General features: G+C 65.6%; 60 protein-coding genes (2 of these 60 cut by a window edge). 37 read left to right on the top strand and 23 right to left on the bottom strand.

The annotated features are described in order from the left end of the window. Positions 1-175, top strand: the 3' end of a protein-coding gene (locus KUV38_RS07750; RefSeq protein WP_222469490.1) for a hypothetical protein. Its footprint begins 554 nt before the window's first position; only the last 175 of its 729 coding nucleotides appear in the window; the start codon falls outside the window, past its left edge; it ends in the stop codon at positions 173-175. Between the two features lie 141 nt (positions 176-316). On the opposite strand, the gene rplI is transcribed toward KUV38_RS07750, so the two are convergent. Genes rplI through rpsF form a run of 3 tightly spaced genes read right to left on the bottom strand, consistent with a single transcriptional unit; the run spans position 317 to position 1578 of the window. Next, complete coding sequence (gene rplI, locus KUV38_RS07745) at positions 317-955, bottom strand: 50S ribosomal protein L9 (RefSeq protein WP_222469489.1); 639 nt, start codon at positions 953-955, stop codon at positions 317-319. 12 nt (positions 956-967) lie between these two features. Beyond that, a complete protein-coding gene (rpsR, locus tag KUV38_RS07740) occupies positions 968-1195 on the bottom strand; it encodes a 30S ribosomal protein S18 (protein ID WP_036700444.1) in 228 nt (75 codons plus the stop codon). Positions 1196-1224: 29 nt separating this feature from the next. Next, positions 1225-1578 (bottom strand): 30S ribosomal protein S6, encoded by a 354-nt coding sequence (gene rpsF / locus KUV38_RS07735; protein WP_140014259.1) that lies wholly within the window; start codon positions 1576-1578, stop codon positions 1225-1227. 306 nt (positions 1579-1884) lie between these two features. Between rpsF and KUV38_RS07730 the strand changes: the two genes are divergently transcribed. Together KUV38_RS07730 and KUV38_RS07725 are read left to right on the top strand one after the other, a co-directional pair. Further along, positions 1885-2400: a hypothetical protein gene (locus KUV38_RS07730; protein WP_222469488.1), complete on the top strand. Its 516-nt coding sequence runs from the start codon at positions 1885-1887 to the stop codon at positions 2398-2400. 160 nt (positions 2401-2560) lie between these two features. Then, positions 2561-3139, top strand: a complete 579-nt coding sequence (locus tag KUV38_RS07725) for a YceI family protein (protein ID WP_222471007.1) — start codon at positions 2561-2563, stop codon at positions 3137-3139. A 106-nt stretch (positions 3140-3245) separates the two neighbouring features. On the opposite strand, the gene KUV38_RS07720 is transcribed toward KUV38_RS07725, so the two are convergent. Then, positions 3246-4469 carry a cytochrome b/b6 domain-containing protein gene (locus KUV38_RS07720; RefSeq protein WP_222469487.1) on the bottom strand — a complete coding sequence of 408 codons (1224 nt, stop codon included), beginning with the start codon at positions 4467-4469 and terminating at the stop codon, positions 3246-3248. A 202-nt stretch (positions 4470-4671) separates the two neighbouring features. Here KUV38_RS07720 and fabD point away from each other — a divergent pair, with 202 nt between their 5' ends. The 24 genes from fabD (at position 4672) to KUV38_RS07600 (ending at position 26367) form a co-directional block, all read left to right on the top strand. Continuing rightward, on the top strand, positions 4672-5613 hold the full coding sequence (gene fabD, locus KUV38_RS07715) for an ACP S-malonyltransferase (RefSeq protein WP_222469486.1): 942 nt from the start codon (positions 4672-4674) through the stop codon (positions 5611-5613). Positions 5614-5619: 6 nt separating this feature from the next. Next, positions 5620-6357 (top strand): 3-oxoacyl-[acyl-carrier-protein] reductase, encoded by a 738-nt coding sequence (gene fabG, locus KUV38_RS07710; protein ID WP_222469485.1) that lies wholly within the window; start codon positions 5620-5622, stop codon positions 6355-6357. A 189-nt stretch (positions 6358-6546) separates the two neighbouring features. Further along, positions 6547-6780 (top strand): acyl carrier protein, encoded by a 234-nt coding sequence (locus KUV38_RS07705; protein WP_222469484.1) that lies wholly within the window; start codon positions 6547-6549, stop codon positions 6778-6780. A 187-nt stretch (positions 6781-6967) separates the two neighbouring features. Next, positions 6968-8245, top strand: coding sequence for a beta-ketoacyl-ACP synthase II (gene fabF / locus KUV38_RS07700; protein WP_222469483.1), 1278 nt, complete (start codon positions 6968-6970; stop codon positions 8243-8245). Further along, on the top strand, positions 8245-9414 hold the full coding sequence (gene mltG, locus KUV38_RS07695) for an endolytic transglycosylase MltG (protein ID WP_222469482.1): 1170 nt from the start codon (positions 8245-8247) through the stop codon (positions 9412-9414). Before fabF ends, mltG begins: the two co-directional genes overlap by 1 nt. A gap of 114 nt (positions 9415-9528) precedes the next feature. Beyond that, positions 9529-10731, top strand: a complete 1203-nt coding sequence (locus KUV38_RS07690; RefSeq protein ID WP_222469481.1) for a PAAR domain-containing protein — start codon at positions 9529-9531, stop codon at positions 10729-10731. Continuing rightward, a complete protein-coding gene (locus tag KUV38_RS07685; protein WP_222469480.1) occupies positions 10728-11240 on the top strand; it encodes a hypothetical protein in 513 nt (170 codons plus the stop codon). The genes KUV38_RS07690 and KUV38_RS07685 overlap by 4 nt, the downstream gene beginning before the upstream one ends. 549 nt (positions 11241-11789) lie before the next feature. Beyond that, positions 11790-13148 carry a DNA-packaging protein gene (locus KUV38_RS07680; protein WP_222471006.1) on the top strand — a complete coding sequence of 453 codons (1359 nt, stop codon included), beginning with the start codon at positions 11790-11792 and terminating at the stop codon, positions 13146-13148. A 51-nt stretch (positions 13149-13199) separates the two neighbouring features. Next, complete coding sequence (locus KUV38_RS07675) at positions 13200-14384, top strand: phage portal protein (RefSeq protein ID WP_222469479.1); 1185 nt, start codon at positions 13200-13202, stop codon at positions 14382-14384. Beyond that, positions 14377-14970 carry an HK97 family phage prohead protease gene (locus tag KUV38_RS07670; RefSeq protein ID WP_261385179.1) on the top strand — a complete coding sequence of 198 codons (594 nt, stop codon included), beginning with the start codon at positions 14377-14379 and terminating at the stop codon, positions 14968-14970. Before KUV38_RS07675 ends, KUV38_RS07670 begins: the two co-directional genes overlap by 8 nt. Before the next feature lie 62 nt (positions 14971-15032). After that, positions 15033-16238, top strand: coding sequence for a phage major capsid protein (locus KUV38_RS07665; RefSeq protein ID WP_222469478.1), 1206 nt, complete (start codon positions 15033-15035; stop codon positions 16236-16238). Between the two features lie 191 nt (positions 16239-16429). Next, positions 16430-17026, top strand: coding sequence for a hypothetical protein (locus KUV38_RS07660; protein ID WP_222469477.1), 597 nt, complete (start codon positions 16430-16432; stop codon positions 17024-17026). Then, complete coding sequence (locus KUV38_RS07655) at positions 17023-17364, top strand: head-tail adaptor protein (RefSeq protein WP_222469476.1); 342 nt, start codon at positions 17023-17025, stop codon at positions 17362-17364. The genes KUV38_RS07660 and KUV38_RS07655 overlap by 4 nt, the downstream gene beginning before the upstream one ends. Next, positions 17361-17768 carry a DUF3168 domain-containing protein gene (locus tag KUV38_RS07650; RefSeq protein WP_222469475.1) on the top strand — a complete coding sequence of 136 codons (408 nt, stop codon included), beginning with the start codon at positions 17361-17363 and terminating at the stop codon, positions 17766-17768. The genes KUV38_RS07655 and KUV38_RS07650 overlap by 4 nt, the downstream gene beginning before the upstream one ends. A 24-nt stretch (positions 17769-17792) precedes the next feature. Then, entirely contained in the window at positions 17793-18206 is a 414-nt protein-coding gene (locus tag KUV38_RS07645) for a phage major tail protein, TP901-1 family (protein ID WP_222469474.1), read from the top strand. Positions 18207-18208: 2 nt separating this feature from the next. Continuing rightward, a complete protein-coding gene (locus tag KUV38_RS07640; protein WP_222469473.1) occupies positions 18209-18529 on the top strand; it encodes a gene transfer agent family protein in 321 nt (106 codons plus the stop codon). A gap of 1 nt (position 18530) precedes the next feature. Beyond that, complete coding sequence (locus KUV38_RS07635) at positions 18531-18713, top strand: phage tail assembly chaperone (RefSeq protein ID WP_222469472.1); 183 nt, start codon at positions 18531-18533, stop codon at positions 18711-18713. A gap of 2 nt (positions 18714-18715) precedes the next feature. Beyond that, complete coding sequence (locus tag KUV38_RS07630; protein ID WP_222469471.1) at positions 18716-19378, top strand: phage tail tape measure protein; 663 nt, start codon at positions 18716-18718, stop codon at positions 19376-19378. A 36-nt stretch (positions 19379-19414) separates the two neighbouring features. Continuing rightward, complete coding sequence (locus tag KUV38_RS07625) at positions 19415-20047, top strand: DUF2460 domain-containing protein (protein WP_222469470.1); 633 nt, start codon at positions 19415-19417, stop codon at positions 20045-20047. A 5-nt stretch (positions 20048-20052) separates the two neighbouring features. Further along, positions 20053-20991 (top strand): DUF2163 domain-containing protein, encoded by a 939-nt coding sequence (locus tag KUV38_RS07620; protein ID WP_222471004.1) that lies wholly within the window; start codon positions 20053-20055, stop codon positions 20989-20991. Between the two features lies 1 nt (position 20992). Beyond that, complete coding sequence (locus KUV38_RS07615; RefSeq protein WP_410001024.1) at positions 20993-21433, top strand: NlpC/P60 family protein; 441 nt, start codon at positions 20993-20995, stop codon at positions 21431-21433. Further along, entirely contained in the window at positions 21433-25365 is a 3933-nt protein-coding gene (locus KUV38_RS07610; RefSeq protein ID WP_222469468.1) for a glycoside hydrolase/phage tail family protein, read from the top strand. The genes KUV38_RS07615 and KUV38_RS07610 overlap by 1 nt, the downstream gene beginning before the upstream one ends. Beyond that, positions 25358-26068 (top strand): DUF2793 domain-containing protein, encoded by a 711-nt coding sequence (locus KUV38_RS07605; RefSeq protein ID WP_222469467.1) that lies wholly within the window; start codon positions 25358-25360, stop codon positions 26066-26068. Before KUV38_RS07610 ends, KUV38_RS07605 begins: the two co-directional genes overlap by 8 nt. Beyond that, positions 26068-26367: a hypothetical protein gene (locus KUV38_RS07600; protein WP_222469466.1), complete on the top strand. Its 300-nt coding sequence runs from the start codon at positions 26068-26070 to the stop codon at positions 26365-26367. Before KUV38_RS07605 ends, KUV38_RS07600 begins: the two co-directional genes overlap by 1 nt. Before the next feature lie 3 nt (positions 26368-26370). On the opposite strand, the gene KUV38_RS07595 is transcribed toward KUV38_RS07600, so the two are convergent. Beyond that, the gene (locus KUV38_RS07595) at positions 26371-26709 is read right to left on the bottom strand and encodes a TraR/DksA family transcriptional regulator (RefSeq protein ID WP_222469465.1); all 339 of its coding nucleotides are present in this window, start codon (positions 26707-26709) and stop codon (positions 26371-26373) included. Between the two features lie 91 nt (positions 26710-26800). On the opposite strand from KUV38_RS07595, the gene cysE reads away from it, so the two are divergent. Continuing rightward, positions 26801-27610, top strand: coding sequence for a serine O-acetyltransferase (gene cysE / locus KUV38_RS07590; RefSeq protein ID WP_222469464.1), 810 nt, complete (start codon positions 26801-26803; stop codon positions 27608-27610). A gap of 6 nt (positions 27611-27616) precedes the next feature. Here cysE and KUV38_RS07585 read toward each other — a convergent pair whose 3' ends face one another. The 7 genes from KUV38_RS07585 to KUV38_RS07555 form a co-directional block, all read right to left on the bottom strand. Next, entirely contained in the window at positions 27617-28069 is a 453-nt protein-coding gene (locus KUV38_RS07585; RefSeq protein WP_222469463.1) for a hypothetical protein, read from the bottom strand. A 116-nt stretch (positions 28070-28185) separates the two neighbouring features. Continuing rightward, positions 28186-29487 carry a pyruvate dehydrogenase complex dihydrolipoamide acetyltransferase gene (locus KUV38_RS07580; RefSeq protein ID WP_222469462.1) on the bottom strand — a complete coding sequence of 434 codons (1302 nt, stop codon included), beginning with the start codon at positions 29485-29487 and terminating at the stop codon, positions 28186-28188. Between the two features lie 12 nt (positions 29488-29499). Further along, complete coding sequence (locus KUV38_RS07575) at positions 29500-30879, bottom strand: pyruvate dehydrogenase complex E1 component subunit beta (RefSeq protein ID WP_222469461.1); 1380 nt, start codon at positions 30877-30879, stop codon at positions 29500-29502. A 15-nt stretch (positions 30880-30894) separates the two neighbouring features. Next, positions 30895-31917 (bottom strand): pyruvate dehydrogenase (acetyl-transferring) E1 component subunit alpha, encoded by a 1023-nt coding sequence (gene pdhA / locus KUV38_RS07570; protein WP_222469460.1) that lies wholly within the window; start codon positions 31915-31917, stop codon positions 30895-30897. 205 nt (positions 31918-32122) lie between these two features. Then, positions 32123-32425 (bottom strand): FtsB family cell division protein, encoded by a 303-nt coding sequence (locus tag KUV38_RS07565; RefSeq protein ID WP_222469459.1) that lies wholly within the window; start codon positions 32423-32425, stop codon positions 32123-32125. Positions 32426-32642: 217 nt separating this feature from the next. Further along, a complete protein-coding gene (locus tag KUV38_RS07560; RefSeq protein WP_222469458.1) occupies positions 32643-33536 on the bottom strand; it encodes a fructose bisphosphate aldolase in 894 nt (297 codons plus the stop codon). Positions 33537-33673: 137 nt separating this feature from the next. Beyond that, positions 33674-34852, bottom strand: coding sequence for a phosphoglycerate kinase (locus tag KUV38_RS07555; RefSeq protein ID WP_222469457.1), 1179 nt, complete (start codon positions 34850-34852; stop codon positions 33674-33676). Positions 34853-34969: 117 nt separating this feature from the next. Here KUV38_RS07555 and KUV38_RS07550 point away from each other — a divergent pair, with 117 nt between their 5' ends. The 4 genes from KUV38_RS07550 to KUV38_RS07535 all read left to right on the top strand — a co-directional run bounded on the left by KUV38_RS07550 (position 34970) and on the right by KUV38_RS07535 (position 37921). Beyond that, positions 34970-35470 (top strand): peptidylprolyl isomerase, encoded by a 501-nt coding sequence (locus tag KUV38_RS07550; protein WP_222469456.1) that lies wholly within the window; start codon positions 34970-34972, stop codon positions 35468-35470. Next, a complete protein-coding gene (locus KUV38_RS07545; RefSeq protein WP_222469455.1) occupies positions 35463-36068 on the top strand; it encodes a peptidylprolyl isomerase in 606 nt (201 codons plus the stop codon). Before KUV38_RS07550 ends, KUV38_RS07545 begins: the two co-directional genes overlap by 8 nt. A gap of 77 nt (positions 36069-36145) precedes the next feature. Further along, positions 36146-37114, top strand: coding sequence for a DUF3179 domain-containing protein (locus KUV38_RS07540; RefSeq protein WP_222469454.1), 969 nt, complete (start codon positions 36146-36148; stop codon positions 37112-37114). 327 nt (positions 37115-37441) lie between these two features. Continuing rightward, a complete protein-coding gene (locus KUV38_RS07535; protein ID WP_222469453.1) occupies positions 37442-37921 on the top strand; it encodes a VOC family protein in 480 nt (159 codons plus the stop codon). Between the two features lie 19 nt (positions 37922-37940). On the opposite strand, the gene KUV38_RS07530 is transcribed toward KUV38_RS07535, so the two are convergent. After that, positions 37941-38798, bottom strand: coding sequence for an alpha/beta fold hydrolase (locus KUV38_RS07530; RefSeq protein WP_222469452.1), 858 nt, complete (start codon positions 38796-38798; stop codon positions 37941-37943). Positions 38799-39007: 209 nt separating this feature from the next. Here KUV38_RS07530 and KUV38_RS07525 point away from each other — a divergent pair, with 209 nt between their 5' ends. The 4 genes from KUV38_RS07525 to KUV38_RS07510 all read left to right on the top strand — a co-directional run bounded on the left by KUV38_RS07525 (position 39008) and on the right by KUV38_RS07510 (position 45128). Beyond that, on the top strand, positions 39008-40216 hold the full coding sequence (locus tag KUV38_RS07525; protein ID WP_222469451.1) for a multidrug effflux MFS transporter: 1209 nt from the start codon (positions 39008-39010) through the stop codon (positions 40214-40216). Positions 40217-40359: 143 nt separating this feature from the next. Further along, positions 40360-43524, top strand: a complete 3165-nt coding sequence (locus KUV38_RS07520) for a methyl-accepting chemotaxis protein (protein WP_222469450.1) — start codon at positions 40360-40362, stop codon at positions 43522-43524. Positions 43525-43542: 18 nt separating this feature from the next. Then, positions 43543-44604, top strand: coding sequence for a chemotaxis-specific protein-glutamate methyltransferase CheB (gene cheB / locus KUV38_RS07515; RefSeq protein ID WP_315898603.1), 1062 nt, complete (start codon positions 43543-43545; stop codon positions 44602-44604). Positions 44605-44738: 134 nt separating this feature from the next. After that, complete coding sequence (locus KUV38_RS07510; RefSeq protein ID WP_261385498.1) at positions 44739-45128, top strand: chemotaxis protein CheD; 390 nt, start codon at positions 44739-44741, stop codon at positions 45126-45128. A 337-nt stretch (positions 45129-45465) separates the two neighbouring features. Here the strand turns inward: KUV38_RS07510 and KUV38_RS07505 are convergent, their stop codons facing one another. The 10 genes from KUV38_RS07505 to KUV38_RS07460 all read right to left on the bottom strand — a co-directional run bounded on the left by KUV38_RS07505 (position 45466) and on the right by KUV38_RS07460 (position 54099). Then, positions 45466-45855: a hypothetical protein gene (locus KUV38_RS07505; protein WP_222469448.1), complete on the bottom strand. Its 390-nt coding sequence runs from the start codon at positions 45853-45855 to the stop codon at positions 45466-45468. Then, positions 45852-46238 (bottom strand): response regulator, encoded by a 387-nt coding sequence (locus tag KUV38_RS07500; protein WP_222469447.1) that lies wholly within the window; start codon positions 46236-46238, stop codon positions 45852-45854. The genes KUV38_RS07505 and KUV38_RS07500 overlap by 4 nt, the downstream gene beginning before the upstream one ends. A 4-nt stretch (positions 46239-46242) precedes the next feature. Continuing rightward, on the bottom strand, positions 46243-47175 hold the full coding sequence (locus KUV38_RS07495; protein ID WP_222469446.1) for a CheR family methyltransferase: 933 nt from the start codon (positions 47173-47175) through the stop codon (positions 46243-46245). Further along, the gene (locus KUV38_RS07490; protein WP_222469445.1) at positions 47172-47642 is read right to left on the bottom strand and encodes a chemotaxis protein CheW; all 471 of its coding nucleotides are present in this window, start codon (positions 47640-47642) and stop codon (positions 47172-47174) included. Before KUV38_RS07490 ends, KUV38_RS07495 begins: the two co-directional genes overlap by 4 nt. 39 nt (positions 47643-47681) lie before the next feature. Next, positions 47682-49901 carry a chemotaxis protein CheA gene (locus KUV38_RS07485; RefSeq protein WP_222469444.1) on the bottom strand — a complete coding sequence of 740 codons (2220 nt, stop codon included), beginning with the start codon at positions 49899-49901 and terminating at the stop codon, positions 47682-47684. Continuing rightward, entirely contained in the window at positions 49901-50293 is a 393-nt protein-coding gene (locus KUV38_RS07480) for a response regulator (RefSeq protein WP_222469443.1), read from the bottom strand. The genes KUV38_RS07485 and KUV38_RS07480 overlap by 1 nt, the downstream gene beginning before the upstream one ends. Next, entirely contained in the window at positions 50290-50574 is a 285-nt protein-coding gene (locus tag KUV38_RS07475; protein WP_222469442.1) for an STAS domain-containing protein, read from the bottom strand. The genes KUV38_RS07480 and KUV38_RS07475 overlap by 4 nt, the downstream gene beginning before the upstream one ends. Before the next feature lie 183 nt (positions 50575-50757). Continuing rightward, on the bottom strand, positions 50758-51723 hold the full coding sequence (locus tag KUV38_RS07470; protein ID WP_222469441.1) for a glucokinase: 966 nt from the start codon (positions 51721-51723) through the stop codon (positions 50758-50760). Beyond that, positions 51720-53045: a GH1 family beta-glucosidase gene (locus KUV38_RS07465; protein ID WP_222469440.1), complete on the bottom strand. Its 1326-nt coding sequence runs from the start codon at positions 53043-53045 to the stop codon at positions 51720-51722. The genes KUV38_RS07470 and KUV38_RS07465 overlap by 4 nt, the downstream gene beginning before the upstream one ends. Positions 53046-53073: 28 nt before the next feature. Then, positions 53074-54099: a LacI family DNA-binding transcriptional regulator gene (locus KUV38_RS07460; protein WP_222469439.1), complete on the bottom strand. Its 1026-nt coding sequence runs from the start codon at positions 54097-54099 to the stop codon at positions 53074-53076. Between the two features lie 288 nt (positions 54100-54387). On the opposite strand from KUV38_RS07460, the gene KUV38_RS07455 reads away from it, so the two are divergent. Continuing rightward, positions 54388-54602, top strand: partial view of an ABC transporter substrate-binding protein gene (locus tag KUV38_RS07455; protein WP_222469438.1) — the beginning only. 1054 nt of this gene lie beyond the right edge of the window; the window shows 215 of its 1269 coding nt (coding positions 1-215); its start codon is at positions 54388-54390; its stop codon lies beyond the right edge, outside the window.

Here is a 54602-nt window from a genome sequence, read left to right as displayed (position 1 = left end):
GCTGGCTGCAGGGCGCGGGGTGATGGCCGCGCGGAGGCGAGAGGCGTGGCGCGGCTGGTGCAAGCTGCGGACGCTTCAGGGCTTTGGCGTGGCCATGCTGGCCGCGATGGGCGCCGGGAGTTGGATGTTTCTGACGCAGGATATGCGGCAGATGCTGGCGATGGTGGGGTATTGAGTTTCAGGCCCGGAGCGTCTGGCTTTTGGGGCAGATTGCTCACCTTATACGGAAATTGACCGCAGTCATTTACAGGAAGCTGCTAAGAAAAAGGCCGCCCCGGATGGAGCGGCCTTTCTGCGTTTCTTACCTGTAGAAAACTCAGTTGTTTTCTTCGTCGTCGCCTTCGGCCTCTTCCACCGCTTCGGCAGCGGGGGAGGGCTCGTCACCAAAGTCTTCGTTGGCGGCCTGACCGATATCGTCGAAGAGTTCGGAAATTTCGAACTCGGCAGCGGCTTCTTCCTCGGCGGCGAGTTCCTGGATGGACTTGCCGGAGGCCTGAAGCTCGGCCTCTTCTTCAGAGCGGGCCACGTTGAGCGTGATGGAGACTTCCACCTCGGGGTGGAGCACCACGTGCACGGTGTGCAGGCCAAGCTCCTTGATCGGCGCGGCGAGCGCGACCTGACGCTTGTCGACCGTGTACCCGGCGGCGGTGGCGGCATCGGCAGCGTCACGCGGGGTGACGGAGCCGTAGAGCGAACCGGCGTCGGAGGCGGAGCGAATCACGATGAAGGTCTCGCCGTCGAGCTTGGCGCCGAGAGCGTCGGCCTCTTTCTTGGTCTCGAGGTTGCGGGCCTCGAGCTGGGCCTTCTCGTTTTCAAAGCGGGCGATGTTGTCTTCGTTGGCACGCAGCGCCTTGCCCTGCGGGAGCAGGTAGTTGCGGGCGTAGCCTTCTTTGACGTTCACCACTTCGCCCATCTGGCCGAGCTTGGCGACGCGTTCGAGCAGGATGATTTCCATGTCGGTCTCTCCTTACTTCACGGCGTAGGGCAGCAGGGCGAGGAAGCGGGCGCGCTTGATGGCGCGGGCCAGTTCACGCTGCTTCTTGGCCGAGACTGCGGTGATGCGGGAGGGCACGATCTTGCCGCGCTCGGAGATGTAGCGCTGAAGCAAACGGGTGTCCTTGTAGTCGATGGCGGGCGCGTTCTCACCGGAGAACGGGCAGACCTTGCGACGGCGGAAAAACGGTTTGGTAGCCATAGCTTACTGTCCTTTTCTCAGGTTGAGGATCAACGGCGCTCGCGGCGCGGCTCGCGCTCGTCACGCTTTTGCATCTGCACGGAGGGGCCCTCGGCGTGCTCGTCGACCTTGATGGTCAGGACGCGCATCACATCGTCATGCAGACGCATCAGGCGCTCCATTTCCTGCACGGCGGGCGCGGGGGCCTCGGTGCGCAGGAAGGCGTAGTGCCCCTTGCGGTTCTTGTTGATCTTGTAGGCCATGGTCTTCACGCCCCAGTACTCGTGTTCGACGACCTTGCCGCCGTTGTCACCGAGGACGGAGGAGAAGTGTTCGATCAGGCCTTCGGCCTGGGCGCCGGAGAGATCCTGGCGCGAAATGAAGACATGCTCGTAGAGCGGCATGCGGCAGTTCCTTTTGTTTCGAGCGGGCTTCAAAGCCGGGCCGTTGCACTCTTCGCGGCCCGGGCACGAGTGGCTCCGCTGTGGATAGGTTTGCGAAGAGATGGGGCCTTTTACACGAGCGCAGGCAGGTTGCAAGCCTTGTGGGCGGTGCGGGGGCGGGGCGGGGCTGTTGCGCAAAGGACTCGGGGTGAGGGGAATGCGGCGCGGCCGGTGAGATTCTGTCTTAATTTCGTCGGGTTAGGCGGCAAGATGGGTGCAAACGGGCGGAAAGCCCGAAGCAGCTATAACACAGAGGCAGGCAGAGCGATGGCGTCGATCGAGATGCATTCGACACGCGAGGGATTGCGGATCACCGAACGGCTCGGGGGCTATGTGCTCTCGGAAGATGGCGAGATTGCCGCCGGGCAGCCGATGGGCCGCCTGTTGGGCGTGAGCCTGATCGTGGCCGGACTGGGCCTCTTGGCGGTGCCGATGGCGGTTGGGCTGCTGACAAAGCTGGTGATCGGCGTGGTGCTGATCATCGCGGGCGGCATCATTGCCGTGCGGGCAAGCCGCGCTCCGCGGATGGAGCTGGATGTGGACCTCGAGAAACGCCTGCTGCGGCGCCGGAGGCTGACCGCCTCGGGGCAGGCGCAGCTTGTAGCGCAGTGGAGCTTCGACTCGATCTCGGGGATCGACGTGGAGGACGATGCAGGGCGCGGTGCTCTTTTTGTGCAGTCCGCCGGGCGGAAAGGGGCGGTTCTGCGGGGCGCGCCGGACGCGCTGCGGGAAGCTGCGCGGCGGATCGGCAGTGATCTGTTGCGGGGGCGTCAGGCGGGCTGAGGACGCTCACGTCGAGGGCGGTCACAAGACACAAATTCGTTACATGATGCACAGTCTGCGCGGGATGCCACAGGCTCTGTGCGGTGATGCGCGTTGCCTTCTGCGCTGCGGCATCAGATGTGTCTGGGGAGAGATACACTCCTGAAAGGACACCAACGTGTTGAAATCCCACTTCCTTGGCGCTGCTGTCGCCGTTGCCACCACCGCCCCGCTCTTTGCCGAGACCGAAAAATACGCGCTGGACGCCAGCCACAGCCAGATCGTCTTCACATACGACCACTTCGGCTTCTCGACCACGACCTCCATGTTCTCCGGTTTTGACGGCGAAATCATGTGGGACAAGGAAGACCCGGCAGCCTCCAGCGTGACCGTGAGCTTCCCTGAAGCCAGCCTGATCACCGGCTGGGACGAGCGCACCGAGCACTTCATGAGCGGTGACTTCTTTGGTGCGGATGCGGGCGAGGACGTGAGCTTTGCCTCCACCGGGATCGAAGTGACCGGCGAGGATACCGCGCTGATCACTGGCGATCTGACGATCAACGGCGTGACCAAGGAAGTCGTGCTGGATGCCAAGCTGAACGGCCAGACCGACAGCCACCCGATGGCCGGTGTGCCGTGGGCGGGCTTCAGCGCCACCACCACGCTGGTGCGCAGCGACTTCAACCTCGGCGCCTTCGCCCCGATGGTGAGCGATGAGGTTGCCGTTGAGATCTCGATCGAGGCCGGCAAGGCCGAGTGATCCCGCGGGATTGAATGCGAAGGGCCGCCGGAGTGATCCGGCGGCCCTTTTTTGTTTGGTAGGGCAAGGTGCGCCCCGCGCGTGGTTTGGTGCGACGGGCGCCGCCTTACCGGGTGGCAGTGATCTCGATGGAGATCTCGACGGGGAAGGCGAGGGAGCCTTCATCTGTCATGCTGTCACCGACGTGGAAGGTGCGGCGGTCGAGCGTGGTGGTGCCCGAGGCGGTGGCGGTGTCGCCCTCGATGGTGAGGGTGAAGGGGAGCGCCACGGAGGCGGCGTGGCCTTTGATCGTGAGGGTGCCATCGACGGTGAGGGTGCCATCCTCGGCCTCGACGATGGGGCCGGAGTAGGTGGCGGTGGGGTGCTGGGCGCTGTCGAAGTAGTCCGGCCCTTGGGCCTGGGCGGCGACGGAGCCGAGGGCGAGGGTGGCGATATCTATGGTGACATCGGCCTGGCCCTTTTGCGGGCCGGGGGCCTCGGGGTCATAGGCGATGGTGGCGGTGAAGTCGGGGAAGCTGCCCGAGACGGCGCTGCCCATCTGGGTGATAGAAAGGCCGATGGTGCCGGATTGGACGGTCCAGATCGGGCCTTCGGCGGGGCTTTCGGCTGCTGCGGGCGCCTCGGTTGAGACCTCTGCGGCGGCAACGGGTGCCTGGCTCTGCTCTTCGCCGGTGACGAAGGGGAAGACCAGGGCGGCGGCGAGAACGGCGGTGGCGAGCAGGGCGGGCAGGGCGCCGTGGGGCTTGCCCTCGGGCGGGGTCGGCGGTGTTTTGCGGCTGAACCACATGCGGGCGAGGGTGCCATCCCGGTCGATGACCGTGTGCTTGAGGGCGCCCGCGATGTGGAGGCCGATCGCGCCGAGAATGACCCATGTGAGCGCCACATGCATATGGGCGAAGGCGACGGCGAGGGGCACGTCTTTGGGGATGAAGGGGAGGTCTTGGCCGAAGGGCCAGAGGATGGGGGCGTAGCCCTCGGAGGCGGCGTGCTCGATCCAGCCGGTGATCGGCAGGGCGATGATGGAACCGTAGAGCAGCCAATGGATGGTGGAGGCCGCGAGGCTCTCGACCCGGTTCTCACCAAGGTGGCGCGGGTGGGGCTGGGTCAGGGTCCAGCCGATGCGGGCCAGCGCGATGATGAAGAGCGCGACGCCAAGGGTCTTGTGCAGGGAGAACAGGAGCCACTTGGTATCGAAGGCCTCCTGCGTATCGTAGGGCCACGAGTTGGCGAACCATCCCAGCGGCCAGAGGGCGAGGACGAGGAGGGCGGTGATCCAGTGGAAGCTCTTGGCGATGGTGCCGTAGCTGGAGGAAGTATTGGCGAGGGGCATCAGGTGTCTCCGGTTGTTGGGCGCGAAGATACGCATGTGCGGAGCCGGAGAGTAGGGGCCGGATGTGAGGGCCGGTTGTGCGCGCAGGCACAGAATAAACCGTCGACCCGGCGCGTAAGTGCTCTGGCGCAGGAGATGGGGGCCATGCTTGTCGTGCGGGGCGCGACAGGCTAGGACGGGCCAAACAACCATGGAGGGGGCGATGAGGGCGTTCGTATTTCCCGGTCAGGGCGCGCAGGTGATCGGCATGGGCAAGGCGCTGGCCGAAGCCTACCCGGCATCGGCAGCTGTTTTCGAAGAGGTGGACGAGGCGCTGGGAGAGAAGCTCTCGGCGCTGATCTGGGAAGGTGAAGCGGAGGAGTTGACGCTCACCGCCAATGCCCAGCCGGCGCTGATGGCGACTTCGATGGCCGCGATGCGGGCGCTGGAAGCCGAAGGCGTGGAGGTGACGGCGGCGAAGTATGTGGCCGGGCACAGCCTTGGCGAATATTCGGCGCTCTGCGCGGCGGGCTGCCTGACACTGGCCGACACGGCCCGGCTGCTGCGCACGCGCGGCAAGGCGATGCAGGCGGCGGTGCCGGTGGGCGAGGGCGCGATGGCCGCGATCCTCGGGCTGGACTTTGACGCGGTGGAAGCGGTGGCGAAGGATGCCAGCGAGAACGGCGTTTGCCAGGCGGCGAATGACAACGACCCGTCGCAGGTGGTGATCTCGGGCACCAAGGCCTGCGTTGAGGCGGCCTGCGAGATCGCCAAGGAGCGGGGTGCGAAGCGGGCGATGCTGCTGCCGGTTTCGGCGCCGTTCCACAGTGAACTGATGGGGCCTGCCGCAGAGGTCATGGCGCGGGCGCTTGCCGAGGTGGACATGGTGAACCCCAAGGTGCCGCTGGTGACCAACGTGTTGGCCCATGCCACGAGCAACCCGACGACGATCCGCTCGCTGCTGGTGGAGCAGGTGACGGGCCGGGTACGCTGGCGCGAATCCGTGCAGTTCATGGCCCATGAGGGTGTGACGGAGATCTGGGAGATCGGCGCGGGCAAGGCGCTCAGCGGCATGATCCGCCGGATCGACAAGGAAGTGGCGACCCGCGCTGTGGGAACGCCCGATGAGGTAACGGCGGCGGTCGAGTCGCTGAACGAGGAGTAGGCAGGAATGTTTGATCTGACAGGGAAATGCGCCCTTGTAACGGGCGCATCGGGCGGTATTGGCGGCGAGATCGCCAAGGCGCTCCATACGGCGGGCGCGACGGTGGGCCTGAGCGGCACCCGCGAGGAGCCGCTGAAGGCGCTGGCCGCCGAGCTGGGTGAGCGGGCGCATGTGCTGCCGTGCAACCTCGGCGATGCGGATGCGGTGAACGCGCTGCCCAAGCAGGCGATCGAGGCGATGGGCGGGCTGGATATTCTGGTCAACAACGCTGGTGTGACCCGTGACAACATCTTCATGCGGATGAGCGAGGAAGAGTGGGCGCAAGTGATCGAGGTCAACCTCACCGCCGCCTTCCGCCTGTGCAAAGGCGTGCTGCGGGGCATGATGAAGAACCGCTGGGGCCGGATCATCAACGTGTCTTCGGTCGTGGGCGCCACCGGCAACCCGGGGCAGGGCAACTATGCCGCCTCCAAGGCCGGGCTTGTCGGCATGAGCAAGAGCCTTGCCTATGAGGTGGCCAGCCGGAACATCACGGTGAACTGCATCGCGCCGGGGTTCATCACCACTGCCATGACCGACAAGCTCAACGATGAGCAGAAAGGCGCGATCATGGGGCAGATCCCGGCGGGCCGGATGGGCGATGCGGCGGAAATCGCCGCGGCTGCGCTATATCTTGCCAGTAACGAGGCTGGTTACACTACAGGAACCACCTTGCACGTGAACGGCGGGATGGCCATGATCTGACCCGGAGGGGGCCATTTGGCGCCTCTGGGAAAGCGTTTGCGTCCGCCTGAAACCATGTTATAGGCGGCGCACATTTCGAGCGGCCGGGGGCGAATAGCGCTTGGCAGGCAGGGCCTAGGTGGGGCTTCCACCCGGGGCAAGGGACACCGGAAGGGCGCAAAGGCCCGGAAACACTGACGGAGAAATTTCATGAGCGATATCGCTGATCGGGTCAAAAAGATCGTTGTCGAGCACCTGAGCGTTGAAGAAGCCAAGGTGACCGAGAACGCCTCGTTCATCGACGACCTGGGCGCGGACAGCCTCGACACCGTCGAGCTGGTCATGGCCTTTGAAGAAGAGTTCGGCATCGAGATCCCCGATGACGCCGCCGAGACCATCCAGACCTTCGGCGATGCGGTGAAGTTCATCTCTGAAGCCGCCTGATCCACCAAGGATCGGCAGCAAGCACGAATGCGGCGCCTCCGGGCGCCGTTTTTCATTTTTGGGGGCGTGTTCATCCGCGGGCGGGATGCCGCGCGGCAGCATTGATCGTGCCTTGCCGCGCCACCACATTACCGTGTAATTGAACCGACCGAGAAGACCGAGAACACCAAGAATGGGGGCCGAGCAGATGGCAGACAGCACGCGGCGTGTCGTGATTACCGGGCTGGGGATGGTTACGCCTCTGGCCTGCGGCGTGGAAGAGACCTGGAGCCGGATTTTGGCGGGCAAGTCGGGGGCGGGGACGATCACCCGCTTCGACGCGAGCCATCTGGCCACCACCTATGCCTGCGAGATCCCGATGGGGGACGGCTCGGACGGCACCTTCAATGCTGATGACTGGATGGAGCCGAAGGACCGCCGGAAGGTGGATGACTTCATTCTCTACGGTGTGGCCGCCGCGATGCAGGCGGTGGAAGATGCGGGCTGGACGCCCGAGGGTGAGGAAGACCGGCTGCGGACCGGTGTGATGATCGGCTCCGGTATCGGCGGGCTGAACTCCATCGCCGATACCGCCGTGCTCCTGAAGGAGCGGGGCCCACGCCGGGTCAGCCCGTTCTTCATCCCCGGTGCACTGATCAACCTCGTCAGCGGGCAGGTGAGCATCAAATACGGCTTCAAAGGGCCGAACCATGCGGTGGTGACCGCCTGTTCGACGGGCGCCCATGCGATTGGGGACGCCGCGCGGCTGATCCAGTGGGGCGATGCCGATGTGATGGTGGCGGGCGGCACGGAATCGCCGATCAGCGAGATCGGGATTGCCGGGTTCAACGCCTGCAAGGCGCTCTCCACCAAGCGGGGCGATGCGCCCGAAACCGCCAGCCGCCCCTATGACGAAGACCGCGACGGCTTCGTGATGGGCGAGGGCGCGGGTGTTGTGGTGCTGGAGGAGTACGAGCACGCCAAGGCGCGGGGCGCGAAGATTTATGCCGAGGTGATCGGCTACGGCCTCTCGGGCGATGCCTATCACATCACCGCGCCGAGCGAGGATGGCGAGGGCGGCTACCGCGCGATGGAAGCGGCAATCAAGCGGGCCGGGATCAGCCCCGAGGATATCGACTACATCAACGCGCATGGCACCTCGACGATGGCCGACACCATCGAACTTGGCGCTGTGGAGCGGATGATGGGAGATGCGGCGGCGAGCAAAGCCACCATGTCTTCAACCAAATCCGCCATTGGCCACCTGCTGGGCGCGGCCGGCTCGGTTGAGGCGATCTTTGCGACGCTGGCGATCCGCGATCAGGTGGCGCCGCCGACGATCAACCTCGACAACCCGGCGGTGCAGCCCAAGCTGAACCTCGCGGCCAATGCCAAGCATGAGCGCGAGATCGATGTGGCGCTCTCCAACAGCTTTGGATTCGGCGGCACGAACGCCTGCCTGATCCTGCGGAAAGTCTCTGACTGATGTGGCGTGCATTGGCCTCCAACGGCCTTACGGTGATCATCGTCCTGATGATCTCTCTCGCCGTGGGCGTGACGTGGGCGCAGAAGCAATACACCGGTGAAGGGCCGCTGGCCGAGGCGATCTGCCTTCAAGTGCGGTCTGGCTCAAACATGGGCGTGGTCAGCGACGAGCTGGTTGAGCGCGGCGCTGTCAGCAATGGCATGATCTTCCGGATGGGTGCGGAATACACCGACCGGACGCAGTTGCTGAAAGCAGGCTCCTTTTTGGTGCCGCCCGGTGCCTCGATGCAGGAGATTGTCGACAGCATCACCACGGCGGGCCGCAGCACCTGTGGCACCGAGGTGAACTACCGGATCGGCGTGCTCCGTGCCGAACTGGTGATGCGCGAGCTGGACCCGGCCACGCAGGAATATGTGGAGGTCGCCAAATACGACCCCGCCGCAGAGGAGGCCCCGGCAGAATATGTAGAGGGCACCGGCGGTTCGGATGTGCGCTTTCGGGTGACGCTGGCCGAGGGCGTGACCAGCTGGCAGGTGGTCGAGAGCCTGAAGGCTTCGGGCTTCCTCGAAGGCGAGGTGGAGGTGCCCGCGGAGGGCAGCCTTGCGCCCGATAGTTACGAGGTGCGCGAGGGGTCAGAGGTGGCCACGCTGATCGAGCGGATGCAGTCGGCGCAGCAGTCGATCCTTGCCGAGGCTTGGGCCGAGCGCGCAGAGGGTCTGCCCTATGACAGCCCCGAGGAGGCGCTGGTCATGGCCTCTATCGTGGAGAAGGAAACCGGCGTGGCCGAGGAGCGCGGACAGGTGGCCAGCGTTTTCGTCAACCGGCTTGAGGTGGGCATGAAGCTGCAAACCGACCCGACGGTGATTTATGGCGTGACGCAGGGCCGGGGCTCACTTGGCCGCGGGCTGCGGCAGAGCGAGCTGCGGGCGCGGACCGATTACAACACCTATGTGATCGACGGCCTTCCGCCGACGCCGATTGCCAACCCCGGGCGCCTCAGCATCGAGGCGGCGCTGAACCCCGAGACCACGCCTTACCTGTTCTTCGTGGCCGATGGCACCGGTGGCCATGCCTTTGCCGAGACGCTGGAAGAGCATAACGAGAACGTGGCGCGCTGGCGCGAGATCGAGGCCGAGCGGGCCGCGAGCGAGCCGGAAGGCAACAACTGACCGGGCCTCGGGCCGCACAGTGCAGAGATTTGCGAGACGATCTTCGGGCGGTGACCTTGACAGGGCGCCGCCCGATGCTTTGATGAGGTGCATTGCACTTACGGATTTATTCTGATGTCTCAACCAGCCGCCCGGATCACGGATACGCATGTCTGCTCGATGTGCCCTGTGCCGCCCGGCCTTCCGATCATCCCGCCCTGCGCGATTACGGTTCTGACCGGCAACCTGCCGCAAGCCCGCTTGGGCGACCTTTGTGCCTGCATCGGCCCGCCGCCCGCTGCGATAGATGCCATCGTGTTCGGCTCGCCGACGGTGCTGGTGATGAACCAGCCTGCCGCGCGCATGGGCGACCCGACCGCCAAGGGCGGCGTCATCACCAAGGGCCAACCCAACGTGCTCATCGGTCTTGCCGGGGCAGGTGGCGCTGGTGGCGGCGCAGGGGCGATGCCGGGGATGAACCCGAGGCCGGTGTGCGTGACGCTCGCTGCCGAGTTGGCCGAGAACCAGACCGCGCAGGATATGGCGGCGATGTCGGCGGCGGCATACCTCGACGGTGAGGGCGGCGACCTGCCCGCCAACACCCGCCGCGCCACGCAGGCCGATCTGGAGGCGCTTGGCCTGCATGATGGCACCAATGACCTCACCGCGATGCCGGACAGCGACTTCAACGCCGATGTCTTCGTGCACACCAACCCGGTGACGGGCGAAGAGAGCTACACCGTGGCCTTTGAGGGCACCACGCCGACCTCGACCGGGGATTGGGGCGCCAACCTTGGCCAGGGCGCGGGCATGCAGACCGAGTACTACCGCCGCGCCAACGAGATCGGGCGCACCGCGAGCGCGGCCCAACCGGGCAAGGTGCGCTACACCGGCCACTCGCTGGGCGGGGGCATGGCCAGCGCGGCAGCGACGGCCTCGGGCGATCCGGCCTATACGTTCAACGCGGCCGGCCTGCATGAGAATACCATGGAAGGCGGCGACCCGAATGCACCCGTGGAGGCCTACTACCTTCGCACCGATCCGCTCAATGCCGCGCAGGACCATAGCTGGAGCCCGATGCCACAGGCCTTCGGCAACCGCCGCGAGATGGAGCCGACCGAGATCTGGTCCGCCAGTGACAGGGTGCCGCGCGAGATGGCGAACCCGGACAACTACGTGCCGGACTTCGTGGAGCAGCCTGCTCTGGATGCCAAGCGGGCGGCGCAGGAAAAGGCCAACCAGCAGCTGCGCTTTCACTCCATCGAGGAGATGCAGCGCTCGCTTGAGGCACAGGAACAGCAGATCCGTCAGGATCAGCAGGACAATGGCTGCACATGAACCGGCGCGGCTGGGCCTTGGGGGCGGCGCTCGCCCTCGCGGTACTCGGCGGCGGCATGTGGGCGGCCCTGCGCTCCGGCGCATTTGAGACTGGAGGGGCGATGAGCACCGTCGATATCGAAGAGAAGGGGCCGGATGGCCTGCCGATCATCCACTGGTGGGTGGAGCGCGAGGAGTTCGCGAAGATCGAGGCGCTGCTCGAGGCGGGCGGCGACATCGAGGCGCCGGGCTTCCAGTCTGCCACGCCCTTGCTGAAGGCCGCCGTGGCCGACAGCTGGCCGATGGCGCTGTTTCTGATCGAGCGCGGGGCGTTCATCGGCGCGGTGGACCGGCGCGGCATGACCATGCCGTGGTTGGCGGCGACGAGTCGGGTGAAAGAAGGAAACCCGGATTTTGAAGCGCTGGAAAAGGTGCGCGCCATTCTGAACGAGCGGGGGATGCTCGGGCAGTACTACGAGCCCAACGATGTGAAGAAGCGGATCGCCGAGGGGAATTGGCCCCCGAAATGAAGGGCTTGCGCGCCGCGCGCTGAGGTGCGGTGGGTCGAGGGTTAAGAAAACCCTAACGAAACAATCGCTTAGCGCGCGGCGCTCGCTGATTTGGCTTGACTCCGCGAACGCTCTCATCTATAGGTTGTGACACGATGAGAGAGGTGGGCGCGGCAACCCTTGGGGGGTGTGCCGCTTTTTTAATGCCGGCCCTGCGGGACACCGGCCTCTAGCGAGACATGACCATGGATGATCGACCCGACCGCGAGGGCGGGGACGCAGGCGGCGTGCTGTCTGCGGCTGAGCAGCTCGTGGCCGAGGGCGCGGGGGCGCTTTCGGCGGTGATTGGACAGAGTGGGGCAGGGCCGGGGGCGGTTCCGGACGTGGTGCTGGGCGATATCCGGCAGCTGCGGCGCCTGCTCCTTGCAGCCTACCAGGAGAAAGAACGTGTTGCGGAACATCAGAAGCGAGGCGGCGGCGGCACAGGACAGCCCCGTGGTGGCGGTGGACCCGGTGCAAACAGCGGGACAGGCGCGCGAGGGGACGGCGCAGGACGCGTGCTCGACCTCGATGCTGCAAGGGCTGAAATCGGGCGCCGCCTGGCTCGCCTCCGCGACGCGGGAGGAACAGGAGATCTTTCTGGAGGGGCTGAGCCCTGAGGCGCTGGCGGCGCTGCCCTGGCTCTTCGAGTTCTGGGCGCTGCCGCATCAGCTTGCCCCGGAGGGCGACTGGCGGGCTTGGGTGATCCTCGGGGGTCGCGGCGCGGGCAAGACCCGCGCGGGCGCGGAGTGGGTGCGTTCGCAGGTGGAAGGCGCGGGGCCGTTCGACGAGGGGCGCTGCCGCCGGATGGCGCTGGTGGGCGAGACCATCGACCAGGCGCGTGAGGTGATGGTGTTCGGAGACAGTGGCATCCTGGCGTGTTCGCCACCTGACCGGAGACCGGAGTGGAAGGCGGGCCGCAAGCAGTTGGAGTGGCCCAATGGCGCGGTGGCGCAGGTCTTCTCGGCCAGCGACCCGGAGGCGCTGCGGGGGCCGCAGTTTGATGGCGCATGGGTCGATGAATTGGCGAAGTGGAAGAAGGCGCAGGAGGCTTGGGACATGCTCCAGTTCGGCCTGCGGCTGGGCGACAGCCCGCGGATGTGCGTGACCACCACGCCGCGCAAGCAGGCGCTGCTGCGGGAGTTGCTGGAGCGGCAGAGCACGGTGGTGACCCGCGCCGGGACCGAGGCGAACCGGGCCTGGCTCGCGCCCTCGTTCCTTGAGGAGGTGCAGGCCCGTTACGGTGGCACCTCTCTGGGGCGGCAGGAGCTGGAAGGCGAGATGCTGGATGACATCGACGGCGCGCTCTGGCGGCATGAGGCGATCGAGGCGGCGCGGCTGCGCGAGGTGCCCGAACTGGTGCGGGTGGTCGTGGCCGTGGACCCGCCGGTGACCGGGCACAAGGGATCGGACGCCTGCGGGATCATCGTGGCCGGGCTGGAAGCGGGCAGCGGTGAGCCGAAGGACTGGCGCGCCGTGGTGCTGGAGGATGCAAGCGTGCAGGCCGCCTCGCCGCTGGACTGGGCCAAAGCCGCGCTGGAGGCCGCCGAGCGCCACGGCGCGGAGCGGGTGGTGGCGGAGGTCAACCAGGGCGGCGATCTGGTGGAGACGCTGCTGAGGCAGATCGACCCGACGGTGCCGTTCAGGGCAGTAAGGGCCTCGCGCGGGAAGGTCGCGCGGGCCGAGCCGGTGGCGGCGCTTTACGAGCAGGGCCGGGTGCGGCATCTGGCCGGGCTGGGCGCGCTGGAAGACGAGATGGGCCGGATGACGGCGGAAGGCTACCAGGGCAGCGGCTCGCCCGACCGGGTGGATGCGCTGGTTTGGGCACTGACCGAGCTGATCCTTGAGCCCGCGGCCCGCTGGCGGCGCCCGAAGATGCGGACGTTGTGACGCGATTGGTGGGTTTCGCCCACCGTACGGAAATCGACAAAGGAGAGACGGATGGTCTTCGACTTCCTCAAGCGGGAGCGGGGCGGCGGAGCCGTGCCTGAAACCAAGGCCTCGGCCACCGGGCCGGTGATTGCATATCACGGCGCGGGCCGGGTGGCGTGGAGCCCGCGCGACACAGTTTCGCTCACCAAGACGGGGTTTACCGGTAACCCGGTCGGGTTCCGGGCGGTGAAGCTCATTGCCGAAGCCGCCGCTGCCGTGCCGCTGATCTGCCAGGACAGTGAGCGGCGCTACGAGACACATCCGGTGGCCGACCTGATGCGGCGGCCCAACGGGGCGCAGGGGCGCTCGGAGTTTCTGGAGGCGCTTTACGGGCAGATCCTGCTCTCGGGCGATGGCTACGTGGAGGCGGTGCTGGCCGACGTGGGGCTGCCGGGGGAGTTACATGTGCTGCGCTCCGACCGGATGAGCGTGGTGCCCGGCGGCGATGGTTGGCCGGTGGCCTATGAATACGCCGTGGGAGGGCGGAAACACCGCTTCGATGCCAGTGGCGAGCTGAAACCTGTATGCCATATCAAGGCCTTCCACCCGCAGGACGACCACTATGGCCTCTCGCCGCTGAAGGCCGCTGCCAATGCGCTGGATGTGCATAACGCAGCCTCGAAGTGGTCGAAGGGGCTGCTCGACAATGCGGCCCGGCCCTCGGGAGCGATTGTTTATCGGGGCGCGGATGGGTCGGGGCATCTGAGCGCCGATCAATACGACCGGCTCCTGGACGAGATGGCCTCGCACCACCAAGGCGCGGCCAATGCGGGCCGCCCGATGCTGCTGGAGGGCGGGCTGGACTGGAAGCCGATGGGGTTTTCTCCCTCGGACATGGAGTTTCAGAAAACCAAGGAGGCCGCCGCGCGGGAGATCGCCACGGCTTTTGGCGTGCCGCCGATGATGCTCGGCATCCCCGGCGAGGCGACCTACGCCAATTATCAGGAGGCCAACCGCGCGTTCTATCGGCTCACGGTGCTGCCGCTGGTGGCCAAGGTCAGCGGAGCGTTGGGCGACTGGCTGAGCGGGTTGGGCGGCGAGGCGGTGGAATTGAAGCCCGATCTCGACGGGGTGCCGGCACTGGCCACGGAGCGTGAGGCACAGTGGCGGCGGGTCAGCGAGGCGGACTTTCTGACGGCGGGCGAGAAGCGGGCGCTGCTCGGGCTTCCGCCGCTGGAGACGGGCGATGAGTGAGAGAGAAAGGCAAGCGATGGCAATGGATTACGGGCCGGAGTTAGAGCACAAGTTCTGTGCGCCGGAGGCAAAGCTGGCGGTGGATGAGAGGTATGAGATTTCAGGCTACGCCTCACTCTTCGGGGCGCCCGACCAGGGTGGCGACGTAGTGGTGGCAGGGGCCTATGCGCGGTCGCTCAAGGCGATGGCGGCGAAGGGCCAGCCGATCCGGATGCTTTGGCAGCATGACCCGCGCGAGCCGATCGGGATCTGGGATGAGGTGCGCGAGGACCGCCGTGGCCTGTGGGTTAAGGGACGCCTGTTGAAGGAGGTCGCCCGCGCCCGCGAGGCCGCCGCGCTGATCAACGCAGGCGCCATCGACGGCCTCTCCATCGGCTACCGCACCAAGCGGGCGGAAAGGGACGCACAGGGGCGCAGGTTGCTGCACGATCTGGAGCTTTGGGAGGTGTCACTGGTGACCTTCCCGATGCTTCGCGAGGCGAGGCTTTCGGGTGCCAAGGGGGACGAGTTGCCCCCGGCGGCGGACGAGGGCTGGCAAGAGCTGGCGGAGGCGCTGCGGGCGGCTCGCCGGGCGCTGGCGGGTTAAGGCCGCCTGAACCTTCGGGGGCAGCGATGCCTCCAACCATTCTCATGAAAGGAAGAGTTGCGATGAGCACTCCCGAGACTGGGTCGGGGGGCGGGCGGAGCGTGCCTGCACCCGCGCCCTCACAGGCATCGCCGGTGGCCGAGGTGGCCACGGCGCTCACGGAGTTTCTGGGCGAATTCAAATCGTTCCAGGACGACCTGCAATCCCGCGTTCAGAAACAGGAAGAGCGACTGACCATGCTGCACAAGAAGAACATCCCTGCCGGGCGTCCGGCCCTTTCCGCCGCGCAAGAGGCCGGTGCACCGCACCAGAAGGCCTTCAACGCCTATCTCCGCAACGGCGATGACGACGGGCTGCGCGGCCTCGAACTGGAGGGCAAGGGCCTGTCGACGGCGGTAGCGGGCGACGGCGGCTACCTCGTGGACCCCGAGACATCGGCAACGATCAAGACCGTGCTCTCCAGCACTGCGAGCCTGCGGGCGATTGCCAATGTGGTCACGGTGGAGGCGACCTCCTTCGACGTGCTGATCGACCGGGCCGACCTTGGCGCGGGCTGGGCCACCGAAACCGGCGCGGCGGTGGAGACCGATACGCCGACCATCGAGCGCATCACCATTCCGCTGCACGAGCTTTCGGCCCTGCCCAAGGCCAGCCAGCGGCTGCTGGACGACAGCGCCTTCGACATCGACGGCTGGCTCGCCGACCGGATTGCCAAGAAGTTCGCCCGTTCCGAGGCGGCGGCCTTCATCAACGGCGATGGTTCCGACAAGCCGACTGGCATTCTGGACCACACCATCGTGGCCGAAGGCAGCCAGACCTGGGGCGAGCTGGGCTACATCGCCACGGGCGCGGATGGGGACATTGGCGATGCCGACGCGCTGGTGGACCTGGTTTATGCACTGGGCGCCGAATACCGCGCCAACGGCACCTTCGTGATGAACTCCAAGACAGCGGGCGCCGTGCGCAAGCTGAAGGACGCGGACGGGCGCTTTATGTGGTCGGACGGGCTGGCGGCGGGCGAGCCTGCGCGGCTGCTGGGCTACCCGGTGTTGATCGCCGAGGACATGCCCGACATCGCCACGGGGGCCCATGCCATTGCCTTTGGCGACTTCCACGCGGGCTACACCATCGCCGAGCGCCCCGACCTGCGGGTGCTGCGCGATCCGTTCTCGGCCAAACCGCATGTGCTGTTCTACGCGACCAAGCGCGTGGGCGGCGATGTGAGCGACTTCGAGGCGATCAAGCTCCTGAAGTTCTCGGCCTCCTGAGGCTGAGGGTGCTCCGGGGGTGTGCAACCGCCCCCGGAGCAAGGGACACGGGCGTGCGCCGGGGTGGTCGGGCAACCGGCTGCACCATGCGGTGCCGATGCTGCTCCCCTCCGTCCGGGCGGCGCATGGGGCGTGCGCCCGTGGCCACCCGCGCTGCGCGGGGGAGGGCTGAGTTTTCGGGAGACTGACACATGATTTTGACCGAGCTGACCTCGGTGCAGGCCACCGCGCTGCCGGTGACCGAGTTCAAGGCGCATCTGCGCATGGGCACCGGATTTTCGGACGAGGGCGCGGAGGACGGTTTGCTGGAATCGCTCCTGCGGGCGGCGATTGCCGCGGTCGAGGCCTGGACCGGCAAGGTGTTGCTGGAGCGGGATTTTCGCTGGGTGCTGGCAGGCTGGCGGGGGGCGGATGCGATGACTTTGCCGGTCGCCCCGGTGAGCGGCATCACCTCCGTGAAGACGGTGGATCTGCTGGATTGGGAAACCACGGTGGAGCCGGGCAAATACCGGCTGGAGCCGGATACGCACCGCCCGCGTATCCATGCCACGGGCACGGCCTTTCCGAGCGTGCCGAAGGGCGGGAAGATCGTGATCGAGTTCGACGCGGGCTTCGGCCCGGGCTGGCCCGATATTCCGGCGGATCTCGCGCAAGCGGTGCTGCTTCTGGCGGGGCATTACTACGATTATCGTCACGAGGCGCGGCCCGGTGAGGGGGTGATCCCCTATGGCGTTTCGGCGCTGATCGAGCGGTGGCGGAGCATCCGCATCACCGGGGGTCGGACATGAAGGCGTCGCCGGTTTTGAACCGCAAGCTGGTGCTGGAAACGCCGGAGCGGGTGCCGGATGGCCTGGGCGGCTGGAGCCGCACATGGGCCGAGCTGGGGCAGCTTTGGGCAGAGGTAAAATCGGGCAGTGGGAGCGAGCGGGCGGATGAGTTCCTGACCGTGTCCTCTGTGCCGTACCGGATCACCGTGCGGGCGGCCCCGCCCGGTGCGATGAGCCGCCCCAAGCCGGAGCAGCGGTTCAGGGAAGGGAGCCGGATTTTTCGGATATTGGCGGTGGCCGAGCGGGATGAGCATGGCCGCTACCTGACTTGCTACGCGCGCGAGGAGGTATCGGCATGAGCTACGGAGCCTCTGCGGCGCTTCAAGCGGCCGTTTACCAGCACCTCATCGGGGACTCGGGCGTGACATCGCTTGTGGGCAGTGACATCTACGATGCCGCCCCGCCGGGCAGCCCGCCCGGCACCTATGTGAGCCTCGGGCCGGAGGAGGTGCTCTCTCGCTGCGACTGCACCGGCGATGGCGCATTGCACCGCTTCACGGTGAGCGTGGTCACCGATGCGGCGGGCTTTGGCGGGGCCAAGCAAATCGCCGGGGCGATCAGCGATGCGCTGGCGGGTGCCGCGCTCACGCTCACGCGCGGCACGCTGGTTGCGCTGAACTTTGAACGTGCTCGCGCCCGACGGGTGGGCGAGGGCGACCAACGCCGGATCGACCTGCGCTTTGCTGCGCGGATCGACGACTGACCTTCATTTTCAAGGAGAACGCAGATGGTTGCCCAGAACGGCAAGGACCTTTTGATCAAGATGGACATGACCGGATCGGGCCTGTTCGAGACCGTGGCAGGCCTCCGGGCCACGCGGGTGAGCTTTAACGCCGAAAGCGTGGATGTGACGTCGCTGGAGAGCCAGGGCGGCTGGCGAGAGTTGCTGGCGGGCGCTGGCGTGAAGAGCGCGAACATCAGCGGCTCGGGGGTGTTTAGGGATGAAGACAGCGACGAGCGCGCGCGGCAGATTTTCTTCGACGGGGAGACGCCGGAGTTTCAGGTCATCATCCCCGATTTCGGCGTGGTGGAGGGGCCGTTCCAGATCACTTCGGTGGAATACGCGGGCAGCCATGACGGCGAGGCGACCTATGAGCTGGCGCTGGCGTCGGCGGGTGCGCTGAGCTTCACGGCGATCTGAGCATGGCCAACCCTTGGGCAGGAGAAGCCGTGCTGGTGCTGGATGGCGCCGAGCACCGCTGCAAGTTGACGCTGGGTGCCTTGGCCGAGCTGGAGGCGGCGCTGGAGACCGGCACGCTGATGGAGTTGGTCGAACGCTTCGAGGGCGGACGGTTCAGCACCCGCGATGTGCTGGCGCTGCTGGTCGCCGGGCTGCGCGGCGGAGGCTGGCAGGGCCGGGGGGCGGACCTGCTGACAGTTGAGATCGGCGGTGGTCCGGTGGAGGCGGCCCGGGTTGCGGCCGAATTGCTGGCCCGGGCCTTCGCCCTGCCTAAGGGCGCCTGAGATGGACTGGGCGGGCCTGCTCCGCCGGGGGCTTCTGGAGTTGCGGCTGAGGCCTGCGGAGTTCTGGGCGCTCACCCCGGTGGAACTGATGGTGATGCTCGGGCTGGAGCAGGCAGCTCCGCCGCTTACGCGCGCCCGGATGGCGGAGCTTTCCGCCGCCTTTCCTGACAAGCAGAGGGACTGAAGATGGCAGATTTCGACGAGGCCGAGGCCCTCGAAACGCAGGTTGATGCGCTGGAAAGCGCCTTTGGCGGTGCGGCGCAGATGGTGGCGGCCTTCGATGCCGAGCTGCTGCGGATGCAGGCCAGCTTGACGGTGACGCAGGCCAATGTGGGCCAGCTTTCCAGCCAGATCGGGCGGGGCCTGCGCAAGGCTTTCGACGGGCTCGTGTTTGACGGCATGCGCCTGTCGGAGGCGCTGCGGACCGTCGCGGAGGCGATGATCAATGCCACTTACAATGCCGCGATGAAGCCGATCACCGATCACTTCGGGGGGCTGATCGGCACTGGGATTGAGAATTTCATCACCGGGGGGCTCGCCTTCGAGAAGGGCGGGGCTTTCAGCCAGGGGCGGGTGCAGCCCTTTGCCAAGGGCGGGGTCGTCTCATCGCCCACGTATTTCCCGATGCGCGGCGGGCGCGGGCTGATGGGGGAGGCGGGGCCGGAGGCGATCATGCCGCTGTCGCGCGGGGCAGATGGCTCGCTGGGCGTGAAGACGCAGGGCGGGGGCCGACCGATCAACGTGGTGATGAACATCTCGACGCCGGATGTGAAGGGCTTCGAGCGGAGCCGGGCGCAGGTGGCGGCGCAGATGAGCCGGGTGCTGGCGCAGGGCCATCGCAATCGCTGAGGCGGATTGCAAGAGCAGCAATTGGAAGGATCGGACATGGGATTTCACGAGGTGCGGTTTCCGGCCAGCCTGAGCTTTGGCTCGGTGGGCGGGCCGGAGCGGCGAACGGAGATCGTGACGCTGGCCAACGGCTTCGAGGAGCGCAACACGCCCTGGGCACATTCGCGCAGGCGCTATGACGCGGGGCTGGGCATGCGCTCGCTCGATGACGTGGAGGTGCTGCTGGCCTTCTTCGAGGCGCGGCGTGGGCAACTCCACGGGTTTCGCTGGAAGGATTGGTCGGACTTCAAGACCGGTGCGGCCAGTGGCACACCGGGCTGGCAGGACGAGGTGATCGGCACCGGCGACGGGGTGACGAAGAGCTTTCAGCTTTCGAAGACCTATCGCTCGGGCGAGGCCAGCTACACCCGGCCGATCACCAAGCCGGTCTTCGGCTCGGTCACGGCGGGGATCGAGGGCACGTTTTACCAGCAGGGGGTTCACTTCGAGGTCGAGACGACGACCGGAATGATCACATTCGAGGATGCGCCGTCGATCGGCTTCGCGGTGACGGCGGGCTTTGAGTTCGATGTGCCTGTGCGATTTGACACCGACCGGATTCAAACCTCGGTCGCCAGCTTCAAGGTGGGCGATGTGCCGACGGTCCCGGTGGTGGAGTTGCGGCTGTGAGCGGGGTGGAGGCGGCGGCGCTGTGTGCGCATCTGGGCGGCGGGATCACAACGGTCTGCCGGTGTTGGGCGGTCGAGCGGCGCGATGGTGTTGTGCTGGGCTTTACCGACCACGATGAGGGGCTTGGCTTTGACGGCATTGCCTTCAAGGCGAACTCCGGGCTGACCGCCAAGGCGTTGGTTCAGGGCACGGGGCTGGCGGTGGACAACACAGAGGCGCTGGGTGCGCTGATGAGCGAGGCGATCACCGAGGAAGACATTCTTGCCGGGCGTTATGACGGCGCGGAGGTGCGGGCTTGGATGGTCAACTGGGCCAATCCAGACGCGCGGCTGATGCTGTTTCGCGGGACCATCGGCGAGGTCAGCCGGGCGAACGGGGCGTTCGAGGCGGAGTTGCGCGGGCTGACGGAGGCGCTGAACCAGCCGCAGGGGCGGGTTTATCAGCCGCAGTGCAGCGCGGTGCTGGGTGACGGGATGTGCCGGTTTGATACGTCTGCCCCCGGCTACAGCGCCGAGGTGGCGGTGGACCAGGTGCAGGACGGGAGGATCTTTCGGTTTTCGGGCATGGCCGAGTTCGACCAGCGGTGGTTCGAGCGGGGGCGTTTGCGGGTGCTGAGTGGGGAGGCCGCGGGCCTTGTCGGGCTGGTCAAGAATGACCGTCTGAGCAACGCGCGGCGCGAGGTTGAATTGTGGGAGCAGCTGCCGGCGCAGATTGCGGTGGGCCACATGGTTCGGATTGAAGCGGGGTGTGACAAGCGGGCCCAAACCTGCCGGTTGAAGTTTGACAACTTTCTGAATTTTCGGGGCTTTCCACACATCCCCGGCGAGGACTGGCTGATGAGTTACCCTAAGTCCGGCGGCAGCGAAAAGGATGGCGGTAGCCTGGCACCCAAGCCCTTGTCACCCATTCTGACCCTTCTGACGGGCCAACAGAATGGCGGGTGATATGGGGGCGAGGACCGTGGTGGCGGCACGCGGGTGGCTCGGCACGCCCTATCGCCATCAGGCCTCTTGCAAAGGTTCTGGATGCGATTGCCTTGGCCTGCTGCGTGGAATCTGGAGCGAGCTCTTCGGCGGCGAACCCGAAGCGGTGCCGGCCTATAGCCGCGACTGGTCTGAGCCCGCGCGGGAGGAAGCGCTGTGGCAGGCGGCTCGGCGGCACTTGCGGGAGAAGGCGGCGGGCGAGCTACCAGCGCCCGGGGATGTGCTGCTGTTCCGGATGCGCGAAGGGTCAGTTGCGAAACATCTGGGTTTGCAGGCGCGGATCGGCCCGGCGGCCAGTTTCATCCATGCCTATTCCGGCCACGGGGTGGTGGAAAGTTCGTTCACCCGGCCCTGGGCCCGGCGCGTGGCGGCACGATTTGAATTTCCCGAAGGGGGGCGCTGATGGCGACGATCTTACTTTCGGCGGCGGGGGCCGCGCTTGGCTCCACGCTGGGCGGCACGTTTCTGGGCCTGTCGGGCGCGGTTATAGGCCGGGCGGTCGGGGCTACCCTGGGCCGGGCCATCGACCAGCGCGTGATGGGGCAGGGCAGCCAGGTTGTTGAGACCGGCAAGGTTGAACGCTTCCGCGTGACCGGCGCCAGTGAAGGCGCCCCGATCGGGCAGATCTACGGGCGGATGCGCGTGGGCGGGCAGGTGATCTGGGCGACGCAGTTCAAGGAGAGGGTGCGGGAGGAGAGCACGGGCGGCAAGGGTGCGCCGAGCGGCCCGACGGTGCGGAGCTACTCCTACTCGATCAGCCTCGCGGTGGCGTTGTGCGAAGGCGAGATCAGCCGGGTTGGACGTGTCTGGGCCGATGGGGTGGAAATTGCGCCCGCCGATCTGAACATGCGGGTGTACACGGGCAGCGAAGATCAGTTGCCGGATCCGAAGATGGAGGCCGTCGAGGGCGAGGGTAACGTGCCAAGCTATCGCGGCGTGGCCTACGTGGTGATCGAGGACCTGCAACTCGCGGAGTTTGGAAACCGTGTGCCGCAATTGTCCTTCGAGGTCGTGCGGCCCGTGACGGAGGAGGTCGACACGCCCGAGGCCCGCAGCCTCAGCCGGGTGGTGAAGGCGGTGGCCCTTGTGCCCGGCACCGGGGAATATGCGCTGGCCACAACGCCGGTGCACTATGACTTTGGACAAGGGCACAGCCAGTCGGCGAATGTGAACAACCCGACGGGCAAGACTGACTTTGCGCTTTCGCTTGAGACACTGAACGATGAGCTGCCCGCCTGCGGGTCAGTCTCCTTGGTGGTGAGTTGGTTCGGGAGTGATCTGCGGTGTGGGAATTGCGAGATCAGGCCGAAGGTCGAACAGGCCGGGTTTGACGGCAAACCGATGGCTTGGCGGGTCAACGGTGTGACACGCTCGGCTGCGCAGCTGACCCCTCGCGATGAAGAGGACCGGCCGGTGTATGGCGGCACCCCGGCGGACGCGGCGGTGATCGAGGCGATCACGGCGATGAAGGCGGCGGGTCAGGAAGTGATCTTTTACCCCTTCATCCTGATGGACCAGCAGGAGGGCAATGGGTTGCCTGACCCGTGGACCGGGGCAGGCGACCAGCCGAAGCTGCCTTGGCGCGGGCGGATCACCCAATCGGTCGCCGCGGGACGAGCGGGATCGCCGGATGGCACAGCCACGGCGGATGCGGAGGTGGCCAGCTTCTTTGGCACTGCGTCGGCCAGCGACTTTTCCGTAAACGGCAAGGTGGTGAACTACAGCGGCCCGGCAGAGTGGTCGTTCCGCCGGTTTATCCTGCACTACGCACATCTGTGTGCGGCGGCAGGAGGTGTGGAGGCGTTTTGCCTTGGCTCCGAGATGCGGGGCCTGACGCAGATCAGGGGGGCAGGCGGCTTTCCTGCGGTTGCCCAGATGAAGGCTCTGGCGGCTGAGTTGCGCGGCATTCTGGGGGCGGGGTGCAAGATCGGCTATGCCGCCGATTGGAGTGAGTACTTCGGGTATCATCCGCAGGATGGAACGGGTGACGTGTACTTTCACCTCGATCCGCTCTGGGCTGATCCGGAAATCGACTTCGTCGGGATCGATAACTACATGCCGCTCTCGGACTGGCGGGATGGCGAGGATCATGCGGATGCATCGGCGGGCGCGATCTACGACCTATCCTACCTCAAGGATAGTGTGGCTGGGGGCGAAGGGTATGACTGGTACTACGCCCACCAGGCGGCCCGCGATGCCCAGATCCGCACACCGATCACCGATGGTGCCTATGGCGAGCCGTGGGTGTGGCGCTACAAGGATCTGAAGAGCTGGTGGCAGAACACCCATCACGAACGGATCGGCGGGGTGCGGCAGTCAGCGCCGACGGATTGGCTGCCGGAATCCAAGCCGATCTGGTTTACCGAGTTGGGCTGTGCGGCCATCGACAAGGGCACCAACCAGCCGAACAAGTTTCTCGATGCCAAAAGCTCGGAAAGCGGGTTGCCACATTACTCCGATGGAACGCGGGATGACCTGATCCAGGCGCAATATCTCCGGGCGATCTCGGCGTATTACGAGGCGGTTGAAAACAACCCGGTCTCTGCCGAGTACGGCGGGCCGATGGTGGACATGGCGCGCGCCCACGTGTGGGCGTGGGATGCGCGGCCTTTCCCCTACTTTCCAGCCGCTCTGGAGACCTGGAGCGATGGCGAGAATTATGCGCGGGGGCATTGGCTGAATGGGCGAGCCACGAGTGAAGCGCTGCCGACGGTGGTTGCCGAATTGTGCTTGCGGTCGGGCGTTTCGTTGGATGCGCTCGATCTTGGCGCGCTATACGGGCTGGTTCGCGGATACACGGTTGAGGATCTTGGCGGCGCGAGGGCTGCGCTGCAGCCGCTAATGCTGGCGTTTGGCTTCGATGCTGTGGAACGAGAAGGCGTGTTGCGCTTTGCGAGCCGAACGGGGCGGGCGCGAGACGGGATTTACCGTGAGGCGCTTGCCGTGACGGATGATCTGGACGCGGATATCACCCTCATCCGCGCGCCGTCGGCAGAAACGGCGGGCCGGGTCCGTTTGAACTACGTTGAGACCAATGGGGACTACGAAGTGCGGGCGGCGGAAGCGATCTTCCCTGACGAGGTTTCTTATGGCGTTGCGCATTCCGAACTGCCGCTGGCGCTGACCCAATCGGAGGCTCAGGGCATCGTGGAGCGTTGGCTGGCGGAGAGCCGGGTAGCACGCGATACGGCGCGGTTCGCCCTGCCGCCGTCGCGGCTGGGGATCGGGGCTGGGGATGTCGTGACACTGCCGACCGATGACAGGGTGTGGGACTATCGCGTGGACCGGGTCGAGCAGGCGGGCAGCCAGATCATCGATGCGGTCAGGGTCGAGCCATCGGTCTACAAGCCGAGTGATGCTATCGAAGACCCCGTTGCTTTGGTGCCTTTCGTGCCGCCTCTGCCGGTGTATCCGCTGTTTTTGGATCTGCCACTGCTGACCGGATCGGAGGTGGAGCATGCACCGCATGTCGCGGCGACGGCGGTGCCTTGGCCGGGGTCTGTGGCCGTGTATTCGTCGGTGGCTGGGGAACACTATGAGCTGAACCGGCTGATCTCTTCACGTTCCACGATCGGGCAGACGAAAAGCGTGCTTGCCGCCGCGCGTTCAGGCCAATGGGACCGGGGTGCGCCTTTGCGGGTGCGGTTGAGCGCCGGGGTGCTCTCCTCTGCCAGCGAAGCGCAGGTGCTAGCCGGGCGCAACGCCGTGGCAATTGGAAACGGCTCATCTGGCAATTGGGAGATTTTCCAGTTTGCGCAGGCCGAATTGGTGGGTGAGCGCACCTATGAGCTTAGTTTGCGGCTGCGTGGCCAGCTTGGCACGGACGGGCTGATGCCGCCCGAGTGGCCGGTGGGCAGCGAAGTAGTCTTGCTCGACGACAGCCTGACCCAGATTGAACTGGCGAGCGGGGCGCGGAGGCTTGCGCGCACATATCGGATCGGTGCTGCTGGACGGCCCTATGACGATCCGTCTTTCGTGGAGCGGCAAGAAGCATTCGATGGCAACGGGCTTCGGCCTTATGCGCCGGTCCACATTATCGGGCGGCGTGATGGGGCAGGGGACCTGGCTGTCAGCTGGGTGCGCAGAACGCGGATTGACGGTGACGGATGGGACGTGCCGGAGGTGCCGCTTGGCGAGGCGAGCGAAGCCTACCTCCTGCGGGTGGTTCAAGGCGGCGTGGTGGTGCGAGAGGCAACCGTAGACACGCCTGCCTGGACCTATGGTGCTGCGCTGCAGGCCAGCGATGGCGTGACCGGGGCGTTCGAAGTTCACGTGGCGCAGATCTCCGAGCGCTACGGGCCGGGACTTTTTGGAAAGGGTGAAATCCATGACTGAGACCACGCAGCTCAAACTGCCGCTCGTGCAGGCCAGCCAGGCACAAAAGCACGTGACGGTGAATGCCGCTCTGATGCGGCTCGACGGGCTAGCACAGCTGCGCCTGCAATCAGCGAGCACCACGACCCCGCCGGGCGTGGTGGTGGACGGTGAATGCTGGTTCGTGCCAACAGGCGCGGTCAACGCATGGGCCGGGCAGGCAGGACACATTGCCATTGGCGACAACGGGGGCTGGGTGTTTCTAGAACCCCAAATCGGGTGGCGCGCTTGGATGATGGATACAGCGACCGATGCGCTATGGGACGGCTCTGCATGGCAACCGCCGCTCATGGCCGCCAGCCCCTCGGGCGCGGCATCGAAGATGCAGGTGCTGGAGTTTGATCACGCCATCTCTGCGGGCGCGAGCGACAGCACCTCGACGCAGGTGCCGGCCAACTCGATGGTCTTTGCAGTCTCGGCGCGGGTGATCACGGCGATCACCGGCACGCTGACGAGCTGGAGCTTCGGCATCACCGGGTCCGAAAGCCAATTCGGCTCGGGACTTGGACTCGGGCAAGGCTCCTACTGCACCGGACTGCTCGGCTCGCCCACCACTTGGTACTCTGCGGCGCCACTGAAATTGACTGCGGTCGGCGGTGACTTTGCCGGCGGCGCAATACGTGTGGCGGCGCACTACTACACCATTGATCTGCCCACCGCCTGATGCGCCCGCTGCATCACAGCGACATCTGCGAAGTCGCCCGTGTGCTCATGCCGCTGAACGAACATGAACGCCCGCGCGCGCTTGAGCGGTTCATTGCATTTGCTGAAGCTGCCGACCGGTTTCGGCAAGTCACCGGACGGGCGCACAAGGCGTGGGGCGACGGCACGTTGGGCGCGGCAGTGGCCCGACAGCCTCGCGGTCTGGCACGCAGCTTCGAAGACTTCGACTATGCGCAATGCTGGGCTATGGTGCTCGATGCTGTCATCCAGTTTCGCACCGGGCGGCGGCTGTTGCTCTGAGGGTCATCCGCGGGCACAGGACATGCAGAGTGCCGCGGCCGGGTCATGCTCCATCCGAGCAGAAGTGATCTCATCTCCGCAATCGGTGCAATAGCCAAACTCCCCCTCATCCAAGCGCACCAGAGCGGCCTTGATGCGCCGCTCTTCGGCCAAGCGCATCCGGCTGGCGGCCTGTGCCATGGCCTGCGATTGCAGCGCATCCATCCGACTGAGCCGCCCGACGGATTGCTGATCAAGCTCCACCACCTTCTTGCCACCCCGTCCCAGCGCCTCACCAGCGGCGAGCTCTTCGAGCCGTGCCAACAGGTGGGCGCGAAATGCCTGTTGCCTCTCCCCCTCCATCACCGCTCCTTTTCCTCCACATCAGTCTTTGCAATTGGCCAGACGGGCCTATCTGGGCTAGAAGGCTAACAGCACGCGCAAGGACATGACCATGGCCCAGACCAAGAGCAAGCTGAGCGAAGTCGATCCCGTATGGGACCGGATCATCCGCGAAGGGGAAGAGGCGATCACCCTTGAGCCGCTTCTGGGCGGTCTCATGCACTCTTGCGTTTTGCACCACAAATCCATGGAGCAGGCGCTGGCCTTCCGCATTTCGATGAAGCTGGCGTCGGGCGAAATGTCGGAGCAACTCCTGCGCGAAATCGCCGATGAGGCCTATGCCGCAGATCCCGCGATTGGGCGGGCCGCACGGGCCGACCTTGTGGCGGTGTACGAGCGTGACCCGGCCTGCCACCGGTTTCTGCAGCCGCTGATGTACTTCAAGGGCTATCAGGCGATCCAAGCCTATCGCGTGGGCCACTGGCTGTGGAAGCAGGGGCGCCACGACATGGCGTATTTCTTCCAGATGCGCATTTCGGAGACCTTCGGGGTTGATATTCACCCGGCCTGCCGTGTGGGCAAAGGGATCTTCCTCGATCACGCCCATTCCATCGTCTTTGGCGAAACCGCCGTTGTTGGCGACAACGTCTCGATCCTTCACTCGGTGACCCTCGGTGGCACCGGCAAGGAGGATGAGGACCGCCACCCCAAGATCGGCGATGGCGTGCTAATAGGGGCAGGGGCCAAGGTGCTCGGCAACATCAGGGTGGGCTGCTGCTCGCGCATCGCCGCGGGCTCAGTCGTGCTGCACGACGTGCCGCCCGAGAGCACCGTGGCGGGCGTGCCAGCCAAGATCGTTGGCAAGGCGGGCTGCTCGCAGCCGTCGGTCTCGATGAACCAACTTCTTGGCGGAGCCGACTAGGGCTAATCACCAAAGATCGTCGACGAAATTCCAGGCGCTGCCAGCGGCTTGCTTGCCCGTACCCAGAATGCTCTGGGCCATCTTGTTCACTGATTTCGCGGCATTCACGGCCTTGTCCGCTCCGAATTTGGCTACCTTGCCACCAATACGGGCGGCCTTGTCGACGACCTTGGCCAGCCGGTTCAAGAGGCTGTCGACAAACCCGATGAGAGGTTTCAGCAGCGACACCGCCTTGCCGATGATCTTGGTCAACGTCTTCAGCAGGCGCGACTTCGCAGAATGCAGCAGGCTAGTAGCGGATTTCACCCCGGTTTTGGCAATCGCGAGCAGTGTTTCATGCACAGCGCGGGCAATGCCTTTGACGCCACCCAGCACGTTGGCAAGCGGTGGGTAAAGCGGGCTTTCCTTGATGGTCTCTGCAACGGCGGACTCGACCTCCGCGAGGCTCGGAATGTTCATAGCAATCTCTCATCATCAAAATTGAATGCAGAGAGCGTAAGCGCTTTGGCCATTCTGGCAAGAAAAAAGGCCGCGCGAGGGTTTCGCGCGGCCCTGTAGCTGGGTGCAAAGGTGGCTCAGGCGAGCATCACCATCGGGTTTTCGAGGTTTTCCACCAAGGCCTTGAGGAACTCGGCCCCAAGCGCGCCGTCGATCACCCGGTGATCGACCGAGAGCGTCACGCTCATCACAGTGGCCACGGTCAACTCGCCATCGGCGCCCACAACCGGCTTCTTCACGCCCGAACCCACCGCGAGGATCGCGCCATGGGGCGGGTTGATGACCGCGTCGAAGTTGTCGATCCCGAACATGCCGAGGTTGGAGATGGCAAAGGTGCCGCCCTGGTACTCATGCGGCGCGAGCTTGCGGTCGCGGGCGCGGGTGGCGAGGTCTTTCATCTCCGCCGAGAGGGCTGAAAGGCTCTTGGTGTCGGCATCCTTCAGCACCGGCGTGAACAGACCGCCCTCGATGGCAACGGCCACGGCCACATCGGAGGGCTTCAGCTTCAGCACCCGGTCACCGGCCCAAACGGCGTTGCAATCGGGCACGGCCTGAAGCGCTAGGGCGCAGGCCTTGATGATGAAGTCATTCACCGAAAGCTTCACGCCGCGGCCTTCCAGCTGCTTGTTCAGCTGGCTGCGGAACTTCAGCAGCGCGTCGAGCTGGATGTCACGGCGCAGATAGAAGTGCGGGATCGTTTGCTTCGCCTCGGTGAGACGCGCGGCAATGGTCTTGCGCATCCCGTCGAGCTTGACCTCTTCGTACTCCCGGCCTTCGTACATCTTGGCGATAGCATCGGCAGAGGGGCCAGCGGGTGCTGCAGCAGCAGCGGCGGCAGGAGCCTTGGCCTCTTCCTTCGCCGGGGCCGCGCCCGGTTTGGCGTTCTCCACATCCGATTTCACGATCCGCCCCTTGGGGCCGGAGCCCTTGATCGAAGCAAGGTCGATGCCCTTGTCGGCGGCAATCCGGCGGGCCAGCGGCGAAGCAAAGATGCGCTCGCCATCCTTTGACGGTGCCGCAGGGGCGGCGCTTGCAGCAGGGGCGGATGCAGCGGGCGCTTCGGCCTTTGCCTCCTCTTTCGCAGGTGCCTCTGCCTTCGGTGCGGAGCCGCCTTCCTTGATGTCATCAGCGCTTTCGCCCTCTTCGAGCAACACGGCGATGGGGGTGTTCACCGCCACGCCTTCGGTTCCTTCCTCGACGAGGATCTTGCCGATCACGCCTTCATCGACCGCTTCGAACTCCATCGTCGCCTTGTCGGTCTCGATCTCGGCCAGCAGATCGCCGGAGGAAACGGTGTCGCCTTCCTTCACCAGCCATTTCGCAAGGGTGCCCTGCTCCATAGTAGGCGAGAGGGCGGGCATCAGAACTTCTGTGGGCATCGCTCTCTCTCCTTACCGGTAGGTCACTTTTTTCACGGCTTCGATCACCTCGTCGGTGGTCACCAGCGCGTGTTTTTCGAGGTTGGCGGCATAGGGCATCGGCACGTCCTTACCGGTACAGTTGATCACCGGCGCATCGAGATAATCGAAGGCCTCCTGCATCAGCACCGAGGAGATATGCCCGCCGATGGAACCCACCGGCCAGCCTTCTTCGACCGTCACGCAGCGGTTGGTCTTCATCACCGATTTGATCACCGTGGCGGTGTCCATCGGGCGCAACGTGCGCAGGTCGATCACCTCGGCAGAGATCCCGTCCTCGGCGAGTTTCTCAGCCGCCTCAAGGGCATACTGCATCCCGATGCCGAAACTGACCAGGGTCACATCATCACCTTCGCGCCAGATCTTGGCCTTGCCGAAGGGGATGGTGAAGTCATCGAGCTTGGGCACGTCGAAAGTGCGCCCGTAGAGAATTTCGTTCTCGAGGAAGATAACCGGGTTTGGGTCGCGGATTGCGGTCTTCATCAGGCCTTTGTAGTCGGCTGCCGAGTAGGGCATCACCACCTTCAGGCCGGGGATCATGGCGTACCATGCCGCGTAGTCCTGGCTGTGCTGGGCCGCCACGCGGGCCGCTGCGCCGTTGGGGCCGCGGAAGACCATCGGAGCGCCCATCTGGCCGCCCGACATGTAAAGCGTCTTGGCCGCCGAGTTTATGATGTGGTCGATCGCCTGCATGGCGAAGTTGAAGGTCATGAACTCCACGATCGGACGCAGACCGCCGAAAGCGGCACCCGTGGCGATACCGGCGAAGCCGTGCTCGGTGATCGGCGTATCGATCACCCGCTTGGGGCCAAACTCGTCGAGCATGCCTTGGGAGATCTTGTAGGCGCCCTGATACTCGGCCACCTCTTCGCCCATCAGGAAGACGTTGTCATCCTTCCGCATCTCCTCGGCCATCGCGTCACGCAGGGCCTCACGGACGGTGGTTTGCACCATCTCGGTGCCCTCGGGCCAATCGGGCGAGGCATCCACCTTCAAATCGGTCGGCGCCTCGGCCTCGGGCTTCGCAGCCGCGGGGGCAGAGGGCTCTTCTTTGGCTTCAGCGGGTTCGCTGCTGCCGGAAGACACATTCTCGGCGGCAGAGGCATCTTCGCCCTCTTCGAGGATCACCGCGATGGGGGTGTTCACTTTCACCCCTTCGGTGCCCTCGGACACGAGGATCTTTCCGATGGTACCCTCGTCAACGGCCTCGAATTCCATCGTGGCCTTGTCGGTTTCGATCTCGGCCAAAATGTCGCCGGACGACACGGTGTCGCCCTCCTTCACCAGCCATTTTGCAAGCGTGCCTTCCTCCATCGTCGGGGAAAGCGCGGGCATGAGCAGTTCGGTTGCCATCTCTCAGTTCTCCCCTCAGGCTTCCTGCGGCGCCACGTCGGCGTAGATGTCCGTCCAGAGTTCCTCGAGCGCGGGCTCGGGGCTTTCCTTGGAGAACTCGGCGCTCTCGTTGACGATGTCCTTGATCTCCTTGTCGATCCCTTTGAGGTCGTCTTCGGAGGCGTGCTTGCCTTCGAGCAGCATGGCCCGGACGCGCTCGATCGGGTCGCGCTCCTCGCGCATCTTCTGCACCTCCTCACGGGTCCGGTACTTGGCCGGGTCAGACATGGAGTGGCCGCGATAACGGTATGTTTTCACTTCGAGAATATAGGGGCCTTCGCCCGAGCGGCAGTGCTCCACGGCCTTCTCGCCGGCCTCTTTGACCGCCAGAACATCCATGCCGTCGACGATCTCGCCGGGGATGCCAAATGGCGCGCCGCGGGTGTGGATGTCTTCGGTCGAAGTCGAGCGGTTCTGCGAGGTGCCCATGGCGTACTGGTTGTTCTCGATCACGAAAATCACCGGCAGCTTCCAGAGGGCAGCCATGTTGAAGGTCTCGTAAACCTGGCCCTGGTTGGCGGCACCGTCGCCGAAGTAGGTGAAGGTGACATTGTCGTTCTCGTTGTACTTGTCGGCAAAGGCGAGGCCAGCGCCGAGCGGCACCTGCGCGCCGACAATGCCGTGGCCGCCGTAGAAATGCTTCTCTTTCGAGAACATGTGCATCGAGCCGCCTTTGCCCTTCGAGTAGCCGCCTTCGCGGCCAGTGAGCTCGGCCATCACGCCTTTCGGATCCATCCCGCAGGCCAGCATGTGGCCGTGGTCGCGGTAGGATGTGATGCGCTTGTCGCCTTCCTTGGCAGCGGCTTCGAGCCCCACCACAACGGCTTCCTGACCGATGTAGAGGTGGCAAAACCCGCCGATCAGGCCCATGCCGTAGAGCTGGCCGGCCTTTTCCTCGAACCGGCGGATCAGCAGCATGTCGCGGTAGTAGGCGAGCAGGTCGTCCTTCGATGTGTTGGACTTCGCGGGTGTCTTTCTGGTGGTCTTCCGAGCCGCCATGGCAGCCTCTCCTCCCCGAGTCTTGAAAAGTAGTTTAACGTTGAACCATGTCTTAGCATTGCCCTTCCGGACATGCACATGAAATTTTAACGCAGACAGGGGCGGCGGCGTTCCGCCTGTATTGACAGGAGGTTAACGGACCGTGCGGTGGGGGAAGTCGGCGTGCAAAGGCCGCGCTTGCGATGCCGCAGCGCAGCAGGGAAGGTCAGCGAATGACGATTTCGTCGGCGCGGATCAGGCCCAGCACATCGCGCGCCTGCTGATCGAGCAGGTCGAGGTCGAGGTAGTCGTCCGACATGCGGCGCGCCTTGTTGCGCAGTGCGGCAACCTCAACCTTCAGCCGTTCCCGCTCTGCCTTCAGTTCGCTCGCCTCGGCTTCGATCTCGATGCGCCGGAACAGGCCATAGTCGCCCTGAACCGCCGCGAAGGTGAAGTAGAGACCAAGCGACAGGGTGACGGCGAAATAGATCACTACCCCAAATGCCGGACGTCTGCGGGAAACTGCCATACCGTTGTGCCTCTTCGTACGGGCCTCTTTGCGGACCTCGTGCAATGAATCTGACACACTCCGGCGGTCAAGTGAATCCCCTTTCTGCCCCGATCACCCGAAAATGCACTGAAATCAGTGGCAAACAGGTTAACGGTGCGGTCAGGGGCGTGCGCAGGGGGCAGAGGCGCCCCGTTGCAGCGCCGCCGTGCCGGGCGGCGCTGTGGGCGGGCGCAGATCAACCGGCGACGGAGGCCGCGTGGATCGAGCCGATGGCGGAGCCGAGAGTTTCGTTGAACTCGCTGTCCGACTGGTCGTCAGACAGGCCCTCGGTCAGCGCGCGGGAGAAGCTGGCGACCATGCCGGTGTTCTGCGCCAGCCGGGTGTTGGCCTCTTCGCGGGAGTAGCCGCCCGAGAGCGCCACGACCTTCAGCACGCGTGGATGGTCGATCAGCGGCTTGTAGAGGTTGGCTTCCTCGGGGAGGGTGAGCTTGAGCATCACGTCAGATGTGCCGGGCAGGGCATCGAGACGCTTGAGGATCTCGTCGCGCAGCAGTGCTTCGGCCTCGGCCTTGTCGGGCGCGTTGATGTTGATCTCCGGCTCGAGGATCGGCACCAGCCCATGCTCCACCACCTGCGCGCCAAGCTCAAACTGCTGGGCCACGTTGGCGGCAATCCCCTCGGGGTTGGCGGCATGGATCACCGATCGTTCCTTGGTGCCGAAGATGCCCTTGTCGGCGGCGCGCGTGAGCAGCTCGGAGAGGCCGGGAATGGGCTTCATCAGCTGCACACCATTGGCCTCTTCTTCCAGCCCTTTGTCGATCTTCAGGAAGGGGACAACGCCGCGCTCTTCCCACAGGAACTGCGCCGAGGGCTTGCCTGCGATGTCGCGGTCCATCGTCTTTTCGAACAGGATCGCGCCGATCACCTTGTCGCCGGTGAAGGCGGGCGAGGTGGCGATGCGGGAGCGCATCTCGTGGATGAGGTCGAACATCTCGTCATCATTGGCATAGCGCTCTTCGGAGACGCCGTAGAGCCGGAGCGCCTTGGGGGTGGAGCCCCCGGACTGGTCGAGCGCGGCGATGAAGCCCTGACCTGCGGCGATCTTTTGTTTTTGCTCGGCGTTCGGCATGGGTCGTCCCTCGTTTGTGACCTTCGGGCAGAGGGATAGCGGCGGGCGCGGGGGAAGGCAAAGGTGATTGCGCTAACGCCGGTTCCGGGCCGCCGGGGCGGCGAGTTTCTGTAGCAGAATTCGTGGTCCGGTCAGCCTCAGCCCCCCAGCGCCGCGACGCCGGGCAGGGTCTTACCCTCCATCCACTCCAGAAACGCGCCGCCGGCGGTGGAGATATAGGTGAACTGGTGCACCGCCTTGGCGTTGTTGAGCGCCGAGACGGTATCGCCGCCGCCGGCCACGGTGATAAGCTCGCCCCTGTCGGTCAGCGCCCCGGCCTGACGGGCGGCGGCATAGGTGGCGGCGCCGAACGGCATGATCTCGAAGGCGCCGAGCGGGCCATTCCAGATGACGGTTTCGCTCTCGTCGAAGATCTCGCAGATCTTGGCCACCGTCTTTGGTCCGGCATCGAGGATCATGCCCTCTGCCGGGCAGGCCTCGGCGGGGCAGACCTTGTGCGGGGCGCGGGCCTTGAACTCCTCGGCCACCACCACGTCCACCGGCAGGTGGATCTGGCAGCCAGAGCCCTTGGCCTTTTCGAGGATTTCCAGCGCGGTGTCGGTCATCTCGGCCTCGGCGAGGCTCTGGCCGATCTCGTGACCTTGCGCCAGCAGGAAGGTATTGGCCATGCCGCCGCCGATGATCAGGTGGTCGACCTTGTCGAGCAGGTTGGAGAGCAGGGTGATCTTGGTTGAGACCTTCGCGCCGCCGACCACCGCGGCCACCGGGCGGATCGGGTCGCCCAGAGCGCCCTCCAGTGCTTCCAACTCCTCCTGCATGTTGCGGCCCGCGCAGTTGGGCAGCAGGTGCGCCACGCCCTCGGTGGAGGCATGGGCGCGGTGGGCGGCGGAGAAGGCATCGTTGCAATAGATGTCACCCAGCGCGGCCAGCTCCTTGGCAAAGGCCGGATCATTGGCCTCCTCGCCGGGGAAGAAGCGCATGTTCTCCAGCAGCAGCACCTGGCCGGCAGAGAGCGTGGCCACGGCGGCATCCCAGCCGCCGTCGGCGAAGGCGACCTTTTGGCCGAGCGCCTCGGAAAGGGCAGGCACGACCTGCTCCAGCGACATCTCGGGTACCACCTTGCCCTTGGGCCGCCCGAAGTGCGCCAGCAGGATCGGCTTGCCGCCCTTGGCCAGAATATCCTCGACGGTGGGCACGATCCGGTCGATGCGGGTGGTGTCGGTGACCTTGCCGCCATCCATCGGCACATTGATATCGACCCGCACCAGCACGCGCTTGCCGCTTAGGTCCATGTCATCAAGGGTTTTCCAGGCCATGCGATCCTCCATCTGTCGCCCCGTTCTCGCTGGTTTGATCGGCGCGGTCAACGCGGGGGTTTCCCTTTGGCAGCGCGCCGAATAGGGTGCGCGCGACTTATGACTGAGGAGGCGCGTATGGCCGAGATCAAAGACCCCGAAAACACCATCCTGATCGAGCTGGACGGCGGCACCGTGACCGTCGAGCTGCTGCCCGATGTGGCCCCGCAGCACTCTGCCCGGATGAAGGAGCTGGCCCGCTCCGGTGCCTATGACGGCGTGGTGTTTCACCGCGTGATCGAGGGCTTCATGGCCCAGACCGGCGATGTGGCCCACGGCAAGGCGGGCGGCGACCTGCGGCGCGCGGGCACTGGCGGCTCCGACCTGCCCAACGTGCCGGCCGAGTTCAACAAGCTGCCCTTCGACCGTGGCGTGCTGGGTGCGGCTCGCAGCCAGAACCCCGACAGCGCGAACAGCCAGTTCTTCATCTGCTTCGATGACGTCCATTTCCTCAATGGAAACTACACTGTCTACGGCCGGGTGATCGACGGGATGGAGCACGTCGATGCGATCCCGCGCGGCGAGCCGCCCGCGCAGCCGGGCGTGATGAAGAGCGTGAAGGTGGCGGCAGATGTCTGACAGCAAGGTCTTTGCGGGCGGGCTCTTTGCCGTGGGGCTGGCCTTTCTGGCGGCCTTCTTCCTCTTCACCAACGGCACCGTGACGGAGGCCGCGGCGGCCGAAGATACCGCCGGGCCGAACATGGTGATTACCGTGGCTGGCAAGGGTGATGTGGTGATCGACCTGCGCCCCGACCTCGCGCCGCAGCATGTGGAGCGGATCGTGGAACTGGCCGAGTCCGGTGCTTATGACGGTGTGGTGTTTCACCGCGTGCTGGAGGGCTTCATGGCCCAGACCGGCGATGTGCAGTTCGGCAAGGGCGACGACCTGAGCCGCGCGGGCACCGGTGGCTCCGATCTGCCTGATCTGCCAGCGGAATTTTCCGACGCGCCCTATGCGCGCGGTGCCGTGGGCATGGCGCGGACCAACGACCCGAACAGTGCCAACAGCCAGTTCTTCATCATGTTCGCTCCGGCGGAACATCTGAACGGGCAGTACACCGTGGTCGGCAATGTGCTGGAAGGCATGGAGGTGGTCGATGCGATCACCCGTGGCATGCCGGGCAGCGGCATCGTCGAGACCCCGGATGTGATGGAGAGCGTGACCATCGCACAGTGACGTAAACCCTGCGTGAGCGGGGTTTGTCGAGACAATGGCCCATGGCATCCTAGCCCCGATCAGGGAGGGAGGATGCCATGGGTTTTCTTTTTCGGGCAATGGCTTGGCTGCTGTTGAGCGCCGGGCTGGCAGGGGCTGATCCGGGGTTCTGGAAGCACGAATGGCCGCGCACCGACTTTTCCAGGACGGGCGTGAAGAGCTGGGTCGAGATCCTCTCGGGCGGGCCGGGGAAGGATGGGATTCCGGCGATCACGGGGCCGGAGTTCAGGGCGGTGAAGGGCGCGAAGCTCTCGGCGCGGGAGCCGGTGATCACAGTGGAAATGGGCGGCGAGGCGCGGGCTTATCCGCTGCGCTACCTGATCTGGCATGAGATCGTGAATGACCGGATGGGCGGGGTGCCGATTGCCGTAACCTATTGTCCGCTCTGCAATTCTGCGCTGGTGTTCGACCGTCGGTTGCGCGGGCGGGAGCTGGAATTCGGGGTGACGGGCAAGCTGCGGCATTCGGATATGGTGATGTATGACCGGCAGACCGAAAGCTGGTGGCAGCAGGCGCTTGGCCGCGCGATCGTGGGGCAGCTGACCGGGGCGGAACTGAAGGCGGTGCCGAGTTGGATGGAGAGCTGGGAGAGCTTTGCCAAACGGCACCCGAAAGGGCGGGTGATGGCCGAGCCGAGGCACAACCGGCCCTATGGGCAGAACCCTTACAAGGGCTATGACAGCTCGAAAAAGCCGTTTCTTTTCAATGGAGAAATGCCGCCACACGGGGTGCCGCCGCTGCTGCGTGTTGTACGCGTCGGCAACCGGGCGTGGCCACTGACGCGGGTGGCGGAGGCGGGCGAGATCCGCGAGGCGGGGGTGGTGATCTCTTGGGCCGCCGGGCAGGCCAGCGCGCTCGACAGCGCCGCCATCGCCAAGGGGCGCGACGTGGGCATGATCCGGGTGCGCGACAAGGCTGGGCGGGATGTGGCCCATGACCTGATGTTCGCCTTTGCGTTTCACGCGTTTTATCCGCGCGGTGAGTGGATGTTAGCCGAGAGCCGCTAAAATCGGGTTAACGGCGCGAAATCGCGTGGTAAATCAATGGGATGATCGAAGTTTGCAAAGTTTCTGCCTTGCGGCATGGCGGGGTGAGGCTCGGCGCCGGAGTCAGGCGGGTTTTCGACGTGAAGCCAGAGGGTTAAGCGGCAACGCTGTTGCAAATGGGGTAAGGGAATACCGGATGCACAAGTGATGCACATCCGGTGCACATTCCATGCATATCGCAGGTGCAGCATGACTTTCTGCGCCTGCATTGCAAACCCCTGATCCGGGCCATTGACTCGGCCCGGTTCTCTCATGTAGGTGGATATCAACCTAAAATGGGAGGCCAGCATGACCATAGCGAAGAACACCATCTGCCTTTGGTACGATTCCGATGCCGAAGGGGCGGCTCGGTTTTATGCCGAGACCTTCCCCGACACCGCAGTGGAGGCGGTTCACAAGGCTCCGGGCGACTTTCCCGGCGGAACCAAGGGGCAGGTGCTGACGGTGCAGTTCACCGTGCTGGGCATCCCCTGCCTCGGGCTGAACGGCGGGCCGATCTTTTCACACAGCGAGGCGTTCTCGTTTCAGGTGGCGACGGACGATCAGGCCGAGACGGACCGGTACTGGGAGGCCATCGTCGGCAACGGCGGCAAGGAGAGCGCCTGCGGCTGGTGCTCCGACCGCTGGGGCATCCACTGGCAGATCACCCCGCGCGTGCTGACGGAGGCGATGGCGCAGGGTGGCGCGGTCGCCGAGCGGGCCTTTGCCGCGATGATGGAGATGGGCAAGATCGACGTGGCGAAGATCGAGGCGGCGGTGAAAGGGTAGGGCGATGCGCAGCGCCGGATCAGACCCCGGCAGAGGCGAACTCCGCCAGCAGCGCGTTGAACCGCTCCGGCTCTTCCCAGAACGGCGCGTGGCCGGAGTTTTCGAACACATGGGGCTCGGCGTGGGCAAACTCGGCGGCGCATTCATCGAAGATCGGGCGCGGCATGACCCGCTCATGCCCGCCCCAGACCACAAGGCAGGGGTTTATCGTGGCCCGCGCGGCCGGGCGATAATCGGCGTGGCGCTGGCGGGTCTGGCCGCGAATTTCGGGCGGGCACATCATGTTGAAGCCGAGCATGGTGGCAAAGTCGGCCTCGGAGGGCTGCTGGTGGAAACAGGCGCGCAGGAAGGCCTGCGTGGCCGCGAGGTTCTCTGGCAGCACATCGGAGAGCATGTCCTTGGCGAGCACCGCCTCATCGGCCATCCGCAGTTCGCGGGCCTCGGGCGGGATGAACTTGCCGGAGGTCGGGCCGGTGCCGATCATCGCCGTGGCCCGCAGCGCGGTATCGCCGTGGAGTGCGAGGTAATCGCAGAGCGCCTTGCCGCCCATCGACCAGCCCAACAGCAGCGGGCGGTGGAGCGAGAGCGCTTCGATCACCGCCGCGATGTCACCGCCCCAAGGCTCGGAGCCGTCATAGGCCTCCGGCGCGGTGGGCTTTTCGGAGGCACCGTGGCCGCGCAGGTCGAACCCCACCATGCGGAAGCGGGCGAGCTCCGGCGCGGCGAACTGCCGGGCGAAGGAGAGGTGGCTCTGCGACCAGCCGTGAACAAAGAGGATCGGCGGGCCATCCGGCGCGCCGTATTCGGCCACCGCGAGGGCGGTGCCGCCCTGTCCGGCGATGCGATGGGTGGCGAAGGGGGTGGGCAGGTCTGTCATATCGGTCTTTCGCCTTTGGCGCGGGGCTGGCGTTTTGGTTCGGCTCAGGGATGGCATTTCAAAGTGGCTCAAGGCTGCATTTGTCAGCAGATACATGACGGGAGCAAGAATTTTTGCCCGTGCCTCTGGACGGGGCGGCCCAACTCGCTAGGTTCCGCGCAACGCCGCGCCGCAGAATGCCCGCGCGCGCTCATCTGAAAGGACAGACCATGCAGCAGGCCGCCGCCCGGCCAGAGGGCCTTTTCCGCTCGGCGCTCATTCTCGGCCTGATGTCGATGGTGGGGCCTTTCGCGATCGACATGTACCTGCCGATGATGCCCGAGATCGGCGTGGCGCTCGGCGTGGACGAGGCCGCGATGGGGGCCACGATCATTGGCTACTTCATCGCCTTCGGCCTTGCCCAGTTGATCTATGGCCCATGGGCCGACCAATCGGGGCGGCGGTTGCCGATCTACTTCGGGCTCGGGGTGTTTGCCATCGGCTCGGTGGGCGCGGCGATGGCCGGGAGCCTCGGCACGCTGGTGGCCTGGCGCTTTGTGCAGGGCCTCGGCGGGGCAGCGGTGATGGTGGTGCCGCGGGCGATCATCCGCGACATGCACACCGGCGCGGCGGCGACCAAGATGATGGCGCTGATCATGCTGGTGATCTCGGTGTCGCCGATGCTGGCGCCGCTGGCGGGCTCGGGCGTGGCCGCCGTGGCGGGCTGGCGCGCGATCTTCTGGGTGCTGGCCGTGGCCGCCGTGGCCTGCGTGACGCTGATGCATTTTGCCCTGCCCGAGACCCTGCCGCCGGAGCGCCGGGTGAAGGTGAACGTGGCCGCGCTGACCCGCGTGGCGGGGATGCTGCTGCGCGATGCCAAGTTCATGGGGCTGACCTTTGTGGGCGGCTTCGGGATGGCGAGCTTTTTCATCTTCATCGCGCTGGCGCCCTTTGTTTACACACAGGATTTCGGCCTGACGCCGACCCAGTTCTCGCTCGCCTTCGCGGTGAATGCGGCCGGGTTCTTTGGCGCCAGCCAGGCCGCAGGGCCGCTGGCCGACCGGCTCGGGCTGACCCGGGTGGTGCTGGGCGGGGCGACCGGCTTTGGCCTTGCCACGGCAACGCTCTTTGCGGTGGTCGCGACGGGCGGCAGCTCGCTCGTGGTGGTCATGGTGGGGCTCTTCATCGGCAACGCCTTCCTCGGCCTCGTGATCCCGACGACGATGGTGATGGCGCTGGACGATCACGGCGAGAATGCGGGCATGGCCTCGAGCCTCGGCGGCACCTTGCAGATGGTGGCGGGCGGGGTGGCCGTGGGCATCGCGACGCCCTTCCACAACGGCACCGCCACGCCGATGATCGCCGCTATCGCTGCCTGCGGTCTGGCCTCGGCCACGCTGGCCTGGGTGGTGCTCTCGCGGGTGCGGCAGGCGGCCTGAGCGGCGCGGGCTGACGATTTCCGGGCAGGATTAAGCCTATTTTAGCACCCTTCGTGCATTTCCGGTCCTGAGGTCTGGCCGCCGCGTGTTGCGCGGGCCGGACATTCAGGATCTGGAGATTTTGCATGCCCCTGCTGCGCAACATGAAACTGCGGACAAAGCTGCCGCTGCTCATTTCTCTCACGGTCGCCATCACGGTTGCCGGCTTTGTTGGCCTGCTGGCGATGCAAGGCTGGAAGAACGCTGAAGAGGCAGCCAATGCGCGGCTGAAGAGCACGCTCGAGCAGGATCAGGGCGCAGTGCAGGAGTGGGTCGACCGGATCCGGAACGACCTGCAGTTCAACTCCACCGAGGGCACGGTGCTGGCCGCGCTGAGCAAGTTCACCGGCGCCTTTGCCGCGATGGGCGATGACCCGGTGGGGGAGTTGCAGCGCATCTATATCGAGGAAAACCCGCATCCGCTGGGCGAGAAGCACCTGTATGACTTCGCCCGCGACGGCTCTGGCTACTCGATTGCGCACAAGCGGTTTCATGGCTTCTTTCGCGCGCTGCAGCAGACTCGCGGATACTATGACGTGTTCCTCTTCGATGCCGAGGGGAACCTCGTTTACACGGTATTCAAGGAGCTGGATTTTGCCACCAACCTGATGGAGGGGCCGTGGGCCGACAGCGGGCTTGGCGAGGCGTTTCGCGGCGCGGTGGCCAAGGCGGGCAGCGAGGATGCGGTGACCTTCGTCGATTTCGCACCCTACGGGCCTTCGCATGGGGCGGCGGCGGGCTTTGCCTCCATCGCGCTGACCGGGGAGGACGGCACCCTGCTAGGCGTGCTCGCGGTGCAGATGCCCACCGACCAGATCGCGCCGATGCTGAGCACCAATGACATCAGCCACAGCGGCATGTCAATGATCATCACCGGCCCCGATGGCCTGCCGCGCAACCACGTGGGCGAGGCCGGGCTGGAGCCGGTGAGCAGCGAGGCGCTGACCCGCGCCCATGCCGGCGAGCGCGGCCAGATGCGCGGCATCCTCAGCGATGGCAGCACTGGCCTTGCGGTTTATGGCCCGATCGATCTGGGAGCCTTCACCTGGGCGATCACCGCCGAGATGACCGATGCCGAGGCTTTTCACGCGATCAACCGGCTCATCACCTATTGCGCCATGGCGGGGGCGGGCCTGCTCGTCTTTGCCTCGCTGGTCGGCTTTGGCCTGTCGCGCGGTATCGTCGCGCCGGTGAACGGCATGCGCCGCGGCCTCGAAGATCTGGCCCGCGGTGCCTACGAGCGGGCAATTCCAGGGGCCAACCGAGGTGACGAGCTTGGCGAGATGGCCCGCAGCGCCGAGGTGCTGCGCGGCGCCCTGCAAGAGGCCCGCGCTGCCGAGAAAGACAACATCTTTCGCGGGGCAGGATTTCAGGCCAGCTCCGCCCCGATGCTCATGCTCGATAGCGATCTCTGCGTGAGCTACGCCAATGACGCGGCGGCAGAGTTCATGCAAAAAAACGCTGGCGTCTTTGCCGCAGCCGGGCTCTTCGACGGCTCCGAGGCGCTCACCGGGCAGAGCATCGACCGGCTGATGCCCAACCCCGACAGCCTTGAGCGTGCCGTGGCCAGCCCCGAAGAACTCCCGCGCAGCCTGTTCTTCCGCCTTGGCGATACGCGGCTCTCCATGCGGGTGGGCGCCGTGGCCGATGAGGCGGGGCAGATCATCGGTTCGGTGGTCGAGCTGAGCAATGCCACGCAGGAGTTCATGGACCGGGCGCTGATGGTCACCATCGATAGCTTCTTGGCAACCATCAAGATGGATCGCGAGGCGCGGATCTTCGAGGTCAATGACACCATGGCCACCGTGCTCGGGCGCCCGGCAGAGGGGATGGCGGGGGCAGCGGCGCTGGATGTCTTTGAATTCGACGCCGATCTGGCCGAGCAGAACGGCGCGGTGCTGGACCGTCTGGAAAAGGGCGATTCCGTCTTTGGCCTGTTCCGACTGCGCGGCGCAGACGGGGCGCTGCACTGGCTCCAAGGCGGATTCGCCCCTGTGCTCGATACCGATGGTCAGCCCGCCATGTACCTCTTCATGGGCTCCGACATCACCGCCGACCGGGAAAAATTGCTGTCGGCGGAGCAAGAGCAGTTGCGCCTCGCCGAGGCCCAAGCCCAAGTGGTCGACGGGCTTCGGATCGGCCTCAATGCGCTCGCGGAGGGCGACCTGACCCGCGTGCTGGAAGAACGGTTTGCCGAGGATTACGAGGAGTTGCGGCTCAACTTCAACGAGGCCGCTGGCAAGCTGCGCGAAGCCATCGCCATGGTGATGGAGAATGCAGGCGTCATTCACCGCGAAGTCGGCGAAATCGCCTCCTCCGCCGACGACCTGTCGCGCCGCACGGAGCATCAGGCCTCGACCCTTGAAGAGACCGCCGCCGCCCTCGATGAGCTGACCTCCAGCGTGCGCTCGGCCTCCGAGGGCGCTGACCGGGCCAACAAGATGGTCAGCGAAGCACGCGGCAATGCCGAACAGGGTGGACAAGTGGTGAGCGAAGCGGTGGCCGCGATGGGGCAAATCTCGCAGAGCTCCGATCAGATCTCGAAGATCATCTCGGTGATTGAGGACATCGCCTTCCAGACCAACCTGCTGGCCCTGAACGCGGGCGTCGAGGCCGCCCGCGCAGGCGAGGCCGGTCGTGGCTTTGCGGTGGTCGCCTCCGAGGTGCGGGCTCTGGCACAGCGCAGCTCCGACGCGGCGCGCGAGATCTCGGGCCTGATCTCCTCTTCCAGTGATCATGTGAAACGCGGGGTCGAGCTCGTCGGGCAGACCGGCGAGGCCCTCAGCGGGATCGTGACCAGCGTGAGCGATATCGCCGCCCATGTGTCCGAGATTGCCCGTTCGGCTAAGGAACAGTCCAGCGGTCTCGATGAGATCAACACCGCGATGAACCAGCTTGATCAGGTGACCCAAGAAAACGCGGCCATGTTCGAAGAGACGAATGCCGCCAGCCAGTCGCTCTCAGGCGAGGCAAATGCGCTGAAACGCACCATGAGCCGCTTCCGCATAGGCGATGCTGCAGCCGAGCTGGCCTCGGCACCAGAGCCCACGAACAGGCCCGAGGCCGTGCCGGAGCCTGCGAGCACTGGCGGTACAGGCCAGTCTGAGATGTCAGAGGCTCCCGAGGAGGCACCGGCGCCTCCTGTCTTAGAGGAGCTACCTTCCACCCCAACCTTTCGCAGCGGGCGCACGAGCCCGCCGGCCATAAGCTCGGATGGAAACGCGGCCCTCGCTGTCGACCCGACCGACGAAGACTGGGAAGAATTCTGATTTCGCGGGGACTGGGCGGTGAAGCACGTGTCGGAATTGGCCGAGAAGCGCCGGGTGGTGATCGTCGATGACAGTGCCAGCATGCGCGCCATGCTCGCGCGCCTGCTCCTCGCCGATGGACGTTTCGAGGTGGTGGGCGAGGCGGGAGACCCGTTCGAGGCTCGAGCGGTGATCAAGTCCACCCATCCGCATGTGGTGACGCTCGATGTGGAGATGCCCCGGATGAACGGGCTGAGCTTTCTGGAAAAGATCGTCTCGCTCCGGCCTCTGCCGGTGGTGATGCTGTCCTCGGGCACCGTCCCCGGCAGCGACATGGCGATCGAGGCCCTTGCCCTCGGTGCCATCGACTGCCTCGGCAAGGATGGCTTCGGTCGCCCGGAGAAGGCCGCCGATGTGGCCGAACGCATTTTCGAGGCGTCCCTGGCCCGTGTGGAGCCTCGGGCCTCGCGGCCCGTACCGGTGAGCCATACCGAATTCATTTGGAACGGAAAGATCGTGCTCATCGGCTCCTCCACCGGCGGGGTCGAGGCGCTCGAGCAGGTGCTAGGGGCGATGCCCTCCAACGCCCCGCCGATCGTGGTCGTTCAGCACATGCCGGCGCAGTTCATGGAGAGCCTTGCTCACCGCCTCTCGGGCCGTCTTGCCCCACGCGTGGGGCTCGCGCGGGACGGCATGGCCCTGACCCAAGGCATGGTGGTCTTCGCCCCCGGCGGACCATGCCACCTTGAAATGGCCGCGGGCCCGGGGCTAGGTGCCTTGCCACGTTGCAGACTTGTGGAGGGCGACCTCGTCAGCGGGCACCGCCCATCCGTCGATCGCCTGTTCTCTTCGGCGGTGAATGTCGCACCGCGCAGCCTAGCAATCCTCCTTACCGGTATGGGGCAGGATGGCGCAAAGGGGCTGCTGGAACTGCGTGGCGGTGGAGCGCGTACCCTCGCACAGAGCAAGGAAAGCAGCACGGTCTGGGGTATGCCCCGCGTAGCCTGGGAAACGGGTGCGGCCGAGGCGCTCGTACCGCTGAACGACATCGGCGGCCAGATTTTGCAGATTTGCGGGCGAGGGGGCGGGAAACCAAAATGATATCACGCGAGAAAACACAGCATGTGGCGCAGGGGGAGTTCGGCGTATCCGCCGACCCGGAGATGTTGCTGACGACAATCCTTGGTAGCTGCGTCTCTGTTTGCCTATGGGACAGTCAGGCGCGGCTCGGCGGGATGAACCACATCCTCCTGCCTGGCGGTGGAGGCACCGATCTCTACGAGGCTGCCGTTGGCGCGAATGCCATGGAACTCCTGATCAATGGGATGCTGAAGGCAGGTGCCCGCCGGGACTGTCTTGAGGCAAAGATCTTCGGCGGGGCGCGCATGATCGCGGCGCGCTCAGACATCGGAGCGCGGAATGGGGCTTTTGTGACGGAGTTTCTCGAACGGGAGAATATTCCGCTGAAGGGGCAATCCCTGGGTGGCACCCAAGGGCGCCGAGTGCAGTTCTGGCCCGAAAGCGGACGGGCGCGCCAGATGCTAATCGCGAAATTCGAGGAGCCCACAACACCGACGCCGGCCCCCGTGCTTGCGTCGGCGGAGGATGACCTCGAGCTGTTTTGACGCGTAGTGCAGGGCACGCTGATGCTCGTTTCAAACTTCCCGTCAGTCTGGTCGGACCCCAGACGCTGGAACGGCCCCGGCCATGCGATGCGCGCGGAGAAGCTTGTTGCTGAATCGAAGCTTTCGCGAGGTAGCGTCAGTGCGAGATTAAGTGGCGGTCAGTGGCGGTCTTGGGCCGAAACGCCAGCCTTTAAAGTTTACTCGTACAATCACCTCATCCCCGTCCGGCTGTGTACACGCCTTTTGAGATCGGCTGTCATCTTACGGTGGGGTTCTGAGGTCAAATTCTGATGCTTCGAGGTACGTAAAAAGGACTTTGGACGTTCCCCCCCCACCATCAAAAGAAGTCGACCTCGCCGCTTGGTTGTTCTTGCTGGAGCGCGGCCTCACCCCCTTGAAGCAGGGCGATACGACAGCTTTCAAGGCGGAGGAGATCGGCGAGGGCTGCGATGTCGATGTGGTCGTTCCGGCCTGCTGCGTCGGCGGCGAGGTGGGCGGCGGCGCGGAGGTCGTCGAGGGTCTGGTGAATCAGGTCGAGGCCCTGTAGTTCGCGCAGTTCGGCGCGCGTGGGGTGTCCTGCCTGTGTCAGAAAGCTCCCGAGGTCGTCCTGCATCTGCGCGGTGCGGAAGGCGAGGCCATCGAGCGTGTCGGCCAGCCGGGCGAGGAGTGCTGAGATTGGCAGGTCAGCCGCGGCCGGACCTTGGGTTGCGAGTGCGCCACCGCTCATAGCCGGCCCACCACGGCTTCCATGCAGGCGTGCAGATCCTTTGGCTGGAAGGGCTTCTTGATGAAGTTGTTCATGCCGAGCGCGCGGCCGGTATCGATGATCTGCTTGTCGGCCTTGCCAGTGATCAGGATGAAGCCGATGCCCTTGAGGCGAGCGTGTGTGCGCAGGGCCTTCAGCAGGTGTAGGCCATCCATTCCGGGCATGTTGTAATCCGAGATCACGAGATGTGCAGGCTTCTTCTCCAGCTCGGCAAGAGCGGCGTTGCCGTCGGCGGTGTAGCGGACATTGGTCACGCCCATGGCGTCGAGGGCTTGCAGGATCAGGCCGCGGCTGGTGGACATGTCGTCGACCACCATGACGTGCAGTTTTTCGCGGAGGGACATCGGGTTACTCCTGATGGGGGCCGGGGCGTTGCGGGGCGGGGGGCTGGGCGGCGGGTCCGAAGGCGAAGGCGGTTTGTCCGACCTGGCGGAAGGGCGCGCCCAGGCCTGGATCGATGCGCTCGGAATGGCCGAGGTAGAGCATGGCGCCGGGGGCGCAGAGCTGGGCGAAGCGGGTGATCAGACGGTTCTGGGTGGGCTGATCGAAGTAGATCATGACATTCCGGCAGAAGATCGCATCGAACTGCCCCTTCATCGGCCAGTCGCCCATGAGGTTGAGGTGGCGGAAGGCCACGAGGCTGCGGACCTCGTCGGCGACCACCATGTCGCCGCCGCCGGCGGGGCGCAGGAACCTGTCACGCCCGCTCGCCTCGAGCGGGGTGACGAGATCGGCGGCATAGGTGGCGGCGCGGGCGGCGGCGAGGATCTGGTTATCAATGTCGGTGGCGAGGATGCGCAGATCGTGCTGCGCGGCCTCGGGAAACTGCTCTAGCACCACCATGGCGAGGCTGTAGGGCTCCTGCCCGGAGGAGCAGGCGGAGGACCACAGGCGGACGCGGCCACCCTGACGGGCGCGTTCGATGAGGTCGGGCAGAACCTCGCTTGCGAAGTGCTCGAAATGGTGGTTCTCGCGGAAGAAGCTGGTGACATTGGTGGTGAGCGCCGAGATCAGGTGTTCGCGCTCGTCGGCGGCATTGGGACCCTGCACCAGCGCGATGTAGTCATCGATGCTCGTGAGCTTCAGCGCCCTAAGGCGCTTCCCGATGCGGGAGAAGACCATGGCGGATTTTTCCGGCACGATGTGCAGGCCCGCGGCCTCGCGGGCCATGCGGGCGATGGCATCGAACTGCGCGCGCTTTTCCGGCGTGAGCGGCTCGGGGCCGGAGCCGGCGAAGGCCTGGACCGCGCTGGCCGGAGAGGAGGGGAGTGCGACGTTCACGCGGCCTCGGCATCGACATTGGGCAGGACTGCGGCGAGATCGAGCACGCGCAGCATGCGTTCTTCATGGATGGTGAGGGCGCGCACGCATTTCAGTGAGCCGTCGGACGACATGTCGGGCGGGGCCTGAAGCTCGGCCTCGGAGACGGCGAAAATGTCGGAGACCGCGTCGACCAGAAGGCCCACGGTATCATCACCGGATTGGACTACGACGATCACGTTTCGGTCGTTCTTTTCGCCCGCCGCGATGCCGAGGCGTTTGGCGAGGTCGATGATCGGCAGCACGGTGCCGCGCAGGTTGATGACGCCGCGCACGTAAGGCGGGGCGTGGGGCAGGGGGGTGGCCTCTGTCCAGCTGCGGATCTCGCGGACCGAGATGATATCGATGGAATATTCCTGCGTGCCGACGTGGAAGCTCAGCAGCTCCTGACGCGTGGGATCGTGGGCGTTGTCATCGGGTGTGGTCATGGTCTTGTCCTGCTTCTGTCCGTTGGTGGGCCTTGAGCGTTATCCGGCGAGATCAAGGGCTGGCATGGTGCGACTGCTGCCGGCCGATGCGATCAGGTCGGCGGGGTCGAGGATCAGGGCGATGCGGCCATTGCCAAGGATGGTGGCGGCGGCGATGCCGGGGATGCGGCCGTAGCTCTCTTGCAGGCCCTTGATCACCACCTGGCGCTGCTCGACGATCCGGTCGACCACCAGCGCCGAGCGGGTGTTGTCTTCCATCGCGATAAGCAGCACCGAGCTGCCCTCGTAGCTGGCCAGCGGGGAGCGGAAGCCGAGCTTTTCGGCCATGTCGAGGATCGGCACGAACTCTTCGCGGATGCGCACCAGCTGGGTGCCCGCGCCGAGCTGTTCCATGTCGCTGGCCTGAAGCGTGAGGGTTTCGGAGATGGAGCCGAGGGGCACCACGAGGATCTCGCCGCCGGCCTCCACCACCATACCATCGAGAACGGCGAGGGTGAGCGGCAGGGAGATGGAGAAGGTCGTGCCGATGCCCGGTTCGGAGGTGATGGTGACGCGGCCGCCGAGCGCCTGGATCGAGCTTCGGACCACATCCATGCCGACGCCGCGGCCCGAGAGGTCGGAGACCTCCTTGGCGGTGGAGAAGCCGGGCAGGAACAGGAGATTGTCGATCTCCTGGTCCGACATCGGCACGCCGGGGGGAATGAGGCCTTTCTCTTCGGCCTTGGCCTTGACCACCTCGCGGTTGATGCCGCCGCCGTCGTCCTTGATTTCGAGCACGACGCGGCCCGATTTGTGGGCAGCGGTGAGGGTGACGACGCCATCGGCGGGTTTGCCGGCGGCGATCCGGCCCTCTGTGGTTTCAAGCCCGTGGTCGACGGCGTTGCGGACCATGTGTGTGAGCGGGTCGGCGAGGCGCTCGATCACCGTCTTGTCGATCTCGGTCTGCTCACCATCGGTGATGAAGCGCACCGATTTGCCGACCATGGCGGAACTTTCGCGCACGATCCGGCTCATCCGCTGGAACAGGGATTTGACCGGCTGGGCGCGGATCATCATCACGCTTTCCTGGATGTCGCGGGTGAGCTGGAGGAACTCTTCAAGCCCCGAGGAGACGGCGGAGTTGGCGGGGATGCCGGCCTCGGCCACGCTCTGGCTCAGCATGGCCTGGTTGATCACCAACTCGCCGACGAGGTTGACGAGCCGTTCGATGCGGTCGAGGTCCACCCGGACGGTGGCCTTGGCGCCGCCTGCGGCCTGTTTGCTATCTTTGCCGCCTGCGGGGGCTGCGGCCTGCGGTTTGGCGGCCGGGGCGGGTACGGGCTTGGCGGCGGGCGTCGGGGCGGCCTCCGGAGGAGGGGTGGGCGTTGCGGCCACAGGCTCCGGCTCCGGGTCTGGCTCGGGCTCCTCGCCCGATGCGGCTTCGGGGGCCTCGCCGTCATCGACGGTGCCGGGGATGACGATGCTGTCGAGGTCGGGCAGCCCGGCGGAGGGGGTGCCGGTGGCTTCGATGGAAAGCTCGCAGAGCCCGTCGACGAATTCGAAGACCTCGGCGGCCTCTTCCTTCTTGGCATTGGTGGCGATCGAAACCTCCCAGCCGATGCTGCCCTCTTCAGGCACCAAATCGGCGAGGGCGGGCAGCATGGAGAAGTCGCAGGTGGTGGTGATCTCGCCGAGGTCGCGCAGCGCGGCCAGCATATGGCGCGGTTCGTTGCCGGAGGAGAAGAGCTCTGCCGCCGGGTGGAAACGGATCAACAGGCCGGGGGGCGTGGCCTCCACCGGGGCATCGGCGCTGTCGTCGTCGATCGGGTCGAGCGAGAGGGTCATCGGGGCGAAGTCGATCTCTTCTTCGGCCTCTTCCTCCTCGATCACGCCGCCCACCAGTGCCTCGAGGTCGCCGAGTACGGCCTCGGTGGTGGCGGTGTCGAGGCTCTCGCCGTCGCGGGAGGCGCGGACGATGTCATAGAGCACATCGGCGCCGCGGAAGAAGAGCGCGATGGTGTCGCGCGTGGGCTCCAGCCGGCCATTGCGGATTTCGTCCATCACCGTCTCGAAGCGGTGGGCGAAGCGCACAAGGTCTTCGAGCCCGAAGGCCCCTGCGCCGCCCTTGATGGAATGCACGGCGCGGAAGCAGACATTGATGGTCTCGCTGTCGGTGTCGCCGTCATCCATTGCGGTCAGCCCGTCTTGCAGGCTTTCGAGTAGCTCCTCGCATTCGATGAAGAAGCTGGCCCGGATTTCGGCCATCGGGTCGTTGGGCATCAGGCGGCTCCTTTTCCGGCGACCATGTTGATGGCGCGCACCAGCTTGACCGGGTCGAAGGGTTTGACGATCCAGCCGGTGGCGCCGGAGGCGCGGGCGCGGGCCTTCAACTCGTCGGCGCTTTCGGTGGAGAGCACGAGGATCGGCATGGCGGAGTGGTCATCGCGCGCGCGGACCGCGTCGATGAAGCCGAAGCCATCCATCCGGGGCATGTTGATATCGGTGATGATCGCGTCGGGCGGCGTGCCGTCATCGACCATGTCTTCGAGCACTTCGAGGCCATGCAGCCCGTCTTCGGCGACCTGCGGCTCGAACCCGGCCTGGGCGAGGGCGAGCTTGAGCATGTCGCGGATGGTGCGGCTGTCATCCACCGCCAGAATCTTGAGGCTCATTCGGCGAGCTCCTTGCTACAAAGGTCATCGGGGGAGAGGCCGAAGACGGCGAGCTGGGCCGTGCAATCGTCGCTGAGGCCCTCGACGTTCAGGCTCACCCCGGCCTCGCGCCAGCTTTTGGCCGCGGCAAGCAGCACCTGCAGGCCGGGGGTGCCTATGCTCTCGCAGGGGCTGGCATCGATGCTCAGGGGCTTGCCCTTGTGGCCAAGCAGCGCCTCGCGCAGGGGCGCGGCGGCAGGCAGGTCGAGCCGGGCCGGGAGCGGCAGGCTGGCGGCGCTCATCGGGCAGGCTCCCGCTCAGGCGAGGCGAAGGGCTCAAGCATGGGACGACTCCTTCATCCAGTCGGTCGGATGAAGGCAGGGATGCCCGAGAGGTCTTAAGATTAACTTACAGCCGGTGAGGAAATCGCACGCGGGGGAGAGGAATTTTCAATCCGGCCCAAAAGGCCCGGGGCAGGCGGCCTTTCAGGCGCTGCGGCGCTCGTGCAGATGGCTCGCGCAGCCGATCAGCGGGGCGCGGTCGTCGGTCACCAGCGTGACTGGGAAATCCTGCATGAACTCGCCGAAACGGCCCTTGTCGCGGAAGCCTTCGGCAAAGGCGCCGCCCTTCAGCAGCCCGGCCAGCCCAACCGCCACGCCGCCCACCAGATAGACGCCGCCGAAGGGCAGATGCTCCAGCGCGAGGTTGCCCGAGACGGTGCCCATGAAGCGCAGGAAGGTCTGCACCGCGGCCACGGCCTGCGGGCTGCGGGCGCTCTCGGCGGCGGCGATGATCTCGCTGCCGCGCAGCTCCGGGGCGGCCCCGGTCTCGGCGCAGTGCCAGCGATAGACGCTCTCGAGCCCGCGCCCCGAGAGCACCTCTTCGACCGCCGGAAAGCCGTGGCTGTCATCGACATAATGGCTCAGCCGCAGGTCGGCCTCGGTGCGGATCGGCAGGTTCACATGGCCGCTCTCGGAGGGCGGCACGAAGCGCCCGCCGGGGGTGGTGTGGACCGGCACGGCGTTGAAGCCGGTGCCGACATTGACCACCAGCGCGGTCGCACCGGGGGCAGGGGCCTCGGCCGATGGGATCACCGGCACCAGCCCCTCGGGGGCGATCCGGCCCACGGCGTGACCGGGGGCTTGCAGATCGTTCAGCAGGGCCACATCCGCGCAGCCGGCGGCGCGGGCGATCGTGGGGATATCCAGCGTCCAGTCGATATTGGTCAGCTCAGCCACGCCATCCACCACAGGGCCGGCCGCAGCGACGCAGGCGCCCTGCACTGAAGGCGCGCCGACCTGCGGCAGGTAGGCGGCCACCACAGCCTCGAAATCCGGGTAATCGGCATTGCGGAACCGCTGGATACTGGACACCTCGAGCTCCGGCCCACGGGCCAGCGCCAGACGGGTGTTGGTGCCGCCGATATCGGCGATCAGGGCGGTGTCGGTCATCCGTTGGTCCTCAGCGCGGCCTTCAGTGCCTCATAGGAGGCTTTGGGGGTGCGCTGCAAGCTGTCGTAATCCACATGGACCAGCCCGAAGCGCGGGCCGTAGCCATGCGCCCACTCGTAATTGTCGAGCAGCGACCAGATGTAATAGCCCTGCACCGGCACGCCCTCTGCGATGGCCTGTTTGACCGCGCCGAGGTGGGCATCGAGATAGGCGATGCGGGTGTCGTCTGGCACGCCGGTCGTATCGGGCCAGGCCATGCCGTTCTCGGTGACGTAGAGCGGCAGATCGCCAGTGTAGTTGGCGGCGGTGTCGGTCAGAAAGTGGTGCAGGCCTTCGGGGTAGATCTCCCACCCAACCTGGGTCTTGGGCAGGTCGCCCGCGCCTTCGGTGTAATGCGGCCATGGCTGATCGGGGGCGGGAGAGATGAGCTTGCGGGTGTAGTAGTTGAGGCCGCACCAGTCGAGCGGGGCGGTGATGGTGGCGAAATCGTCCTGCCAGCCCTCGGGCATATGCGGGCCGAGACCCTCCAGCACATCGGCAGGATACTCGCCCATGAAGATGCCGGAGCGGAACCAGCGGTTGTATATGCCGTCATAGCGCCGGGCGGCGGCCTCGGCCTCGGGGGAGGCATCGGCGGGCTGGGCATATTCGAAGTTGAACACAGCGCCGAGGTTGCCCATGCCCTGCGCCCGCATCGCGGCGATGGCCTCGCCGTGGGCGAGGCAAACGTGGTGCATGGCCCGGGCGGTGGCGCGGATGTCGCGCAGGCCCGGCGCGTGCAGACCCATGAAATGGCTCAACCAGCCCACGCACCACGGCTCGTTGATCGGCGCGGCGGACCAGATCCTGTCTCCCAGCGTGGACATGATGGTGTAGGTGTAGTCGGCAAACCACTTGGCGATGTCGCGGTTGCGCCAGCCGCCCTTGTCGAGCAGGGGCGAGGGCAGCTCCCAGTGGTAGAGCGTGGCGGCGGGCTTGAGGCCGCGCTCCAGCATGCCATCCACCAGCCGGTCATAGAAAGCGACGCCCTCGGGGTTGGCCGGGCCGGTGCCCTCGGGCATGACGCGCGCCCAGGACAGGCTGAAGCGATACACGTCGAGCCCGGCATCTGCAATTAGATCAAGGTCTTGCGGCCAGCGGTTGAAGTGATCGCAGGCGGTCTGTCCGTGCTCGGCATGGGCCACGTTGCCGGGGGTGGCGGCAAAATCATCCCATTGGGTGCGACCTGCGCCGCCCATGCCGTGGCCCTCGATCTGATAGGCAGAGGTGGCGGTGCCGAAGAGGAAGCCTTCGGGAAAGTCGGCGCGGCTGTGGGTGAGCATGGGAGCGTTCCTGTGGCGAAGTGCAGGGCTAGCGCGGAGCCGGGCCGGTGGAGAGGCCGAGGGTCAGATCGGCCTCCATGATGTGCTGGCGCGGGCCGTTCTGGGGCGTGTCGATGAGGCCGAGGAGCATCTCGGCGGTGATCCGGCCTGCCTCGCGGACGGAGCTGCGGGTGGCCGTGAAAACAGGCACTTCGCCGCCGTTCTTGAAGTATCCCAGATCGTCGTCATGGGTGATGATCGAGATGTCGCGGCCCATCTGCAGCCCGCGCTCCTCGACCGCCCGGCGCACGCCCATTGCTGTGATCAGCGAGGAGACGAGAAAGGCGGTGGGCGGATCGGGCTGGGCTAGCATCTCTCGCGCGGCCTGATAGCCGTAGCTCTCTGTCATCTCTTCGGAGCGGTGGAACTGGGGCAGGAAGGGCAAGCCGCGGGCCTTCAGCGCCGCCTCGAAACCCTCGCGGCGGCGGATGGCAAAATCCATGCTCTCAAGGCCGTTCAGCAGCGCCATACGGGTGTGCCCAAGATCGGCCAGATGCAGGGTGGCCCGCTCGAAGGCACGGCGGTTGTTCACATCGACATAGGAGTAATCGGTGTCATCCACCGGGGCGCGGCCGTGAACGATGAAGGGCAGGCCGACCTCCTTGAGCAATGCGATGCGCGGATCGTCGCGCCGGGGGCCGTGGATCACGATGCCATCGACCGAGTTGCGCTGCGCCATGGAGCGATAGGCGCCGTCTTCGGCATCATCGGGCACCACGCTGAGCATCATGTCATAGCCTGCGCGGGCATAGATCTCGCCCGCGCCGCCGATGAAGTCACCGAACACCGGGTTCATCATCTCGTGGTTGGTGCTGATCGGGATCACGTGGCCGATCGCCATCGAGCGCCCGGTGGCGAGGCTCTGGGCGCGGGTGTTGGGGCGGTAGTTGTGCTGCGATGCGGCGGCGATCACCCGTTTGCGGGTGTCCTCGTTCACCTCCGGATAGCCGTTCAATGCCCGGCTCACGGTGGTTTGGGAGAGGCCCAGATTCGCGGCGAGCTCCTTTAGGTTCATGGGTTCGTGTCTTCCAAAGCGCTTTAAACTCCAGCCCAAACTAGCCGCGCTTTGAGCAGGCGTCAAAGCCTGTGTCTGCAGCACGCATATGCTGCGGGTGCAGCATTGCCCAATGAAACAAAAGCACTATCTGCGCTGCCATGTTGACGCAGAGGGCGGCTTAGGCCATGCTGAAAGCGTCCAAAGCGCTTTGGAGGATCGAGTCGGATCACTCCTGATCAACAGAAGGCGCGGGAAGAACAGAGGGGCGCGCCACGCGCGTCGCCCTGCAACCGGGAGGATAAATTCATGAAGCATACCATCAAGTCCAGTTGTGCCGTTCTGGCGCTGATGAGCGGACCGGCGCTGGCCGAGCAGATCACCGTCGCCGGCCCGTGGATCGGGGCGGACGAGGAGCATGTGCAGGCGGTGCTGGGCGCCTTCGCCGAGGCCTCGGGCCATGACGTGCGTTACACCGGCTCCGACAGCTTCGAGCAGCAGATCGTGATCGACGCCGAGGCGGG

Origin of the sequence: Vannielia litorea, assembly GCF_019801175.1 — a bacterium.
In the GTDB taxonomy this organism is placed as follows: Bacteria; Pseudomonadota; Alphaproteobacteria; order Rhodobacterales; family Rhodobacteraceae; genus Vannielia; species Vannielia litorea_B.
This window is presented reverse-complemented; position numbering and strand designations above follow the sequence as displayed.

Bases quoted from the DNA above. Each gene is read 5' to 3' on its own strand.
- rplI (WP_222469489.1), bottom strand. From the start codon at position 955: ATGGAAATCATCCTGCTCGAACGCGTCGCCAAGCTCGGCCAGATGGGC.
- rpsR (WP_036700444.1), bottom strand. From the start codon at position 1,195: ATGGCTACCAAACCGTTTTTCCGCCGTCGCAAGGTCTGCCCGTTCTCC.
- rpsF (WP_140014259.1), bottom strand. From the start codon at position 1,578: ATGCCGCTCTACGAGCATGTCTTCATTTCGCGCCAGGATCTCTCCGGC.
- KUV38_RS07730 (WP_222469488.1), top strand. From the start codon at position 1,885: ATGGCGTCGATCGAGATGCATTCGACACGCGAGGGATTGCGGATCACC.
- KUV38_RS07720 (WP_222469487.1), bottom strand. From the start codon at position 4,469: ATGCCCCTCGCCAATACTTCCTCCAGCTACGGCACCATCGCCAAGAGC.
- fabD (WP_222469486.1), top strand. From the start codon at position 4,672: ATGAGGGCGTTCGTATTTCCCGGTCAGGGCGCGCAGGTGATCGGCATG.
- fabG (WP_222469485.1), top strand. From the start codon at position 5,620: ATGTTTGATCTGACAGGGAAATGCGCCCTTGTAACGGGCGCATCGGGC.
- KUV38_RS07705 (WP_222469484.1), top strand. From the start codon at position 6,547: ATGAGCGATATCGCTGATCGGGTCAAAAAGATCGTTGTCGAGCACCTG.
- fabF (WP_222469483.1), top strand. From the start codon at position 6,968: ATGGCAGACAGCACGCGGCGTGTCGTGATTACCGGGCTGGGGATGGTT.
- mltG (WP_222469482.1), top strand. From the start codon at position 8,245: ATGTGGCGTGCATTGGCCTCCAACGGCCTTACGGTGATCATCGTCCTG.
- KUV38_RS07690 (WP_222469481.1), top strand. From the start codon at position 9,529: ATGTCTCAACCAGCCGCCCGGATCACGGATACGCATGTCTGCTCGATG.
- KUV38_RS07685 (WP_222469480.1), top strand. From the start codon at position 10,728: ATGAACCGGCGCGGCTGGGCCTTGGGGGCGGCGCTCGCCCTCGCGGTA.
- KUV38_RS07680 (WP_222471006.1), top strand. From the start codon at position 11,790: ATGCTGCAAGGGCTGAAATCGGGCGCCGCCTGGCTCGCCTCCGCGACG.
- KUV38_RS07675 (WP_222469479.1), top strand. From the start codon at position 13,200: ATGGTCTTCGACTTCCTCAAGCGGGAGCGGGGCGGCGGAGCCGTGCCT.
- KUV38_RS07670 (WP_261385179.1), top strand. From the start codon at position 14,377: ATGAGTGAGAGAGAAAGGCAAGCGATGGCAATGGATTACGGGCCGGAG.
- KUV38_RS07665 (WP_222469478.1), top strand. From the start codon at position 15,033: ATGAGCACTCCCGAGACTGGGTCGGGGGGCGGGCGGAGCGTGCCTGCA.
- KUV38_RS07660 (WP_222469477.1), top strand. From the start codon at position 16,430: ATGATTTTGACCGAGCTGACCTCGGTGCAGGCCACCGCGCTGCCGGTG.
- KUV38_RS07655 (WP_222469476.1), top strand. From the start codon at position 17,023: ATGAAGGCGTCGCCGGTTTTGAACCGCAAGCTGGTGCTGGAAACGCCG.
- KUV38_RS07650 (WP_222469475.1), top strand. From the start codon at position 17,361: ATGAGCTACGGAGCCTCTGCGGCGCTTCAAGCGGCCGTTTACCAGCAC.
- KUV38_RS07645 (WP_222469474.1), top strand. From the start codon at position 17,793: ATGGTTGCCCAGAACGGCAAGGACCTTTTGATCAAGATGGACATGACC.
- KUV38_RS07640 (WP_222469473.1), top strand. From the start codon at position 18,209: ATGGCCAACCCTTGGGCAGGAGAAGCCGTGCTGGTGCTGGATGGCGCC.
- KUV38_RS07635 (WP_222469472.1), top strand. From the start codon at position 18,531: ATGGACTGGGCGGGCCTGCTCCGCCGGGGGCTTCTGGAGTTGCGGCTG.
- KUV38_RS07630 (WP_222469471.1), top strand. From the start codon at position 18,716: ATGGCAGATTTCGACGAGGCCGAGGCCCTCGAAACGCAGGTTGATGCG.
- KUV38_RS07625 (WP_222469470.1), top strand. From the start codon at position 19,415: ATGGGATTTCACGAGGTGCGGTTTCCGGCCAGCCTGAGCTTTGGCTCG.
- KUV38_RS07615 (WP_410001024.1), top strand. From the start codon at position 20,993: ATGGGGGCGAGGACCGTGGTGGCGGCACGCGGGTGGCTCGGCACGCCC.
- KUV38_RS07610 (WP_222469468.1), top strand. From the start codon at position 21,433: ATGGCGACGATCTTACTTTCGGCGGCGGGGGCCGCGCTTGGCTCCACG.
- KUV38_RS07605 (WP_222469467.1), top strand. From the start codon at position 25,358: ATGACTGAGACCACGCAGCTCAAACTGCCGCTCGTGCAGGCCAGCCAG.
- KUV38_RS07600 (WP_222469466.1), top strand. From the start codon at position 26,068: ATGCGCCCGCTGCATCACAGCGACATCTGCGAAGTCGCCCGTGTGCTC.
- KUV38_RS07595 (WP_222469465.1), bottom strand. From the start codon at position 26,709: ATGGAGGGGGAGAGGCAACAGGCATTTCGCGCCCACCTGTTGGCACGG.
- cysE (WP_222469464.1), top strand. From the start codon at position 26,801: ATGGCCCAGACCAAGAGCAAGCTGAGCGAAGTCGATCCCGTATGGGAC.
- KUV38_RS07585 (WP_222469463.1), bottom strand. From the start codon at position 28,069: ATGAACATTCCGAGCCTCGCGGAGGTCGAGTCCGCCGTTGCAGAGACC.
- KUV38_RS07580 (WP_222469462.1), bottom strand. From the start codon at position 29,487: ATGCCCACAGAAGTTCTGATGCCCGCCCTCTCGCCTACTATGGAGCAG.
- KUV38_RS07575 (WP_222469461.1), bottom strand. From the start codon at position 30,879: ATGGCAACCGAACTGCTCATGCCCGCGCTTTCCCCGACGATGGAGGAA.
- pdhA (WP_222469460.1), bottom strand. From the start codon at position 31,917: ATGGCGGCTCGGAAGACCACCAGAAAGACACCCGCGAAGTCCAACACA.
- KUV38_RS07565 (WP_222469459.1), bottom strand. From the start codon at position 32,425: ATGGCAGTTTCCCGCAGACGTCCGGCATTTGGGGTAGTGATCTATTTC.
- KUV38_RS07560 (WP_222469458.1), bottom strand. From the start codon at position 33,536: ATGCCGAACGCCGAGCAAAAACAAAAGATCGCCGCAGGTCAGGGCTTC.
- KUV38_RS07555 (WP_222469457.1), bottom strand. From the start codon at position 34,852: ATGGCCTGGAAAACCCTTGATGACATGGACCTAAGCGGCAAGCGCGTG.
- KUV38_RS07550 (WP_222469456.1), top strand. From the start codon at position 34,970: ATGGCCGAGATCAAAGACCCCGAAAACACCATCCTGATCGAGCTGGAC.
- KUV38_RS07545 (WP_222469455.1), top strand. From the start codon at position 35,463: ATGTCTGACAGCAAGGTCTTTGCGGGCGGGCTCTTTGCCGTGGGGCTG.
- KUV38_RS07540 (WP_222469454.1), top strand. From the start codon at position 36,146: ATGGGTTTTCTTTTTCGGGCAATGGCTTGGCTGCTGTTGAGCGCCGGG.
- KUV38_RS07535 (WP_222469453.1), top strand. From the start codon at position 37,442: ATGACCATAGCGAAGAACACCATCTGCCTTTGGTACGATTCCGATGCC.
- KUV38_RS07530 (WP_222469452.1), bottom strand. From the start codon at position 38,798: ATGACAGACCTGCCCACCCCCTTCGCCACCCATCGCATCGCCGGACAG.
- KUV38_RS07525 (WP_222469451.1), top strand. From the start codon at position 39,008: ATGCAGCAGGCCGCCGCCCGGCCAGAGGGCCTTTTCCGCTCGGCGCTC.
- KUV38_RS07520 (WP_222469450.1), top strand. From the start codon at position 40,360: ATGAAACTGCGGACAAAGCTGCCGCTGCTCATTTCTCTCACGGTCGCC.
- KUV38_RS07510 (WP_261385498.1), top strand. From the start codon at position 44,739: ATGAACCACATCCTCCTGCCTGGCGGTGGAGGCACCGATCTCTACGAG.
- KUV38_RS07505 (WP_222469448.1), bottom strand. From the start codon at position 45,855: ATGAGCGGTGGCGCACTCGCAACCCAAGGTCCGGCCGCGGCTGACCTG.
- KUV38_RS07500 (WP_222469447.1), bottom strand. From the start codon at position 46,238: ATGTCCCTCCGCGAAAAACTGCACGTCATGGTGGTCGACGACATGTCC.
- KUV38_RS07490 (WP_222469445.1), bottom strand. From the start codon at position 47,642: ATGACCACACCCGATGACAACGCCCACGATCCCACGCGTCAGGAGCTG.
- KUV38_RS07485 (WP_222469444.1), bottom strand. From the start codon at position 49,901: ATGCCCAACGACCCGATGGCCGAAATCCGGGCCAGCTTCTTCATCGAA.
- KUV38_RS07480 (WP_222469443.1), bottom strand. From the start codon at position 50,293: ATGAGCCTCAAGATTCTGGCGGTGGATGACAGCCGCACCATCCGCGAC.
- KUV38_RS07475 (WP_222469442.1), bottom strand. From the start codon at position 50,574: ATGAGCGCCGCCAGCCTGCCGCTCCCGGCCCGGCTCGACCTGCCTGCC.
- KUV38_RS07470 (WP_222469441.1), bottom strand. From the start codon at position 51,723: ATGACCGACACCGCCCTGATCGCCGATATCGGCGGCACCAACACCCGT.
- KUV38_RS07465 (WP_222469440.1), bottom strand. From the start codon at position 53,045: ATGCTCACCCACAGCCGCGCCGACTTTCCCGAAGGCTTCCTCTTCGGC.
- KUV38_RS07460 (WP_222469439.1), bottom strand. From the start codon at position 54,099: ATGAACCTAAAGGAGCTCGCCGCGAATCTGGGCCTCTCCCAAACCACC.